Annotated in this window: 51 protein-coding genes (1 of these 51 running past the window's edge); 37 read left to right on the top strand and 14 right to left on the bottom strand. The window is 53.2% G+C overall.

What is annotated here, in order from left to right; translation table 11 throughout:
- From mnmG to glmS, 14 genes are all read left to right on the top strand, one after another.
- Window positions 1-1643: the 3' portion of a tRNA uridine-5-carboxymethylaminomethyl(34) synthesis enzyme MnmG gene (mnmG, locus tag ACLJQJ_RS22435; protein ID WP_000499872.1), read on the top strand. It extends 247 nt beyond the left edge of the window; 1643 of the gene's 1890 nt are visible here — the last part of the coding sequence; its start codon lies beyond the left edge, outside the window; the stop codon is at window positions 1641-1643.
- A gap of 102 nt (window positions 1644-1745) precedes the next feature.
- Window positions 1746-2369 (top strand): 16S rRNA (guanine(527)-N(7))-methyltransferase RsmG, encoded by a 624-nt coding sequence (gene rsmG, locus ACLJQJ_RS22430; protein WP_001519938.1) that lies wholly within the window; start codon window positions 1746-1748, stop codon window positions 2367-2369.
- Between the two features lie 615 nt (window positions 2370-2984).
- Window positions 2985-3365, top strand: a complete 381-nt coding sequence (atpI, locus tag ACLJQJ_RS22425) for a F0F1 ATP synthase subunit I (RefSeq protein WP_000116685.1) — start codon at window positions 2985-2987, stop codon at window positions 3363-3365.
- Between the two features lie 8 nt (window positions 3366-3373).
- Entirely contained in the window at window positions 3374-4189 is an 816-nt protein-coding gene (gene atpB / locus ACLJQJ_RS22420; RefSeq protein ID WP_000135632.1) for a F0F1 ATP synthase subunit A, read from the top strand.
- A gap of 46 nt (window positions 4190-4235) precedes the next feature.
- Window positions 4236-4475, top strand: coding sequence for a F0F1 ATP synthase subunit C (gene atpE / locus ACLJQJ_RS22415; protein WP_000429386.1), 240 nt, complete (start codon window positions 4236-4238; stop codon window positions 4473-4475).
- Window positions 4476-4534: 59 nt separating this feature from the next.
- Window positions 4535-5005: a F0F1 ATP synthase subunit B gene (gene atpF, locus ACLJQJ_RS22410; protein ID WP_001052212.1), complete on the top strand. Its 471-nt coding sequence runs from the start codon at window positions 4535-4537 to the stop codon at window positions 5003-5005.
- A gap of 14 nt (window positions 5006-5019) precedes the next feature.
- Window positions 5020-5553 carry a F0F1 ATP synthase subunit delta gene (gene atpH, locus ACLJQJ_RS22405; RefSeq protein WP_001288957.1) on the top strand — a complete coding sequence of 178 codons (534 nt, stop codon included), beginning with the start codon at window positions 5020-5022 and terminating at the stop codon, window positions 5551-5553.
- A 12-nt stretch (window positions 5554-5565) separates the two neighbouring features.
- The gene (gene atpA, locus ACLJQJ_RS22400; RefSeq protein WP_001176751.1) at window positions 5566-7107 is read left to right on the top strand and encodes a F0F1 ATP synthase subunit alpha; all 1542 of its coding nucleotides are present in this window, start codon (window positions 5566-5568) and stop codon (window positions 7105-7107) included.
- A gap of 50 nt (window positions 7108-7157) precedes the next feature.
- On the top strand, window positions 7158-8021 hold the full coding sequence (atpG, locus tag ACLJQJ_RS22395; RefSeq protein ID WP_000896506.1) for a F0F1 ATP synthase subunit gamma: 864 nt from the start codon (window positions 7158-7160) through the stop codon (window positions 8019-8021).
- A gap of 26 nt (window positions 8022-8047) precedes the next feature.
- Complete coding sequence (gene atpD, locus ACLJQJ_RS22390) at window positions 8048-9430, top strand: F0F1 ATP synthase subunit beta (protein WP_000190499.1); 1383 nt, start codon at window positions 8048-8050, stop codon at window positions 9428-9430.
- Window positions 9431-9450: 20 nt separating this feature from the next.
- Window positions 9451-9870 carry a F0F1 ATP synthase subunit epsilon gene (locus tag ACLJQJ_RS22385; RefSeq protein ID WP_001251971.1) on the top strand — a complete coding sequence of 140 codons (420 nt, stop codon included), beginning with the start codon at window positions 9451-9453 and terminating at the stop codon, window positions 9868-9870.
- Window positions 9871-10099: 229 nt separating this feature from the next.
- Entirely contained in the window at window positions 10100-10798 is a 699-nt protein-coding gene (locus ACLJQJ_RS22380; RefSeq protein WP_000009908.1) for a Bax inhibitor-1 family protein, read from the top strand.
- A gap of 319 nt (window positions 10799-11117) precedes the next feature.
- Complete coding sequence (gene glmU / locus ACLJQJ_RS22375) at window positions 11118-12488, top strand: bifunctional UDP-N-acetylglucosamine diphosphorylase/glucosamine-1-phosphate N-acetyltransferase GlmU (RefSeq protein WP_000934851.1); 1371 nt, start codon at window positions 11118-11120, stop codon at window positions 12486-12488.
- Window positions 12489-12676: 188 nt separating this feature from the next.
- The gene (glmS, locus tag ACLJQJ_RS22370) at window positions 12677-14506 is read left to right on the top strand and encodes a glutamine--fructose-6-phosphate transaminase (isomerizing) (protein WP_000334059.1); all 1830 of its coding nucleotides are present in this window, start codon (window positions 12677-12679) and stop codon (window positions 14504-14506) included.
- A 149-nt stretch (window positions 14507-14655) separates the two neighbouring features.
- Here glmS and ACLJQJ_RS22365 read toward each other — a convergent pair whose 3' ends face one another.
- Window positions 14656-16413, bottom strand: a complete 1758-nt coding sequence (locus ACLJQJ_RS22365) for an SgrR family transcriptional regulator (protein WP_000213173.1) — start codon at window positions 16411-16413, stop codon at window positions 14656-14658.
- Between the two features lie 94 nt (window positions 16414-16507).
- On the opposite strand from ACLJQJ_RS22365, the gene ACLJQJ_RS22360 reads away from it, so the two are divergent.
- From ACLJQJ_RS22360 to phoU, 7 genes are all read left to right on the top strand, one after another.
- Window positions 16508-17326 carry a shikimate 5-dehydrogenase gene (locus ACLJQJ_RS22360; protein ID WP_000166709.1) on the top strand — a complete coding sequence of 273 codons (819 nt, stop codon included), beginning with the start codon at window positions 16508-16510 and terminating at the stop codon, window positions 17324-17326.
- A gap of 48 nt (window positions 17327-17374) precedes the next feature.
- Complete coding sequence (locus ACLJQJ_RS22355) at window positions 17375-18748, top strand: fructose-specific PTS transporter subunit EIIC (RefSeq protein WP_001525663.1); 1374 nt, start codon at window positions 17375-17377, stop codon at window positions 18746-18748.
- 165 nt (window positions 18749-18913) lie between these two features.
- Complete coding sequence (gene pstS, locus ACLJQJ_RS22350) at window positions 18914-19954, top strand: phosphate ABC transporter substrate-binding protein PstS (protein WP_000867131.1); 1041 nt, start codon at window positions 18914-18916, stop codon at window positions 19952-19954.
- A 135-nt stretch (window positions 19955-20089) separates the two neighbouring features.
- Entirely contained in the window at window positions 20090-21049 is a 960-nt protein-coding gene (gene pstC / locus ACLJQJ_RS22345) for a phosphate ABC transporter permease PstC (protein ID WP_000741630.1), read from the top strand.
- Window positions 21049-21939 (top strand): phosphate ABC transporter permease PstA, encoded by an 891-nt coding sequence (pstA, locus tag ACLJQJ_RS22340; protein WP_000212199.1) that lies wholly within the window; start codon window positions 21049-21051, stop codon window positions 21937-21939. Before pstC ends, pstA begins: the two co-directional genes overlap by 1 nt.
- Window positions 21940-22025: 86 nt before the next feature.
- Complete coding sequence (gene pstB / locus ACLJQJ_RS22335) at window positions 22026-22799, top strand: phosphate ABC transporter ATP-binding protein PstB (protein ID WP_000063118.1); 774 nt, start codon at window positions 22026-22028, stop codon at window positions 22797-22799.
- A 14-nt stretch (window positions 22800-22813) separates the two neighbouring features.
- Window positions 22814-23539, top strand: coding sequence for a phosphate signaling complex protein PhoU (phoU, locus tag ACLJQJ_RS22330; RefSeq protein WP_000377800.1), 726 nt, complete (start codon window positions 22814-22816; stop codon window positions 23537-23539).
- A gap of 94 nt (window positions 23540-23633) precedes the next feature.
- Here phoU and yieH read toward each other — a convergent pair whose 3' ends face one another.
- Window positions 23634-24299 carry a 6-phosphogluconate phosphatase gene (yieH, locus tag ACLJQJ_RS22325; RefSeq protein ID WP_000078087.1) on the bottom strand — a complete coding sequence of 222 codons (666 nt, stop codon included), beginning with the start codon at window positions 24297-24299 and terminating at the stop codon, window positions 23634-23636.
- A 168-nt stretch (window positions 24300-24467) separates the two neighbouring features.
- Here yieH and adeP point away from each other — a divergent pair, with 168 nt between their 5' ends.
- Window positions 24468-25805 carry an adenine permease AdeP gene (adeP, locus tag ACLJQJ_RS22320; RefSeq protein WP_063809461.1) on the top strand — a complete coding sequence of 446 codons (1338 nt, stop codon included), beginning with the start codon at window positions 24468-24470 and terminating at the stop codon, window positions 25803-25805.
- Between the two features lie 45 nt (window positions 25806-25850).
- On the top strand, window positions 25851-26276 hold the full coding sequence (locus tag ACLJQJ_RS22315; RefSeq protein WP_001747551.1) for a hypothetical protein: 426 nt from the start codon (window positions 25851-25853) through the stop codon (window positions 26274-26276).
- Window positions 26277-26282: 6 nt separating this feature from the next.
- Here ACLJQJ_RS22315 and ACLJQJ_RS22310 read toward each other — a convergent pair whose 3' ends face one another.
- From ACLJQJ_RS22310 to rpmH, 9 genes are all read right to left on the bottom strand, one after another.
- The gene (locus ACLJQJ_RS22310) at window positions 26283-26867 is read right to left on the bottom strand and encodes an NADPH-dependent FMN reductase (RefSeq protein ID WP_077916104.1); all 585 of its coding nucleotides are present in this window, start codon (window positions 26865-26867) and stop codon (window positions 26283-26285) included.
- Window positions 26867-27622, bottom strand: a complete 756-nt coding sequence (locus tag ACLJQJ_RS22305; protein WP_063809463.1) for a 4'-phosphopantetheinyl transferase family protein — start codon at window positions 27620-27622, stop codon at window positions 26867-26869. The genes ACLJQJ_RS22310 and ACLJQJ_RS22305 overlap by 1 nt, the downstream gene beginning before the upstream one ends.
- A gap of 157 nt (window positions 27623-27779) precedes the next feature.
- Window positions 27780-28739: an HTH-type transcriptional regulator YidZ gene (yidZ, locus tag ACLJQJ_RS22300; RefSeq protein ID WP_063809465.1), complete on the bottom strand. Its 960-nt coding sequence runs from the start codon at window positions 28737-28739 to the stop codon at window positions 27780-27782.
- Window positions 28708-29895: an MFS transporter gene (locus ACLJQJ_RS22295; RefSeq protein WP_000819614.1), complete on the bottom strand. Its 1188-nt coding sequence runs from the start codon at window positions 29893-29895 to the stop codon at window positions 28708-28710. The genes yidZ and ACLJQJ_RS22295 overlap by 32 nt, the downstream gene beginning before the upstream one ends.
- A gap of 182 nt (window positions 29896-30077) precedes the next feature.
- Complete coding sequence (gene mnmE / locus ACLJQJ_RS22290) at window positions 30078-31442, bottom strand: tRNA uridine-5-carboxymethylaminomethyl(34) synthesis GTPase MnmE (RefSeq protein ID WP_000019081.1); 1365 nt, start codon at window positions 31440-31442, stop codon at window positions 30078-30080.
- Window positions 31443-31582: 140 nt separating this feature from the next.
- Window positions 31583-33229, bottom strand: a complete 1647-nt coding sequence (gene yidC / locus ACLJQJ_RS22285) for a membrane protein insertase YidC (protein WP_000378283.1) — start codon at window positions 33227-33229, stop codon at window positions 31583-31585.
- Window positions 33230-33231: 2 nt separating this feature from the next.
- Complete coding sequence (gene yidD / locus ACLJQJ_RS22280; RefSeq protein WP_001307474.1) at window positions 33232-33489, bottom strand: membrane protein insertion efficiency factor YidD; 258 nt, start codon at window positions 33487-33489, stop codon at window positions 33232-33234.
- Entirely contained in the window at window positions 33453-33812 is a 360-nt protein-coding gene (gene rnpA, locus ACLJQJ_RS22275; protein ID WP_000239725.1) for a ribonuclease P protein component, read from the bottom strand. Before rnpA ends, yidD begins: the two co-directional genes overlap by 37 nt.
- Before the next feature lie 16 nt (window positions 33813-33828).
- Complete coding sequence (gene rpmH, locus ACLJQJ_RS22270; RefSeq protein ID WP_000831330.1) at window positions 33829-33969, bottom strand: 50S ribosomal protein L34; 141 nt, start codon at window positions 33967-33969, stop codon at window positions 33829-33831.
- Window positions 33970-34629: 660 nt separating this feature from the next.
- On the opposite strand from rpmH, the gene dnaA reads away from it, so the two are divergent.
- From dnaA to gyrB, 4 genes are all read left to right on the top strand, one after another.
- On the top strand, window positions 34630-36030 hold the full coding sequence (gene dnaA / locus ACLJQJ_RS22265) for a chromosomal replication initiator protein DnaA (protein ID WP_410967694.1): 1401 nt from the start codon (window positions 34630-34632) through the stop codon (window positions 36028-36030).
- Window positions 36031-36034: 4 nt separating this feature from the next.
- Complete coding sequence (dnaN, locus tag ACLJQJ_RS22260) at window positions 36035-37135, top strand: DNA polymerase III subunit beta (protein WP_000673474.1); 1101 nt, start codon at window positions 36035-36037, stop codon at window positions 37133-37135.
- A 147-nt stretch (window positions 37136-37282) separates the two neighbouring features.
- Window positions 37283-38356: a DNA replication/repair protein RecF gene (gene recF / locus ACLJQJ_RS22255; RefSeq protein ID WP_031605939.1), complete on the top strand. Its 1074-nt coding sequence runs from the start codon at window positions 37283-37285 to the stop codon at window positions 38354-38356.
- Window positions 38357-38384: 28 nt separating this feature from the next.
- Window positions 38385-40799: a DNA topoisomerase (ATP-hydrolyzing) subunit B gene (gene gyrB / locus ACLJQJ_RS22250; RefSeq protein WP_000072047.1), complete on the top strand. Its 2415-nt coding sequence runs from the start codon at window positions 38385-38387 to the stop codon at window positions 40797-40799.
- Between the two features lie 350 nt (window positions 40800-41149).
- Here gyrB and ACLJQJ_RS22245 read toward each other — a convergent pair whose 3' ends face one another.
- On the bottom strand, window positions 41150-41842 hold the full coding sequence (locus ACLJQJ_RS22245; RefSeq protein ID WP_063809466.1) for a hypothetical protein: 693 nt from the start codon (window positions 41840-41842) through the stop codon (window positions 41150-41152).
- 439 nt (window positions 41843-42281) lie between these two features.
- Between ACLJQJ_RS22245 and yidA the strand changes: the two genes are divergently transcribed.
- The 4 genes from yidA to ACLJQJ_RS22225 all read left to right on the top strand — a co-directional run bounded on the left by yidA (window position 42282) and on the right by ACLJQJ_RS22225 (window position 46578).
- Window positions 42282-43094: a sugar-phosphatase gene (yidA, locus tag ACLJQJ_RS22240; RefSeq protein ID WP_000985571.1), complete on the top strand. Its 813-nt coding sequence runs from the start codon at window positions 42282-42284 to the stop codon at window positions 43092-43094.
- Between the two features lie 201 nt (window positions 43095-43295).
- Window positions 43296-44318, top strand: coding sequence for a hypothetical protein (locus tag ACLJQJ_RS22235; RefSeq protein WP_063809468.1), 1023 nt, complete (start codon window positions 43296-43298; stop codon window positions 44316-44318).
- Window positions 44315-45454: a BamA/TamA family outer membrane protein gene (locus ACLJQJ_RS22230; protein WP_023138228.1), complete on the top strand. Its 1140-nt coding sequence runs from the start codon at window positions 44315-44317 to the stop codon at window positions 45452-45454. Before ACLJQJ_RS22235 ends, ACLJQJ_RS22230 begins: the two co-directional genes overlap by 4 nt.
- The gene (locus tag ACLJQJ_RS22225) at window positions 45451-46578 is read left to right on the top strand and encodes a DUF4056 domain-containing protein (protein ID WP_001258175.1); all 1128 of its coding nucleotides are present in this window, start codon (window positions 45451-45453) and stop codon (window positions 46576-46578) included. Before ACLJQJ_RS22230 ends, ACLJQJ_RS22225 begins: the two co-directional genes overlap by 4 nt.
- A gap of 104 nt (window positions 46579-46682) precedes the next feature.
- On the opposite strand, the gene torS is transcribed toward ACLJQJ_RS22225, so the two are convergent.
- Entirely contained in the window at window positions 46683-49418 is a 2736-nt protein-coding gene (gene torS, locus ACLJQJ_RS22220) for a TMAO reductase system sensor histidine kinase/response regulator TorS (RefSeq protein WP_063809470.1), read from the bottom strand.
- 79 nt (window positions 49419-49497) lie between these two features.
- Between torS and torT the strand changes: the two genes are divergently transcribed.
- Window positions 49498-50538 (top strand): TMAO reductase system periplasmic protein TorT, encoded by a 1041-nt coding sequence (gene torT / locus ACLJQJ_RS22215; protein WP_001202039.1) that lies wholly within the window; start codon window positions 49498-49500, stop codon window positions 50536-50538.
- Here the strand turns inward: torT and torR are convergent.
- Complete coding sequence (gene torR, locus ACLJQJ_RS22210) at window positions 50511-51203, bottom strand: two-component system response regulator TorR (protein ID WP_001562512.1); 693 nt, start codon at window positions 51201-51203, stop codon at window positions 50511-50513. The genes torT and torR overlap by 28 nt on opposite strands.
- A gap of 129 nt (window positions 51204-51332) precedes the next feature.
- Between torR and torC the strand changes: the two genes are divergently transcribed.
- The 5 genes from torC to ccmA all read left to right on the top strand — a co-directional run.
- A complete protein-coding gene (torC, locus tag ACLJQJ_RS22205) occupies window positions 51333-52517 on the top strand; it encodes a pentaheme c-type cytochrome TorC (RefSeq protein WP_001230255.1) in 1185 nt (394 codons plus the stop codon).
- The gene (gene torA / locus ACLJQJ_RS22200) at window positions 52507-55059 is read left to right on the top strand and encodes a trimethylamine-N-oxide reductase TorA (RefSeq protein ID WP_000790689.1); all 2553 of its coding nucleotides are present in this window, start codon (window positions 52507-52509) and stop codon (window positions 55057-55059) included. The genes torC and torA overlap by 11 nt, the downstream gene beginning before the upstream one ends.
- Window positions 55052-55684: a molecular chaperone TorD gene (gene torD / locus ACLJQJ_RS22195; protein WP_000595422.1), complete on the top strand. Its 633-nt coding sequence runs from the start codon at window positions 55052-55054 to the stop codon at window positions 55682-55684. Before torA ends, torD begins: the two co-directional genes overlap by 8 nt.
- 189 nt (window positions 55685-55873) lie before the next feature.
- A complete protein-coding gene (locus tag ACLJQJ_RS22190) occupies window positions 55874-57274 on the top strand; it encodes a cytochrome-c peroxidase (RefSeq protein WP_000724476.1) in 1401 nt (466 codons plus the stop codon).
- A gap of 5 nt (window positions 57275-57279) precedes the next feature.
- A partial coding sequence (gene ccmA, locus ACLJQJ_RS22185) for a heme ABC exporter ATP-binding protein CcmA (RefSeq protein WP_198870183.1) occupies window positions 57280-57671 on the top strand: 392 nt, incomplete at its 3' end.

The raw sequence follows: 57671 nt of genomic DNA, 5'->3' as shown, positions 1-57671 counted from the left end.
TACTAAATGCCAGCAAAGGTCCGGCCGTTCGCGCTACCCGGGCTCAGGCGGATCGAGTCTTATACCGCCAGGCGGTGCGTACCGCGCTGGAGAATCAGCCGAATCTGATGATCTTCCAGCAAGCGGTTGAAGATCTGATTGTCGAAAACGATCGCGTTGTCGGCGCTGTGACCCAAATGGGGCTCAAATTCCGCGCGAAAGCGGTGGTGCTGACCGTCGGAACCTTCCTCGACGGCAAAATTCATATTGGTCTGGATAACTACAGCGGCGGTCGTGCTGGCGATCCGCCATCCATCCCGCTGTCTCGCCGTCTGCGTGAGCTTCCGCTACGCGTCAGCCGCCTAAAAACCGGCACACCGCCGCGTATTGATGCGCGTACTATCGATTTCAGCGTGTTGGCTCAACAGCATGGCGATAACCCGATGCCGGTTTTCTCGTTTATGGGGAATGCTTCTCAGCATCCGCAACAGGTGCCGTGTTACATCACGCATACCAATGAGAAAACCCATGACGTGATTCGTAATAACCTCGATCGTAGCCCAATGTACGCTGGCGTGATCGAAGGGATCGGCCCACGCTACTGTCCTTCGATCGAAGACAAGGTGATGCGTTTTGCCGATCGTAACCAGCACCAGATCTTCCTGGAGCCGGAAGGACTGACCTCTAACGAGATTTACCCTAACGGTATCTCCACCAGCCTGCCGTTTGACGTGCAGATGCAGATTGTCCGTTCCATGCAGGGTATGGAGAACGCGAAGATCGTTCGCCCTGGTTACGCGATTGAGTACGATTTCTTCGACCCGCGCGATCTGAAACCGACGCTGGAAAGTAAATTTATTCACGGCCTGTTCTTTGCTGGTCAAATCAACGGTACTACCGGCTATGAAGAGGCTGCGGCGCAGGGCTTGCTCGCTGGTCTGAATGCCGCGCGTCTTTCCGCCGACAAAGAGGGCTGGGCGCCTGCGCGTTCTCAGGCTTATCTCGGCGTGCTGGTGGACGATCTCTGTACGCTGGGCACCAAAGAGCCGTATCGCATGTTTACCTCCCGTGCCGAATATCGTCTGATGCTACGTGAGGACAATGCCGATCTGCGTCTGACTGAAATGGGCCGCGAGCTGGGTCTGGTGGATGATGAACGCTGGGCGCGCTTCAACGAGAAGCTGGAAAATATCGAACGCGAACGTCAGCGGCTGAAATCGACATGGGTAACGCCGTCTGCGGAATCCGCCGATGAAGTGAATGCGCATTTGACCACGCCTCTCTCCCGTGAGGCCAGCGGCGAAGATCTGTTGCGTCGTCCGGAAATGACCTACGCGCAGCTCACTTCGCTTGCCGCATTCGCGCCTGCGCTTGAAGATGAGCAAGCCGCTGAGCAGGTGGAAATCCAGGTCAAATACGAAGGCTATATCGCTCGCCAGCAGGATGAGATTGAAAAACAACTACGTAACGAGAATACGTTGCTGCCTGCCACGCTGGATTATCGTCAGGTTTCCGGTCTGTCGAACGAAGTTATCGCCAAGCTGAACGATCATAAACCGGCGTCTATCGGCCAGGCATCGCGTATCTCCGGCGTTACGCCAGCGGCAATCTCCATTCTGCTGGTATGGCTGAAAAAACAAGGTATGCTGCGTCGTAGCGCTTGATAACACTAATTTGGCGGGGGCGCTTCGCTTGCCCGCCCTACAAATTTGTAGGCCCGATAAGCGAAAGCGCATCGGGCATTTGATTATTAACAGGTAATGACCGTGCTCAACAAACTCTCTCGTCTGCTGGCTGATGCCGGTATTTCTCTTACCGATCACCAGAAAACGCTGCTGGTCGCCTACGTTGATATGCTGCACAAATGGAACAAAGCATACAACCTGACGTCAGTGCGGGATCCCAACGAAATGTTGGTACGCCATATTCTCGACAGCATAGTCGTTGCGCCGTATCTTCAGGGACAGCGTTTTATCGACGTAGGAACAGGACCGGGGCTGCCGGGCATCCCGCTGGCTATTGTTCTCCCTGACGCGCATTTCACCTTACTCGACAGCCTGGGCAAGCGGGTACGTTTTCTGCGTCAGGTCCAGCACGAACTGAAACTGGAAAACATCACGCCGGTTCAAAGCCGCGTTGAAGCCTATCCCTCCGAACCGCCGTTTGATGGCGTTATCAGCCGCGCTTTCGCATCGTTGAATGATATGGTGAGCTGGTGTCACCATCTGCCGGGAGAGAAAGGGCGTTTTTATGCCTTAAAAGGGCAATTGCCAGGGGATGAAATTGCCTCACTACCTGACAATTTTAGCGTCGAATCTGTTGAAAAATTACGCGTTCCGCAACTGGAAGGCGAGCGGCATCTGGTGATTATTAAGTCAAACAAAGTTTAATTTTTATCAAAAAAAATAGAAAAAAAACGACGCGGCTTGTGTTAAAAATCGACAGGTATAACGCATTTCAGCGTTGTTACATTTAACTCTGGATTTACGGTTTCGTTTCAACATGACAACGTCGCTTCTTTTGTTAAAACAGAGAGTAATCAACTTTGTAAATATCAGTCTGCTAAAAATCGAATCGAAAAATCACTTTTGCTTGTTAAATTTTTATTATAAATGTCAATGGGGCGTTTTTAAGGTGTAAGCTGGTATTTTTAAAACAGTACCTGGTTTTACGCTTAAATATCAAAAAGATGAAAAGGCATGAATTGACACGTAAATGAATTGCGTAAGCATGAATATGTTTAATGTGTGATCTGGTGCACGCTTTATCGCCAGTGTTTTCGCGCTATTTGCAGTTTTGTACGATCGTTCACACTTTGGCTAAAAGTTAAAAATGCGGGCCAGAGAAAAATATTTAAACATTTATTCACCTTTTGGCTACTTATTGTTTGAAATCACGGGGGCGCACCGTATAATTTGACCGCTTTTTGATGCTTGACTCTAAGTCTTAAAGAACGTTTTATACGACACGCGGCATACCTCGAAGTGAGCAGGAGTAAAAACGTGATGTCTGTGTCGCTCGTGAGTCGAAACGTTGCTCGTAAGCTTCTGTTCATTCAGTTTCTGGCGGTAATAGCAAGTGGATTGCTGTTTTGCCTCAAAGACCCCTTCTGGGGCATCTCTGCAGTATGTGGGGGATTGGCAGTGGCACTGCCTAATATGTTGTTTATGATATTTGCCTGGCGTCACCAGGCGCATACACCTGCTAAGGGCCGCGTGTCCTGGACTTTCGCCTTCGGTGAAGCCTTCAAGGTGTTAGCGATGCTGGTTTTACTGGTGGTGGCGTTGGCGGTTTTAAAGGCGGTGTTTTTGCCGCTGATCGTTACGTGGGTTTTGGTGCTGGTGGTTCAGATACTGGCGCCGGCTGTAATTAACAACAAAGGGTAAAAGGCATCATGGCTTCAGAAAATATGACGCCGCAGGAATACATAGGACACCATCTGAATAACCTTCAGCTGGACCTGCGTACTTTCTCGCTGGTGGATCCGCAGAACCCCCCAGCCACCTTCTGGACGCTCAATATTGACTCCATGTTCTTCTCGGTGGTGCTGGGTCTGTTGTTTCTGGTGATGTTCCGTAGCGTTGCTAAAAAAGCGACCAGCGGCGTGCCAGGCAAGTTTCAGACCGCGATTGAGCTGATAGTCGGCTTTGTGCATGGCAGCGTCAAAGACATGTACCATGGCAAAAGCAAGCTGATTGCGCCGCTGGCCCTGACGATTTTCGTCTGGGTATTCCTTATGAACCTGATGGACTTACTGCCTATCGACCTGCTGCCGTATATCGCTGAGCATTGGCTGGGTCTGCCGGCAACGCGCGTGGTGCCGTCTGCTGACGTCAACATCACCCTGTCGATGGCGCTGGGCGTATTCATCCTTATTCTGTTCTACAGCATCAAAATGAAAGGCATCGGCGGCTTCGCAAAAGAGTTGACGCTGCAGCCGTTCAATCACTGGGCGTTCATTCCTGTCAACTTAATCCTTGAAGGGGTAAGTCTGCTGTCCAAACCGGTTTCTCTCGGTCTGCGACTGTTCGGCAACATGTATGCCGGTGAGCTGATTTTCATTCTGATTGCTGGTCTGTTGCCGTGGTGGTCACAGTGGATTCTGAATGTGCCGTGGGCCATTTTCCACATCCTGATTATTACGCTGCAAGCCTTCATTTTCATGGTTCTGACGATTGTCTATCTGTCGATGGCGTCCGAAGAGCATTAATTTACCAACACTACTACGTTTTAACTGAAACAAACTGGAGACTGTCATGGAAAACCTGAATATGGATCTGCTGTACATGGCTGCCGCTGTGATGATGGGTCTGGCGGCAATCGGTGCTGCGATCGGTATCGGCATCCTCGGGGGTAAATTCCTGGAAGGCGCGGCGCGTCAACCTGATCTGATTCCTCTGCTGCGTACTCAGTTCTTTATCGTTATGGGTCTGGTGGATGCTATCCCGATGATCGCTGTAGGTCTGGGTCTGTACGTGATGTTCGCTGTCGCGTAGTAAGCGTTGCTTGAATTAAGAGCAATATCAGAAGGTTAACTAGATAGAGGCATTGTGCTGTGAATCTTAACGCAACAATCCTCGGCCAGGCCATCGCGTTTATTCTCTTTGTCTGGTTTTGCATGAAGTACGTATGGCCGCCGTTAATGGCAGCCATCGAGAAACGTCAGAAAGAAATTGCTGACGGTCTCGCTTCTGCTGAACGAGCACATAAGGATCTTGACCTTGCAAAGGCCAGCGCGACCGACCAGCTGAAAAAAGCGAAAGCGGAAGCTCAGGTAATCATCGAGCAGGCAAACAAACGCCGCGCTCAGATCCTGGACGAAGCCAAAACTGAAGCAGAGCAGGAACGTACTAAAATCGTGGCGCAGGCGCAGGCGGAAATTGAAGCCGAGCGTAAACGCGCCCGTGAAGAGCTGCGTAAGCAAGTTGCTATCCTGGCTGTTGCTGGCGCCGAGAAGATCATCGAACGTTCCGTGGATGAAGCTGCTAACAGCGACATCGTGGATAAACTTGTCGCTGAACTGTAAGGAGGGAGGGGCTGATGTCTGAATTTGTTACGGTAGCTCGCCCCTACGCCAAAGCAGCTTTTGACTTTGCCGTTGAACACCAAAGTGTAGAGCGCTGGCAGGATATGCTGGCGTTTGCCGCCGAGGTAACCAAGAACGAACAAATGGCAGAGCTTCTCTCTGGCGCGCTGGCGCCGGAAACGCTCGCTGAGTCGTTTATCGCAGTCTGCGGTGAGCAGTTAGACGAAAACGGTCAGAACCTGATTCGGGTGATGGCTGAAAATAATCGTCTGAACGCGCTCCCGGATGTTCTGGAGCAGTTTATTCATCTGCGTGCCGCCAGTGAAGCTACCTCCGAGGTAGAAGTTACGTCGGCAACCGCATTGAGTGAAGAGCAGCTTTCGAAAATCAGCGCCGCGATGGAAAAACGTCTGTCACGCAAAGTGAAGCTGAATTGCAAAATCGATAAGTCTGTAATGGCAGGCGTTATCATCCGGGCGGGTGATATGGTCATTGATGGCAGCGTACGCGGCCGTCTTGAGCGCCTTGCAGACGTCTTGCAGTCTTAAGGGGACTGGAGCATGCAACTGAATTCCACCGAAATCAGCGAACTGATCAAGCAGCGCATTGCTCAGTTCAATGTGGTGAGCGAAGCTCACAACGAAGGTACTATTGTTTCTGTCAGTGACGGTGTTATCCGCATTCACGGCCTGGCCGATTGTATGCAGGGTGAAATGATCTCCCTGCCGGGTAACCGTTACGCTATCGCACTGAACCTGGAGCGCGACTCTGTGGGTGCGGTAGTCATGGGGCCATACGCTGACCTTGCCGAAGGCATGAAGGTTAAATGTACGGGTCGTATCCTGGAAGTTCCGGTTGGCCGCGGTCTGCTGGGACGTGTGGTGAACACCCTGGGTGCGCCAATTGACGGTAAAGGTCCGGTTGATAATGACGGCTTCTCTGCCGTTGAAGCGATTGCGCCGGGCGTTATCGATCGTCAGTCTGTTGATCAGCCGGTGCAGACCGGCTATAAAGCCGTTGACTCCATGATCCCAATCGGTCGTGGTCAGCGTGAACTGATCATCGGTGACCGTCAGACCGGTAAAACCGCGCTGGCTATCGACGCCATCATCAACCAGCGCGACTCCGGCATCAAATGTATCTATGTCGCTATCGGCCAGAAAGCGTCCACCATCTCTAACGTGGTGCGTAAACTGGAAGAACACGGCGCGCTGGCTAACACCATTGTAGTGGTGGCAACCGCGTCCGAATCCGCTGCGCTGCAATATCTGGCGCCGTATGCCGGTTGCGCAATGGGCGAATACTTCCGTGACCGCGGCGAAGATGCACTGATCATTTACGATGACCTGTCTAAACAGGCTGTTGCTTACCGTCAGATCTCCCTGCTGCTCCGTCGTCCGCCAGGACGTGAAGCATTCCCGGGCGACGTATTCTACCTCCACTCTCGTCTGCTGGAGCGTGCTGCGCGTGTTAACGCCGACTACGTCGAAGCCTTCACCAAAGGTGAAGTGAAAGGGAAAACCGGCTCTCTGACCGCGCTGCCGATTATCGAAACGCAGGCAGGTGACGTTTCCGCGTTCGTTCCGACCAACGTAATTTCGATTACCGATGGTCAGATTTTCCTGGAATCTAACCTGTTTAACGCTGGTATTCGTCCTGCGGTTAACCCGGGTATCTCGGTATCCCGTGTAGGTGGCGCAGCCCAGACCAAGATCATGAAAAAACTGTCCGGTGGTATTCGTACCGCGCTGGCGCAGTATCGTGAACTGGCGGCGTTCTCTCAGTTTGCATCCGACCTTGACGATGCCACCCGTAAACAGCTTGACCACGGTCAGAAAGTGACCGAACTGCTGAAACAGAAACAGTATGCGCCGATGTCCGTCGCGCAGCAGTCTCTGGTTCTGTTCGCAGCAGAACGTGGTTATCTGGCGGATGTCGAACTGGCGAAAATCGGTAGCTTCGAAGCCGCACTGTTGGCTTACGTCGACCGTGATCACGCTCCGCTGATGCAAGAGATCAACCAGTCCGGTGGCTATAACGACGAAATCGAAGGCAAGCTGAAAGGCATCCTCGATTCCTTCAAAGCAACCCAGTCCTGGTAACGTCTGGCGGCTTGCCTTAGGGCAGGCCGTAAGGCATTGAGGAGAAGCTCATGGCCGGCGCAAAAGAGATACGTAGTAAGATCGCAAGCGTCCAGAACACGCAAAAGATCACTAAAGCGATGGAGATGGTCGCCGCTTCCAAAATGCGTAAATCGCAGGATCGCATGGCGGCCAGCCGTCCTTATGCAGAGACCATGCGCAAAGTGATTGGTCACCTTGCGAACGGTAATCTGGAATATAAGCACCCCTACCTGGAAGAGCGCGACGTTAAACGCGTGGGCTACCTGGTAGTGTCGACCGACCGTGGTTTGTGCGGTGGCTTGAACATTAACCTGTTCAAAAAGCTGCTGGCGGATATGAAGGCATGGTCCGATAAAGGCGTTCAGTGCGAACTCGCAATGATCGGCTCTAAGGGCGTGTCATTCTTTAATTCCGTAGGCGGCAACGTTGTCGCTCAGGTGACAGGTATGGGGGATAACCCTTCTCTGTCCGAACTGATCGGTCCGGTTAAAGTGATGTTGCAGGCCTACGACGAAGGCCGTCTGGACAAGCTTTACATTGTCAGCAACAAATTTATTAACACCATGTCTCAGGTGCCGACGATCACTCAACTGCTGCCGTTGCCGGCGTCAGAAGATGATGATCTGAAGCGTAAAGCCTGGGATTACCTGTATGAACCAGACCCGAAAGCGCTGCTGGATACTCTCCTGCGTCGTTATGTGGAGTCTCAGGTTTATCAGGGCGTGGTAGAAAACCTGGCCAGCGAGCAGGCCGCACGAATGGTGGCGATGAAAGCCGCAACCGATAATGGCGGCAGCCTGATTAAAGAGCTGCAGTTGGTATACAACAAAGCTCGTCAGGCCAGCATTACTCAGGAACTCACCGAGATCGTCTCGGGGGCCGCCGCGGTTTAACCAGGTTATTTCGTAGAGGATTTAAGATGGCTACTGGAAAGATTGTCCAGGTAATCGGCGCCGTGGTCGACGTCGAGTTCCCTCAGGATGCCGTACCACGCGTGTACGATGCCCTTGAGGTGCAGAATGGTAATGAGAAGCTGGTGCTGGAAGTTCAGCAGCAGCTTGGCGGCGGTATCGTGCGTACCATCGCGATGGGGTCTTCTGACGGTCTGCGTCGCGGTCTGGATGTAAAAGATCTCGAACACCCGATCGAAGTCCCGGTAGGTAAAGCCACGCTGGGTCGTATCATGAACGTCCTGGGCGAACCGGTCGACATGAAAGGCGAGATCGGCGAAGAAGAGCGTTGGGCGATTCACCGCGCAGCGCCTTCCTACGAAGAGTTGTCAAACTCTCAGGAACTGCTGGAAACCGGTATCAAAGTTATCGACCTGATGTGTCCGTTCGCGAAGGGCGGTAAAGTCGGTCTGTTCGGTGGTGCGGGTGTAGGTAAAACCGTAAACATGATGGAGCTTATCCGTAACATCGCGATCGAGCACTCCGGTTACTCTGTGTTTGCGGGCGTAGGTGAACGTACTCGTGAGGGTAACGACTTCTACCACGAAATGACCGACTCCAACGTTATCGATAAAGTATCCCTGGTGTATGGCCAGATGAACGAGCCGCCGGGAAACCGTCTGCGCGTTGCATTGACCGGTCTGACCATGGCGGAGAAATTCCGTGACGAAGGTCGTGACGTACTGCTGTTCGTCGATAACATCTATCGTTACACCCTGGCCGGTACGGAAGTATCCGCACTGCTGGGCCGTATGCCTTCCGCAGTAGGTTACCAGCCGACTCTGGCGGAAGAGATGGGCGTTCTGCAGGAACGTATCACCTCCACCAAAACCGGTTCTATCACCTCCGTACAGGCGGTATACGTACCGGCGGATGACTTGACTGACCCGTCTCCAGCCACCACCTTTGCGCACTTAGATGCAACCGTGGTACTGAGCCGTCAGATCGCATCCCTGGGTATCTACCCGGCCGTTGACCCGCTGGACTCCACCAGCCGTCAGCTGGATCCGCTGGTTGTTGGTCAGGAACACTACGACACCGCGCGTGGCGTTCAGTCCATCCTGCAGCGTTATCAGGAACTGAAAGACATCATCGCCATCCTCGGTATGGATGAACTGTCTGAAGAAGATAAACTGGTGGTAGCTCGCGCGCGTAAAATTCAGCGCTTCCTGTCCCAGCCGTTCTTCGTGGCGGAAGTATTTACCGGTTCTCCGGGCAAATACGTTTCCCTGAAAGACACCATCCGTGGCTTTAAAGGCATTATGGAAGGCGAATACGATCACCTGCCGGAGCAGGCGTTCTACATGGTCGGTTCCATCGACGAAGCCGTGGAAAAAGCCAAAAAACTTTAACGCCTTAATCGGAGGGTGATATGGCAATGACTTACCACCTGGATGTCGTCAGCGCGGAGCAACAAATGTTCTCCGGTCTGGTCGAGAAAATCCAGGTTACGGGTAGCGAAGGCGAACTGGGGATTTACCCGGGGCACGCGCCGCTGCTCACCGCCATTAAGCCTGGTATGATTCGCATCGTTAAGCAGCACGGTCATGAAGAGTTTATCTATCTGTCCGGCGGCATTCTGGAAGTGCAGCCTGGCAGCGTGACCGTTCTGGCGGATACCGCGATTCGCGGTCAGGATCTCGACGAAGCGCGAGCCCTGGAAGCGAAGCGTAAAGCCGAAGAGCACATTAAGAGCTCGCACGGTGACGTGGATTACGCTCAGGCGTCTGCGGAACTGGCCAAAGCGATCGCTAAACTGCGCGTTATCGAGTTGACCAAAAAAGCGATGTAACACCGGCTTGAAAGCATAAAACCAGTCTGATTGCGGACTGGTTTTTTTTTATCCTCTCAATTTTTATTCGATAAACTAGCAACGACAAAAACAAGCGGCTGAAGGCGACGCGTTTTCAGCGACAGCGCTGTTTTCATTAAATCCTTCTTTCTGTCATTGGCATCTGCACATTGTGCGAAGAAGGAAGGAATGGATGCGTTTTTATTGCATAAAATGAGGGATTATTACTATGTCATTTCAGCCATCCTTTGCGGGTCCACAACCCGACTCAAGGATTGATCGTACTACCTTTATTCGTCGCGCTTATCTTCATCTCGCCGTCGCCATCGTCGGTTTTATCGTATTGAGCGCGGCGTGGAGTTTTATAGGGGTCGGGGAGTATGCGCTTGATGTGCTGCTGGCTGGTGGAAGATATAGCTGGTTGGTTGTTCTCGGCGCTTTTATGCTGGTGGGAATGCTGGCGACCCGTCTGGCGGATAATGCGGGGACTAATCAAACGCAACTTATCGGGCTGGGGATTTATGTGTTGGCAGAATCCCTGATTTTTGCCCCCCTGTTAACGGTGGCGGCGTATATTAACCCGTCGAGCATTGGCGCGGCGGCAATAACGACTCTGTTGCTGGTCGGCGGCCTGACGTTTACCGCTTTTTCCATAAAAAAAGACTTTTCTTTTCTGCGCTCGTTTCTGACTATGGCTGGGTTCATTGCTTTTGGCGCGATTATTGCCAGCGTCATCTGCGGCTTCTCGCTGGGCGTCTGGTTTTCTGCGCTGATGGTACTGCTGTGCGCCGGGTTTATACTTTACGATACTTCTAACATTATTCACCATTACCCTACCGATCGCCCTGCTGGCGCGGCATTACATCTGTTTGCTTCTATCGCGACCATGTTCTGGTATATTTTGCGGATTTTTATGTCGCGTAATTAAGTAAAAAATACGCGCAACGGAAAACCAGCGGCCTCTGTCGCTGGTTTTTGCTTTTCTGACTCCCCTGCGCTTTATTACGTTATCTTCTTTATTTATGGAGTAAAAAAACAGCAAAAACATCGGACTACGTTGCCAATACGCGGGTGTTTTTACTTTTCAGGAGACAAGAGGCGCGGTAATGAACGAAAATGATTCATTAGCAGGCGGGGTTTTTATCCCGGTGAGCGTTTTATCCTTCTTCCATTTTACGATGAAAAAAATGTAGTATTTTCAACGTGAAACAGTATAAATTCGTTCTCAAATTACAGTCAGGACGCGTATGTTAAATAGTGCTATGAGCGTAGTGATCCTTGCCGCAGGTAAAGGCACGCGCATGTATTCCGATATTCCTAAAGTGCTGCACACGCTGGCGGGTAAACCCATGGTGCAGCATGTCATTGATGCAGCTACTAAATTAGGGGCCGCACAGGTTCATCTGGTCTATGGCCACGGTGGCGAGTTGTTAAAACAGACCCTGAAAGATGACAAGCTAAACTGGGTGCTTCAGGCGGAACAGTTGGGAACAGGTCACGCAATGCAGCAGGCCGCGCCCTTCTTTAGCGACGATGAAGATATTTTAATGCTTTACGGCGACGTGCCGCTGATTTCGGTTGAAACCTTACAGCGCCTGCGCGATGCCAAACCGCAGGGTGGTATTGGGTTATTAACCGTGAAGCTGGACGATCCGAGCGGCTATGGCCGTATTACGCGTGAAAACGGTAAAGTGACCGGCATCGTTGAACATAAAGACGCCACTGATGAACAGCGTCAGATCCAGGAAATTAACACCGGTATTCTGATCGCCAACGGCGCGGACCTGAAACGCTGGTTGTCTAAGCTGACTAACAATAATGCGCAGGGTGAATATTACATCACTGATATCATTGCGCTGGCTTATCAGGAAGGACGGGAAATCGCCGCGGTGCATCCGGCTCGCATCAGCGAAACGGACGGCGTGAATAACCGTCTACAGCTTTCTCGTCTGGAGCGTATTTACCAGGCCGAACAGGCGGAGAAACTGCTGTTATCCGGCGTTATGTTGCGCGATCCGGCACGTTTTGATCTCCGCGGCACCCTTCATTGTGGAATGGATGTCGAAATTGACGCTAACGTTATCATCGAAGGTTATGTAACGCTCGGTCACCGCGTGAAGATCGGCGCGGGCTGCATTATTAAAAACAGCGTTATTGGCGATGACTGCGAAATTAGCCCATACAGCGTGGTGGAAGATGCGCATCTGGAAGCGGCCTGCACCATCGGCCCGTTTGCTCGCCTGCGTCCCGGCGCGGAGCTGTTAGCGGGCGCTCACGTCGGCAATTTCGTTGAGATGAAAAAAGCGCGTCTCGGTAAAGGTTCTAAAGCCGGCCATCTGACCTACCTGGGCGATGCGGAAATTGGCGACAACGTGAATATCGGCGCGGGGACCATCACCTGTAACTATGATGGTGCGAACAAATTCAAAACGGTTATTGGCGACGATGTGTTTGTCGGCTCCGATACCCAACTGGTGGCGCCGGTTACTGTTGGTAAAGGGGCCACCATCGCCGCAGGGACTACCGTCACCCGTAATGTAGCCGACAATGAACTGGTATTAAGCCGCGTGCCGCAGGTGCATAAGCAAGGCTGGCAGCGTCCGGTGAAGAAAAAGTGATTTTGTAAGCCGGATAAGCGTCAGCGCCATCCGGCAGACCGGAGATGAGAGGATAAAATAATCCTCCGCTCCATGAGCAGTACTTATAAAAATAACCCCACTCTCTACAAGGCTCGGGGCGCCCGCAACGACGGGCATACAGGTCAGCGACAACGCATGGCGTAATGCCATAATCAGGAAATAAAACTATGTGTGGAATTGTTGGCGCTATCGCGCAGCGTGATGTAGCTGAAATCCTTCTCGAAGGTTTACGTCGTCTGGAATACCGCGGATATGACTCTGCCGGTCTGGCCGTGGTTGATGCAGAAGGTCATATGACCCGCCTGCGTCGCCTCGGTAAAGTCCAGATGCTGGCTCAGGCAGCGGAAGAACATCCTCTGCATGGCGGCACCGGTATTGCTCACACTCGCTGGGCGACGCACGGTGAACCTTCAGAAGCTAACGCGCATCCGCATGTTTCTGAACACATTGTGGTGGTGCATAACGGCATCATCGAAAACCATGAGCCGCTGCGTGAAGCGTTAAAAGCGCGTGGCTATACCTTCGTTTCTGAAACCGACACCGAAGTGATTGCACACCTGGTAAACTGGGAACTGAAACAGGGCGGTACTCTGCGTGAGGCTGTTCTGCGTGCTATCCCGCAACTGCGTGGTGCGTACGGTACAGTGATCATGGATACCCGTCACCCGGATACCCTACTGGCTGCACGTTCTGGTAGCCCGCTGGTGATTGGCCTGGGTATGGGCGAAAACTTTATCGCTTCTGACCAGCTGGCGCTGTTGCCAGTGACTCGTCGCTTTATCTTCCTTGAAGAGGGCGATATCGCTGAAATCACTCGCCGTTCGGTAAATATCTTCGATAACACCGGCGCGGAAGTAAAACGTCAGGATATCGAATCCAATCTGCAATATGACGCGGGCGATAAAGGTATTTACCGCCACTACATGCAGAAAGAGATCTACGAACAGCCGAACGCGATCAAAAACACCCTTACCGGGCGCATCAGCCACGGTCAGGTGGATTTAAGCGAGCTGGGACCGAACGCCGATGAACTGCTGTCGAAGGTTGAGCATATTCAGATCCTCGCCTGCGGTACGTCTTACAACTCCGGTATGGTTTCCCGTTACTGGTTTGAATCGCTGGCAGGTATTCCGTGCGACGTTGAAATCGCCTCTGAATTCCGCTATCGCAAATCTGCCGTGCGCCGTAACAGCCTGATGATCACGCTCTCCCAGTCTGGCGAAACGGCAGATACCCTGGCTGGCCTGCGTCTGTCGAAAGAGCTGGGATATTTGGGCTCTCTGGCAATTTGTAACGTGCCGGGATCTTCGCTGGTGCGTGAATCCGATCTGGCGCTGATGACCAATGCCGGAACGGAAATTGGCGTAGCATCTACCAAAGCCTTCACCACCCAGTTAACCGTGCTGTTGATGCTGGTGGCGAAACTGGCGCGTCTGAAAGGTCTGGATGCGTCCATTGAGCATGATATCGTGCATGGCCTACAGGCGCTGCCGAGCCGTATTGAGCAGATGCTGTCGCAGGACAAACGTATCGAAGCCCTGGCGGAAGATTTCTCCGACAAGCATCACGCGCTGTTCCTGGGGCGTGGCGATCAATATCCGATTGCGCTCGAAGGCGCGCTGAAGCTGAAAGAGATCTCTTACATTCACGCGGAAGCCTATGCTGCAGGCGAGCTGAAACACGGTCCGCTGGCGCTGATTGACGCCGATATGCCGGTGATTGTGGTGGCGCCGAACAACGAACTGCTGGAGAAACTGAAATCCAACATCGAAGAAGTTCGCGCCCGCGGGGGGCAGCTTTATGTCTTCGCCGATCAGGATGCGGGTTTTGTGAGCAGCGACAACATGCACATCATTGAGATGCCGCATGTGGAAGAAGTGATCGCGCCTATCTTCTACACCGTTCCGCTGCAACTGCTGGCGTATCACGTGGCGCTGATTAAAGGCACCGACGTTGACCAGCCGCGTAACCTGGCGAAATCGGTGACGGTAGAGTAAGTCAAATGTAGTACCAGGCAGAAGGCCGTCGACAGACGGCCTTTTTTTGTGCGCCGTGACAGGCGCTGTTCTTTCTCTATGGTGGCTGAAGAGCGACTAAGAGGTGCTACGCCTGCCAGCGCTACGGGCACCCGGTAACATTCTCTTCTTTAAGGCCCTGGCTCAATCCAGGTGGATCGGAAATCAAACCATCCCAGGTTATTCAGGTGGATCCCCCTGGCCCGGTCGGGGCTTTTGAGTCGCATCCAGTGGTGAAAAAGCGGCTGTAGCCAGCCTGAACGGGTGGTTTCCCTGACCAGTTGTTCCGCGCTGATGGTTTCGGCATGCCACTGGGTTTCCCATTGGGCCAGCAGCGCATCATCCCCACCGCTGATGGCGTGGCGCAGTAAAGGGGAGCCCAGTAGCCATGTACCGACGTTCCACTCTTCGGGAATGGGGAAATTGACCGTCCCCAGCCAGAGATCCACATTGGCTTTGCCATTCGCCCAGTCATCATAATTCAGCTCAACGCCCTCAAGTAAAATGCCCTGCTGGCGCATGATCTCTTGCATGATATCCAGGAGCATTGGAAATTCAGGGTGCTGATCGTGATAGGCCAGACGCAGTTTTGCGTAGGGCGACGACGAGATAAAAGGTGAACAGGCCGGGCCCGCCTCAATAGTATGAAACCAGGAGGACAGCAGGCTGCCGCCCGGTACCCAGAAGGGGCGAATTGCCTCACTCAGATGCTGGAGTATGGCGTAAGGGCTGAGTGTTTCCCGTAGCCAGCGGCGATGTTCGGCGGTATGCCAGTGCGGGGAGCGGCTGTCGCATAATAAAAAATATCCTCCACGCTCAAGAAACATCTCGCGCAGGTTGTCAGAAGGTTTGCCTGATACCTGGCTAAGCCGTCCGGAAACATAATCCTCATCGCTTAGGCTGGAGCTGAGCCAGGCTGCCGTGTCGTTATCCGACAGCGATTCCGCCAGGTTATCTGTCTCCGTTAAATTCGGCCAGATAAAGACCTCCACTTCATCCAGCAGCCCGCGCAGACCAAAGTAGTGGTCAAAGGCCTTCATTTGCAGATGAAAGCCATTGTTTTCCACCACCTCATAAGGGCCAGTCCCCACAGGATGTGCCGGGAAATCAGCGCGTTGTGTATGGTCAGGCGGTAGGATCATGGCATCAATATGGCTGAGCAGCAGAGGCAGTCGGTTATCCGGGTGCGCCAGCGTAATTTCAAGGCTCAGCGGCCCGGTGGCCTGAATGGTCTGCAAGTGCGAGAACAGCGGCAGCTTAGCGCTGCGGGTCAGTGAAGCGATAACCGCGTCGATCGTCAGCTCCTGGCCATCATGCCAGAGGACGGCGGGGCGCAGATAAAAACGCCAGCGCAGCGGATCAATCTGCCGCCAGTGGTGGGCAAGATCGGCTTCGACTTCACCTTTTTCCTCATTTATGCGCGTCAGGCCGCTAAAAATCTGCCTGACCAGATGCTGCTCAGAGCGACGCAACGGTATGCCGGGGCACAGCGACGGCATTGTCCGGTAATAGGGGATGCACAGCCGCTGATAGTCTGCCCGCACGCTATAGCCCAGCTTTGAACGCAGCAGTTGCGCCACCTGGTGCTTATTTTTACCCAGCAGTTGAATGGCCTGATCAACATGACCAGACTCCAGCAACTGCTCCGCCTTTTCGCTTAACAGCTGTTCTGGTTTATAGCGCAGGTGAAGCCGGGCGCGATGCCCACGTCCGGCCTGTGATTGCCAGATGAGCCACTTTGCCTCCTGCATCTGAAGCAACAGATTACGCATATGCCGCCGGGTGCAGAACAACACATCCGCCAGCTCCTGTAGCGTCACGCTAACGGGCTTGTCGCCATAGTGCTGGAGTAGCTTTAAGTATTTTTGTTCAGTGTGCCGGGTTGTCATAAAAGGTGAAATTTCCCTAACGGGAATGAGCAATTTTTAATATCCCCTTTTTAGCCGATGATTTTCTCTATCGCAACTTCTATGAGGATTCATCATGACAAAGCGCATTAATAAAGATACTCAGGTCTGCATGTCCCTGGCGGCACGCCCGAGTAACTTCGGTACACGCTTTCACAACTATCTGTACGAAGCGCTGGATCTCAATTATCTCTACAAAGCCTTTTCGCCGACCGATCTTACGCAGGCCATTAGCGGCGTGCGCGGTCTGGGGATCCGTGGGTGCGCGATCTCTATGCCATTTAAGGAAGCCTGCATTCCGCTGGTGGATGAACTGGATGCTTCCGCTCAGGCCATTCACTCAGTTAATACCATTGTGAATACCAATGGCCATCTGAAGGCGTACAACACCGATTACATTGCAATAGCTCGCTTGCTGGCGAATTACAAGGTCTCTCCCGACCTGGTGTTTGCTTTGCGTGGCAGCGGTGGTATGGCAAAGGCGGTGGCTTGCGCGCTGAAGGATGCGGGGTTTACCCGTGGTTATATTGTCGCGATTGATGAAGCGTCAGGTAAACAACTGGCCGAACTCTATGGCTATGAATGGCGCCCGGATACCGACGGTATTGAAGCCGATTTGTTAATTAACGCCACGCCTATCGGAATGGCTGGCGGTAATGATGCCGACAAACTCTCTTATTCCGAACAGGAAGTGGATAAGGCGAGCGTTATCTTTGATGTGGTGGCGCTACCGCCCGTCACGCCGCTGATCCGCTACGCCCGTGAACGCGGTAAAACCGTGATTACCGGTTCCGAAGTGTTTGCTATTCAGGCCGTGGAGCAATTTGTCCTTTATACCGGGATTCGCCCGGATGACGCGCTGTTCCAGAAAGCAGCGGCCTGGTCACGCCTGTAACATTTTTTCCCGCTTTTTCTTTAAATTAAAAGAACAGGGTACCCTACTATGACTAAAAAAATTGTTGCTGTGACGGCCTGTCCGACGGGCGTCGCCCATACCTTTATGGCGGCAGAAGCGTTGGAAATTGAAGCCCGCAAGCGTGGTGACTGGATCAAGGTTGAAACTCGCGGTTCCGTCGGGGCGAAGAACACGCTGACCGCGGAAGAGATAGCGCAAGCGGATGTGGTGATTATCGCGGCGGATATTGAGCTGGATCTGTCAGGCTTTGTTGGCAAAAGACTCTATCGCACCAGTACCGGCGCGGCGCTAAAAAAGAGTGCGCAGGAAATGGATAATGCTTTCAATAGCGCCGAGGTCTATCAGGGGAGTGCCGGGCGATCTTCTTCAGCTGGTAAAACAGAGCTACCTGGCGTTTATAAGCATTTAATGACCGGCGTATCCCATATGCTTCCTTTGGTGGTGGCGGGAGGGTTGTGTATCGCACTCTCTTTTGTCTTCGGTATCCAGGCCTTCAACGAGCCGGGCACGCTGGCGGCTGCGTTATTTCAAATTGGTGGTAAGGCGGCCTTTGCGCTGATGGTGCCGGTACTGGCTGGGTTTATTGCCTTCTCAATTGCCGATCGTCCGGGTCTGGCCCCGGGGCTTATTGGCGGGATGTTGGCCAGCCTGTGCGGCGCCGGTTTCTTGGGTGGGATTGTGGCCGGTTTTCTGGCCGGTTACAGCGTACGGTTTCTGGCGCAAAATATTAAGCTGCCAGCGTCAATGGAAGCGCTTAAGCCTGTGCTGGTTCTGCCGCTACTGTCTACGCTGGTTACCGGCCTTATCATGATTTACGTGGTGGGTGGCCCCGTTTCTGCGGTGATGGAAGGGCTGACGACGTTCCTGGGGAATATGACCTCCACGAATGCTATCTTGCTGGGAATGTTGCTGGGCGCAATGCAAGGTTTTGACCTTGGTGGGCCGGTGAATAAAGCTGCGTATACCTTCGGCGTCGGTTTACTGGCTTCTCATTCTTATATGCCAATGGCGGCCATTATGGCGGCAGGGATGGTACCGGCATTAGGAATGGGCGTCGCAACCTGGGCGGCCAGAGCGAAATTCACTGCCTCTGAGCATGAAGCGGGTAACGCATCCTTTATCCTGGGGCTGTGCTTTATCTCTGAAGGGGCGATTCCCTTCGCTGCGCGTGACCCGATGCGCGTCATCCCTTCCACGATGGTCGGTGGCGCAATCGCCGGGGGACTGTCCATGTATTTCGGTTGTACACTGATGGCGCCACACGGTGGTCTCTTTGTCCTGGCGATCCCGCATGCGGTAGAACATGTGATGCAATATCTGCTCTCGATTGCCCTGGGCACGATTGTTTGCGGCCTGATGTACGCGCTGTTGAAACCGTCTGCGGTTGCGCAAACAGTTTAATTCATCTCCCCCTGCAGGCTGGTCTGGTGTCTCCCCGGGCCAGCTTTTTTATTTCCATTGTCATCAAACCGTCATAATCAAGACATATAACTGTCATCAATTTGTCCTATTTTGCTCATCGTAGCAACTCAAACAACGATTTACCGAAACCGTGCAGGAGACATTATGAAAGTTATGCGTACCACTGTCGCAACTGTTGTCGCCGCGACCTTATCGATGAGCGCGTTCTCTGCCTTTGCAGCAGCAAGCCTGACAGGTGCCGGTGCAACGTTTCCTGCGCCGGTGTATGCCAAATGGGCGGATACCTACCAGAAAGAAACCGGTAACAAAGTCAATTACCAGGGGATAGGCTCTTCCGGCGGCGTGAAACAAATCACCGCGAATACCGTTGATTTCGGCGCTTCCGATGCGCCGCTGTCTGACGAAAAACTGAATCAGGAAGGCCTGTTCCAGTTCCCGACGGTGATCGGCGGCGTGGTGCTGGCGGTGAATATTCCAGGCCTCAAATCCGGTGAACTGGTGCTGGATGGTAAAACGCTGGGTGACATTTACCTCGGTAAAATCAAGAAGTGGGATGATGAAGCCATCACTAAACTGAACCCAGGCGTGAAGCTGCCTTCTCAGAACATCGCTGTGGTGCGTCGCGCTGACGGTTCCGGTACCTCCTTCGTGTTCACCAGTTACCTGGCGAAAGTCAACGACGAGTGGAAATCGAAAGTGGGCGCGGGTTCTACCGTGAACTGGCCAACCGGTCTGGGCGGTAAAGGTAACGACGGCATCGCGGCATTTGTACAGCGTCTGCCAGGCGCTATCGGCTACGTTGAATACGCTTACGCTAAGCAGAACAACCTGGCCTACACCAAACTGGTTTCTGCCGACGGCAAACCGGTAAGCCCGACGGAAGAGAGCTTCTCTAATGCGGCGAAAGGCGCTGACTGGAGCAAAACCTTCGCGCAGGATCTGACCAACCAGAAAGGTGACGATGTGTGGCCAATCACCTCCACCACGTTTATCCTGGTCCACAAAGCGCAGAAGAAACCTGAGCAGGGTGCTGAAGTGCTGAAGTTCTTCGACTGGGCCTACAAAAATGGCGCTAAACAGGCGAATGATCTGGACTACGCCAGCCTGCCGGATAACGTCGTTGAGCAGGTTCGTACTGCCTGGAAGACCAGTATAAAAGACAGCAACGGTAAGGCGCTGTATTAATTAACGAATTGGCGGATGGCGCTACGCTTATCCGCCCTACGGTTTCGACCGCAGGCCCACGTTGTAGGCCGGATAAGCGTAGCGCCATCCGGCAGGGGCAACGTCGTAAAACGCGTTTAATGGAAAGAGTAATTTATGGCTGCAACCAAGCCTGCTTTTAACCCGCCGGGTAAAAAAGGCGACATGATTTTCAGCGCGCTGGTAAAACTGGCTGCGCTGATTGTGCTATTGATGTTGGGCGGTATTATCGTCTCATTGATCATCTCCTCCTGGCCAAGTATTCAGAAATTTGGTTTCTCATTTCTTTGGACTAAGGAATGGGACGCGCCAAACGATATCTACGGCGCGCTGGTGCCCATTTACGGCACGCTGGTAACCTCCTTTATCGCACTGCTGATCGCCGTTCCGGTCAGTTTCGGCATTGCCCTGTTTTTAACCGAGCTGGCGCCAGGCTGGCTAAAGCGTCCGCTCGGCATCGCCATTGAACTGCTGGCGGCGATCCCCAGTATCGTGTACGGCATGTGGGGGCTGTTTATCTTCGCGCCGCTGTTTGCGACGTACTTCCAGGAGCCGGTCGGCAATATTCTTTCCAACATTCCGTTTGTCGGCGCGCTGTTCTCCGGCCCGGCGTTTGGTATCGGCATTCTGGCGGCGGGCGTCATCCTCGCCATCATGATCATCCCCTACATTGCGGCGGTTATGCGCGACGTCTTCGAGCAAACGCCGGTAATGATGAAAGAGTCCGCTTACGGTATCGGCTGTACTACCTGGGAAGTTATCTGGCGCATCGTGCTACCGTTCACCAAAAATGGCGTGATCGGCGGCATTATGCTGGGGCTGGGCCGTGCTCTGGGTGAAACGATGGCGGTCACTTTTATCATCGGCAATACCTACCAGCTCGACAGCGCGTCGCTGTATATGCCGGGCAACAGCATCACTTCCGCGCTGGCGAACGAATTCGCTGAGGCGGAATCGGGTCTGCACGTGGCAGCGTTGATGGAACTGGGGCTGATCCTGTTTGTGATCACCTTTATCGTCCTGGCGGCGTCTAAGTTCATGATTATGCGTCTGGCGAAGAACGAGGGAGCACGTTAATGGCTACGCTTGATATGCAGAACACCGCGCAGCTCGCGGAATCCCGTCGCAAGATGCAGGCGCGTCGCCGCATGAAGAACCGTATCGCACTAACGCTCTCAATGGCGACGATGGCATTTGGCCTGTTCTGGCTGATCTGGATTTTGATGTCCACCATCACGCGCGGCATTGATGGTATGTCGCTGGCGCTGTTTACCGAAATGACGCCGCCGCCGAACACGGCGGGCGGCGGGCTGGCGAACGCCCTGGCGGGGAGTGGATTATTGATTCTCTGGGCTACCGTATTGGGTACGCCGCTGGGGATTATGGCGGGTATTTACCTGGCCGAGTATGGCCGTAAATCCTGGCTCGCCGAAGTCATTCGCTTTATTAACGACATTCTGCTTTCCGCGCCGTCAATTGTTGTGGGGCTGTTTGTTTACACCATCGTGGTGGCGCAGATGCAGCACTTCTCCGGCTGGGCAGGGGTGATTGCGCTGGCGCTGTTGCAGGTACCGATCGTTATCCGTACCACTGAAAACATGCTCAAATTGGTGCCGGATAGCCTGCGTGAAGCCGCTTATGCGCTGGGTACGCCGAAGTGGAAGATGATCTCCGCGATTACGCTGAAAGCCTCTATCTCCGGCATTATGACCGGTATCCTGCTGGCTATTGCGCGTATCGCCGGCGAAACGGCGCCATTGTTGTTTACCGCGCTCTCGAACCAGTTCTGGAGCACCGACATGATGCAGCCGATCGCCAACCTGCCGGTGACCATTTTTAAATTCGCGATGAGCCCGTTTGCCGAATGGCAACAATTAGCCTGGGCGGGCGTGCTGATTATTACCCTGTGCGTACTGCTGCTGAATATTCTGGCGCGTGTTGTTTTCGCGAAGAAAAAACACGGTTAAAGACATTGTAGGCCTGATAAGCGTAGCGCCATCAGGCATTATTTTACGGCGTGGCGGATGCGGCGCTGGATGAGGAAAAGAGTGAAATGAGTATGGTTGAAACTGCCCCGAGTAAGATTCAGGTTCGTGATTTGAACTTCTACTACGGCAAATTCCATGCCCTGAAGAACATTAATCTGGATATCGCGAAGAATCAGGTAACGGCATTTATCGGGCCATCCGGCTGCGGTAAATCAACGCTACTGCGTACCTTCAATAAAATGTACTCGCTTTATCCGGAGCAGCGCGCGGAAGGTGAAATTCTGCTGGATGGCGACAATATTCTCACCAACACCCAGGATATCGCGCTGCTGCGCGCAAAAGTGGGGATGGTATTCCAGAAGCCGACGCCGTTCCCGATGTCCATCTATGACAATATCGCCTTTGGCGTGCGTCTGTTTGAGAAGCTGTCTCGCGCCGATATGGACGAGCGCGTGCAGTGGGCGTTGACCAAAGCCGCATTATGGAACGAAACCAAAGATAAATTGCACCAGAGCGGGTACTCTCTCTCCGGTGGTCAGCAGCAGCGTCTGTGCATTGCGCGCGGTATCGCGATTCGCCCGGAAGTGCTTCTGTTGGATGAGCCATGCTCAGCTCTGGACCCGATCTCTACCGGGCGTATTGAAGAGCTGATCACCGAGCTGAAACAGGATTACACCGTGGTGATCGTGACCCACAACATGCAGCAGGCGGCACGTTGCTCCGATCATACGGCGTTTATGTACCTGGGCGAGTTGATTGAGTTCAGCAACACGGACGATCTGTTCACCAAGCCCGCGAAGAAACAAACAGAAGACTATATCACCGGTCGTTACGGTTAATTCAGGAGTGCGTAATGGACAGTCTGAACCTTAATAAACATATTTCCGGCCAGTTCAACGCCGAACTGGAAAGCATCCGCACTCAGGTAATGACCATGGGCGGCATGGTGGAGCAGCAGCTTTCTGACGCTATCACCGCCATGCACAACCAGGACAGCGAGCTGGCGAAGCGCGTGGTAGAAGGCGATCATCAGGTTAATATGATGGAAGTCGCCATCGATGAAGCCTGTGTGCGTATTATCGCCAAGCGCCAGCCGACGGCGAGCGATCTGCGTCTGGTAATGGCGATTATCAAAACCATCGCCGAGCTGGAACGTATTGGCGACGTGGCGGATAAAATTTGCCGCACCGCGCTGGAGAAATTCTCCCAACAGCATCAGCCGCTGTTGGTGAGTCTGGAGTCACTGGGCCGCCACACCGTGCAGATGCTGCACGACGTGCTGGATGCGTTCGCGCGCATGGATCTCGACGAAGCGGTGCGTATCTACCGTGAAGATAAGAAAGTTGACCAGGAATATGAAGGCATTGTGCGTCAGCTGATGACCTACATGATGGAAGACTCGCGCACCATTCCCAGCGTGCTGACCGCGTTATTCTGCGCGCGTTCTATCGAGCGTATCGGTGACCGTTGCCAGAATATCTGCGAATACATCTTCTACTTCGTGAAGGGGCAGGATTTCCGTCACGTCGGCGGCGATGAGCTGGATAAGCTGCTGGCGGGGAAAGATCCGAAAGAGTAAATCTCATTCTTTTGCCCGGTGGCGCTGCGCTTACCGGGCCTACAGGTACAGATGCTGTAGGCCGGATAAGCGTCAGCGCCATCCGGCATTTCAGTTAACGCGTAATCTCCCACCCGCGCGCTTTCCACAATCCCGGCAACTGCGCCAAATCGGTAAACGTCGTCACGTTAGGGTGATCGATCGGCTTGTTATGCGGATCGGCGCAGAAATAAAACACTTCCATTCCCGCCGCAATTCCTGACTGCGCGCCTGCGCTGGAATCATCCACCAGAATACACTTCTCAACATTGACCTTCATGGCGTTCGCCGCATGGAGCATCAGCGCCGGATCGGGCTTCCAGCGTTGAATATCGTAACCGCTAAACAGCAAATCGGGAAAATAATGCAACATGCCCAGTTTACCCAGCGAATGCTGCATCTTACTGACCGGCCCGTTGGATACCACGCACATCGGCGTCTTAATGCTCTCCAGCAGGGTATTTGCGCCCGCGATCGCTTCCAGTTCGGTATCGAACAGGCGCGCCACTTCCGCGCGGTACACCGGCTCCAGCTCCGCCTTTGCCAGCGCAACGCCATGCTCTTTACTGATGGTATCGATAATTTCGTAGAGCTTTACGCCTTTAAAGCGTCTGAATACTTCCGTGAGCTTAAGCGTAATGCCGAACTGCCGGAACATAGTGACATAGGCGCGCGAGCAAATTACTTCACTGTCGACCAGCGTGCCGTCACAGTCAAAAAACACCGCTTCGATTTGGGACATGTCATTTCCATTTTAACAAGTTTAACGTTTACGTAATGCTGAATGAGGGGACGCAATCGTTGCCGTACTAACAAATTGAGTGAAAAAAATTACCACACAACTGCGCCAGGTGTCGCATTTTGGTATAGGATAACGGCGAATTTTCCCTCCTTTCTCCGGAAATTGATAATGAGTCAACAACACACCACCCAGGCTTCTGGTCAGGGTATGCTGGAACGCGTGTTTAAACTGCGCGAACATGGCACGACGGCACGAACCGAAGTGATCGCCGGTTTTACCACTTTCCTGACGATGGTTTATATCGTTTTTGTTAACCCGCAAATTCTGGGCGTAGCTGGCATGGACACCAGCGCCGTCTTTGTGACCACCTGTCTGATTGCGGCCTTTGGCAGTATTCTGATGGGCCTGTTCGCTAACCTGCCGGTGGCGCTGGCGCCCGCGATGGGGCTGAATGCGTTCTTTGCCTTCGTGGTTGTGCAGGCAATGGGACTGCCGTGGCAGGTAGGCATGGGCGCCATTTTCTGGGGCGCTGTTGGTCTTTTATTGCTGACTATCTTCCGCGTGCGTTACTGGATGATCGCCAACATTCCGGTCAGCCTGCGCGTGGGCATCACCAGCGGCATCGGCCTGTTTATCGGCATGATGGGGCTGAAAAACGCCGGAGTGATCGTCGCTAACCCGGAAACGCTGGTCGGCATCGGCAACCTGACCTCGCACAGCGTGCTGCTGGGGGTTCTCGGATTCTTTATTATTGCGATTCTCGCTTCGCGTAACATTCATGCGGCGGTGCTGGTGTCCATCATCGTCACGACGCTGCTTGGCTGGATGATGGGTGATGTACACTACAACGGCATTGTCTCCGCGCCGCCAAGCGTCACCAGCGTGGTAGGGCATGTCGATTTGGCAGGCTCGTTCAATCTTGGCCTGGCGGGGGTTATTTTCTCCTTCATGCTGGTAAACCTGTTTGACTCCTCCGGTACGCTGATTGGCGTGACTGATAAAGCCGGCCTGGCGGATGAGAAAGGCAAATTCCCGCGCATGAAGCAGGCGCTGTTTGTTGATAGTATCTCTTCTGTCACTGGCGCATTTGTCGGAACGTCTTCTGTGACCGCTTATATTGAGTCCTCTTCCGGCGTTTCGGTGGGCGGTCGCACCGGTTTGACGGCGGTGGTGGTCGGTATTTTGTTCCTGCTGGTTATCTTCCTGTCGCCGCTGGCGGGCATGGTGCCGCCTTACGCGGCGGCGGGCGCGCTGATTTACGTCGGCGTGCTGATGACCTCCAGCCTGGCGCGGGTAAACTGGCAGGATTTAACCGAATCGGTCCCGGCATTTATTACGGCGGTAATGATGCCGTTTAGCTTCTCGATCACCGAAGGTATCGCGCTGGGCTTTATCTCTTACTGCGTGATGAAAATCGGTACCGGTCGCCTGCGCGACCTTAGCCCGTGCGTAGTGATTGTCGCGCTGTTATTCGTGCTGAAGATTGTGTTTATTGACGGCCACTAAGAACAACGAAATGGGCGGTAAAACCGCCCATTAACGTATAGAAACATGGACAAAATATTTATTCATCTCCCCAAACATTTAATTCGTTATGAAACAGGCCAGGCTATCGATTCCCTGGCTCAGCGTTTCAGCCTGCCTAATGAATCTTGCATGCAAGATTGGCCAATCGAGGTTGCGGATAATCGACGGTTGGATGAGTTTTTATCGGCTTATAGCGAATGCAACGATGATGAATGTTTTGTGTTAATGATAATACTTCTTGAATGTATAGATAACTTTGGTGAGCAGTACCATAAGCATCCTTCCTGGCCAGTAATCTATGACTTACTGGATAAACATATCACCAGACATATCTATACAGTGTGGTATTGGTCATGTACGGACTGTAAGGATGAAGAGTTGGAAGATGCTTTTTACATCACATCGGATATGCGTGCTTTACTAAAAAAGCACGCGTATTTACTACGGTGATAATCCTCAGTGTTTCACCCGCTGAATAAACTTGCCAAATGCGGTCAACTGACCAGTCAAATGATCTAACGTTCCCTGATCCACCACTTCTCCAGTCTGCGGGTCGACTTTATTCTGAATCACGCCGCCCATAAACTCCGGTTTGTTCATCACCATCGCATCAAGGAACACCAGAATCTGGCGCAGATGATACTGGCAGCGCGCGCCGCCAATCGCCCCCATTGAACTGGTCTGGATAAGAACGGGCTTACCCGCCAGCGGCTGCTCAGGCAGACGGGATAGCCAGTCGATGGCATTCTTCAGGCCGCCGGGAACGGAATAGTTATATTCCGGCGTCACAATGACGACGCCGTCGGCGTTGCGAATCTGCTCCGCCAGCGCCTCTACGCTGGCTGGAAATCCCTCTTCCTGCTGGATATCGGCGTCATACAGCGGAATATCCCCGATCGAAGGCAGCGGCGATACCGTCATTCCTGCCGGCGCGACTTTAGGCAGCGTACGCGCCACCATCCCGTTAAAGGAACCTTTGCGTAAACTTCCCAGCAATGTAACCACATTCAGCGTTTCAGACATACGTGCCCCTTTTTTCATTATGAACGATTAAGCGTATACGATTTGGCGGCGGGGAGTTGGGCGAATCGCATCAAACGACCGGTTGGCTCATTGGCGCGCGTCTGGATATCGGGCAGGCTTTTCCAGCCCAGTTTGCCATCGAACTCCCACACTTTTAATTTTTCTATCGCTGGCGTAACGGTTACGGACCATACCAGCACATCTTCCGCATCGCATACGGCTTCAAGCTGTGTGACATGCGCGCACTTCAGGCGTCCGGCAACGGGTAAAAGTTGCAGCTCCCGCGGATCGTCATTCATGACATCGCCGGTGAGTTTTAACACGCTCTGGCGCAATGTGATGAGTTGCGCTCGCGCTTCGTTGGGATCGTTTTGATTGGCTACCCATAAGTTTTCATTACGGGAGAAAGGGTGGCGTTCGAGCGAATGCGGATGGTGAAAGCCGCGGGAGATGCGCTGTAATTCCATATCCAGCCCGCACTCTCCTTCGGTGGTCAACGCCACGCCAACCATATTTCCGGCGTAGGAGATAGAAAAGCCTGGCAGATTTTTGTCACGAAACGCGGGTTTACCTTTCGCCTGAATAATGATTTCCGGCAGCTCGCTAATTCCGTACAGCATAAACATCAGTTCGGCAAGAAGGCCTCTGGAGGCAAGAAAACGCGTTCGTCGGTGAGCAGGCAGGTTTCTGGCTTCAATATGGCAAGACGAAGAGAGACGAATTGAAACCAACTGTCCCTCCGTAAGTATCCCTCTGGCAAAGTGAGTCGCCATTTTTCGCTCCGTGATTAATGGGCCGTGATAATGACGAGAGTAACATTAACGTAAATTATGGACAGGTTTTACGCGCTAAAAATTCAATTTCAGAAGGTTCTTTAATCAGACGGTGACATTTCTGGTAAGAGTAAGGTTAATTTATCAACACAGGTGGTCAGATAAGGCGACGGCAGAGCGTGTTGATAGCCTGTCGTAGCCACACAATCTTGGGATTATGACTATTACGTTTGTGCCATAATAGGGTAAACGGCACCATCAGCTTTTCCCGCTGTTGCGCATCAAAAGGCAGGGGGCGCGCCACTAACGGTAGCTGGTGGAGCTGATTGTAGTGCTGGCAATAGCGCGGCGCGGTTGCTATCAGGGTGTGATCCGGCTGGGCGGCCATAAAGAGCGACTGCTCGAACCCCGGCAGGCTCAACGCAATATGGCGTTTGCGTCCCATTTCTTGTAGGACATCATCCAGCGCCCAGGTATCGCTTTGCTCCCAGCAAATACTGATATGCGGGTAGCGTAGAAAAGTGTCCAGATCCCACACTTCGCGCAGCGCCGGATGATCTTCCCGCAGCCAGACCCACGGCAAATCGCTAAACAACACCTCAAAATCAATCGCGAGCGGCAACAGACTGAGCAATTCTCGCGAGCGGGGATGGCTTTCGCGTCCGGTAAATCCGATATCGACTTCCCCACGCGTAATCGCCTCCAGCGAGTCATAATCCCAGTTGCGAACCTTAATGGTAGCCTGCGGATAGCGCTGATAAATCTTCTGCGACAGTGAATTAAACATAATCATCATCAGCGGCGACTCTGCCGCCAACTCAAATTTTAAACCGCGCGGCGTTTGATGGTGCGGTTTATCAAGCAGTTGATTCCCCATCTGCATCCAGTCCGCCAGACTTTGCTCCATACTGACCATCAGCGGCGTCGGCGCCAGGCCCAGCGGCGTATTGACGAACAGCGGATCGTCAAACCATGCCCGGAGTTTCGCCAGCGATTTGCTGACCGCCGAGGGCGTTACGTTCATCCGTTTTGCAGCTTTAGTGACGCTGCGCTCCTGCATGAGTAACTGTAGGCATAACAGCAGATTAAGATCGAGATTGGTAAGGGATTTCTTCATGCTCGGCTACGGACCTGTTGGGCGCGACGGAGAAGATCAGCAGAATACTCACTATGCTACAACCAATCAGAATCCCGATCAGCATATTCATCGCGCTGATACCGAGTATTGCCGCCAGCCAAATCCACAGTGATGAACCGCAAACCTGCGCGATACCCAGCGTGGAACTGGCCACACCGGCGCGCAGCGAAAACGGCCCCAGCGCCTGGCTCATCGCGACGCCAAAACCAACCGAGAATCCGGCGCAGATAAGCGTCAGGCCAAAGAGTGTGACGGTATTGGTATGAGCAAGGCTTAACGTCACGCCAGCCGTCAAAAACAGCCCCTGTGAGACGAGCATTAAAGTTCGCGGCTTAAATAACCCAAGCGCAAAAGGGGTAGAAAAAGAGACGACCATACTGACGCCTGCGGTGAGCGCCATGGTAATGGCATAGTCGCCACGACTAAATCCCATCACCTCCATCAGCAGCACTGGAGAGGCATTGACGAAGGTCAGGATCACCGACACGCTAAGGGTGGTGATCGCCAGTCGACTGACGAAAAAACGGTTAACCAGCGACTCGGCGGCGGGCGACGATCGTGATAAATCGCGTGGAGCCAGCCTTGCCGGGCGCGTCTCGCGCAGGATAAACAGTGATAACAGGCCCACAATAATGCCCATCGCGGACATCGTATAGAACAGACTTTGCCAGGGGAAACGAAGCATAATCAAATGCCCCACCACCGGGGCGAGTACCGGCACAATACAGGTAATCCCATTCAATAATGACAGCACTTTCGCCCGGCGATGCTCGTCGAGCGTATCGCGCAGAATGGCGAACGCCACCACATAGCAGCCGCCTGCGCCTACTCCCTGAAGAAAACGCCCACTCAGAAATAGCGAGCCTTCCGACGCCCGTGAACAAAGCAGTGAGGCCATCATAAAGACGAGCGCGCCGACGATCGCGACCGGCTTGCGGCCTGACTGGTCGGCTATCTTCCCGGCAAACAGCATGGCCGTCGCCATTCCGGCCAGGTAAACGGAGAAGGCGATATGCAACTGCGCCTCGCTGGCGTTCAGATCGGCGGCTATACGCGGTAAACCGACCAGATACATATCAATACCGGCAGGATAGAGTAAAACCAGGGCAAAACTACACAGTAGAAAACGTTTCATAGCGGCCTCACGAAAAGTGTGGCGCTAAGAATACGGGGCGACGTTGCGCGAGACGAGTTGCCATTTGGACAACAGTGTTTTCCGCATGGGAAATTATTGTTGCCGGATGGCGGCGTAAACGCCTTATCCGACTTACGGGTTTTGTAGGCCCGGTAAGCATCGCGCCACCGGGCTACACAACGTTACTTACCAATACAGAAGCTGGAGAAAATCCGTCCCAGCAGGTCGTCGGAGGTAAACTCGCCGGTAATCTCGCTTAAGCTTTGCTGCGCCAGGCGCAACTCTTCCGCCAGCAGTTCCCCTGCCCACGCGCCTAATAACTGCGCTTTGCCCTGCTCAAGATGTTCAGCGGCTTCCGCCAGCGCCTGTAGGTGACGGCGGCGGGCCAGGAAGCCGCCTTCCATATTGGTATCAAACCCCATGCTCTGCTTGAGGTGGTTACGCAACACGTCGACGCCTTCGCCGGTACGCGCCGAGAGGCGAACCAGTGAGTGACCGTTTACTTCACTAATACCCAACGTTTCGCCGGTGATATCCGCCTTGTTACGTACCACGGTAATCGGTAGATTTTTGGGCAGACGGGCGATAAAGTCCGGCCAGATGTCGGCAGGGTCAACGGCGTCCGTCGTGGTGCCATCCACCATAAACAGCACGCGATCGGCCTGTTCAATCTCCTGCCAGGCGCGTTCGATGCCGATACGCTCAACTTCGTCGCTGGCGTCGCGTAGTCCGGCGGTATCGATAATATGCAGCGGCATCCCGTCGATGTGGATATGCTCGCGCAACACGTCGCGCGTGGTACCGGCGATATCGGTAACAATGGCCGCTTCACGGCCTGCCAGCGCATTCAGCAGGCTGGATTTCCCGGCATTCGGGCGTCCGGCAATCACTACCTTCATCCCTTCGCGCAGCAGGCTGCCCTGGCGCGCTTCGGTTCGCACGGCGTCAAGATCGGCGATGACGCCATTGAGCTGCGCTTCGATTTTGCCGTCAGAGAGAAAGTCGATCTCCTCATCCGGAAAATCGATAGCCGCTTCGACGTAGATTCGCAGGTGAGTAAGTGCTTCCACAAGGTGGTTAACGCGGGCGGAAAATGCCCCCTGTAACGAGTTTAGCGCCGAACGCGCCGCCTGTTCGGAACTGGCATCGATCAGGTCGGCAATGGCTTCTGCCTGGGCTAAATCGAGCTTATCGTTGAGGAACGCTCGCTCGGAGAACTCGCCCGGTCGGGCAATGCGCACGCCTGGAAGCGTCAGGATACGTTTTAACAGCAGGTCCAGGATCACCGGACCGCCGTGCCCTTGTAGCTCCAGCACATCTTCACCGGTGAAGGAGTTTGGGCCGGGGAACCACAGCGCAATACCCTGATCCAGCGCGCTGCCGTCAACGTCTTTAAACGGCAGGTAGTCGGCATAGCGCGGCTTCGGCAGCTTGCCCAGCACCTCTTGCGCAACGTCACGCGCCTTCAGACCAGAGATACGCAGGATACCCACGCCACCGCGTCCCGGTGGGGTTGCCTGGGCGACGATAGTGTCGTTATGGCTCATGGTTAGTCTCAACTTTGTTGCAATAAAAAAGGCGGTCATATGACCGCCTTTTGATTGTAGGCCTGATAAGCGTTAGCGCCATCAGGCTGACCGGCGCGCCTTGCCGGATGGCGGCTCCGCCTTATCCGGCCTACACCGAATCAGGATTTTTTCTTCTCGCGGCTATGCAGGCCACGCTTCTCCAGACCACGGTAAATCAGCTGCTGCTGAATGATGGTGACCAGGTTGCTGACGATATAGTACAGCACCAGACCTGACGGGAACCACAGGAAGAACACCGTAAAGATGACCGGCATAAAGGTCATGATCTTCTGCTGCATCGGGTCGGTCACGGTGGTCGGCGACATCTTCTGAATGAAGAACATCGTTACGCCCATCAGGATCGGCAGAATGTAGTACGGGTCCTGTGCGGACAGGTCATGAATCCACAGCGCGAACGGCGCATGACGCAGTTCAATGGAACCCATCAGCATGTAGTACAACGCCAGGAAGATAGGCATCTGGATGATCAGCGGGAAGCAGCCGCCCAGCGGGTTAACCTTCTCCGCTTTGTACAGGGCCATCATCTCCTGGCTTTGGCGCTGTTTATCATCGCCAAGACGTTCGCGCATCGCCTGAATTTTCGGCTGCAGCATACGCATCTTCGCCATTGACGTGTACTGCGCTTTAGTCAGCGGGTACATGATACCGCGAACGATAAAGGTAATGATGATAATGGAGAAGCCCCAGTTGCCCACAAAGCTGTGGATCCACTTCAGCAACTTGAACAGCGGCTGAGAGATGAACCACAACCAGCCGTAGTCCACGGTCAAATCCAGGTGCGGTGCAACAGCCGCCATTTTATCCTGAATTTCCGGGCCGACCCACAGGGTGCTGGTCATCGCGCCAGTCTGGCCTGGCTGTACCAGTACCGGCTGCGCTTTATAGCCGATAGCGACAATGCCGTTACCCAGATTAGCGGTGTAGAAATTGTTGGTGCCGTCGTTACGCGGAATCCATGCGGTAGCGAAATACTGCTGCAACATTGCCACCCAACCGCCTTTGGAGCTGACGTTGAGGTTTTCGTTATCGGCAATAGTGTCGAATTTGTATTTCTCATACTTCTCATCCGGCGTGGAGTACGCTGCGCCGCGGAACGTATGCAGCGCAAAGTTGCTGCTGCCGGTGTCGCGATGAGGAGGCAGGTTGACGGATTGTTTTAACTGACCAAAGGTGGAGACTTCCAGCGGTTTTTCGCCGGTGTTCTGCACGCTATAGTTCACGTTAACCGCATAATCGCCACGCTTAAAGACAAACGTTTTGGTAAACGTGTTGCCTGCGGCGTCAGTATAAGTCATCGGAACCTGCAGTTCGTTCTGACCGTCGGCCAGTACAAACGCCTCTTTCTCGACGTTGTACAGCGGACGCGGGCCGTTCGCCGGGTTATCCGGGCCGTCGCGGCCTGTCAGGCCGCTTTGCGCCTGATAGATAAACTGCGGGGTGGTTTCCAGCAGCTGGAACGGTTCGTTGGAACCCAGTTCTTTCGGGTAAGCCGGGAGCAAGGCCTGCTCGACATCACCACCACGGGTGTTGATAGTCAAATCAAGCACATCGGTTTTCACCGTAATCATTTTCCCCTGGCCACTGGCTGGTACGCCCTGGTCGGCGGCGCTACCCGCTGCGGTGGTCGTTGTCTGCGTGGTCTGTTGAGTCTGAGGTTGCGGATTTTTATCCTGCTCCCAGGCTTGCCAGATCATGAAAGACACGAACAGCAAAGCGATGACTAAAAGATTGCGTTGCGAATCCATCGTTAGTGTTCTCTGGTATCAAATGGTCCGGGCGGGACGGGATCGTCACCACCAGGGTGTAAAGGGTGGCATTTTAATACGCGTTTCACCGTCAACCAACTGCCTTTTATCACTCCAAACCTGCGCAATGCCTCAATTCCGTAGCTTGAGCACGTTGGCGTGAAACGACAATGCGGCCCAAGCAGCGGACTGATCAGGCGTTGATAGACCCGAATAAGGGCTATCAGGACCCGCGAGCCAGGCGACAGTGGCGGCGCCATAATTTTTCCAACGCTTCCGAGAGAGCACGGTTATCGAGGTCGGCAACCCCTTTTTTCGCCACCACCACGAAATCCATTGCAGGAAGTTCATGCTGGCGCAGACGGAAGCTTTCACGCGTCAGACGTTTAATCCGGTTGCGTTCATGCGCACGTCGAACATTTTTCTTGGCGACGGTAAGACCGATACGGGGATGCCCCAGCGAATTCAGGCGGCCGAGGATGGTGATTTGCGGCGTGCCAGCCCGTTGAGGTTGCTGGAAGACGAATGTGAAATGAGCGGGAGTTAACAAACGTAACTCCCTGGGAAATGCGAGCTTAACCACTCAGGGGTTAGCTTTATTACTTGGAAACGGTCAGACGAGCGCGGCCTTTAGCACGACGACGTGCCAGAACCTGACGACCATTTTTAGTAGCCATACGAGCACGGAAGCCGTGAGAACGGTTGCGCTTCAGTACAGACGGTTGAAAAGTGCGTTTCATGGCGATTTCTACCTAAACTTGAATAAATTCACTGACTTTTGCGTATACCCGAACAAACTTTGAACGACTTACGCCACAGTGTGGGTGATTAAAGAGGCCGGATTGTAATAATTGTACACTCCGGAGTCAATTCTCTTTCCTTATTTTCCCGCGATTTTCCACGCCTTTTTGTGCGGAAAATAAGCAGCGTTGACGCCATATGACGGGCATTGCGCGACGGGTGGAGAATTATACGGACTGCCAGGTAAAGCGCAAGGATCGCCCTGGATCTTTATGCGATCTTTTAGGCGTCTGCTCACCTTTACCTATTAATTTTTTCAATATGCGCGCGAAAGCGTACAGGAGTTCCCCAGGATCGATTACACTTATCCTTTCCTGGAAAGTCCTGTGGATAAATAGGGAAGAATCTGTGAGAAACAGAAGATCTCTTGCTCAGTTTAGGCTATGATCCGCGGTCCTGATCGTTTCAAACGATCCTGGTCAGGCATGAACACGAAATCTTTCAGACTGCGTGAAGTCGCGATCGTTTGAAAGATCCGTGAAAACCGCAGACAGCGGTTCGTGCGTCACCCTTCATGCAGGGTCTTATCGACGTGCGCCAACAATCATTAATGTATCAGCCTTTGTCATTTATCGACTTTTGTTCGAGTGGAGTCCGCCGTGTCACTTTCGCTTTGGCAGCAGTGTCTTGCCCGATTGCAGGATGAGTTACCAGCCACAGAATTCAGTATGTGGATACGCCCGTTGCAGGCGGAACTGAGCGATAACACGCTGGCTTTGTATGCGCCAAACCGTTTTGTGCTCGATTGGGTAAGAGATAAGTACCTCAACAATATCAATGGATTACTCAACACATTCTGCGGCGCGGATGCCCCACAACTGCGTTTTGAAGTGGGAATAAAGCCCGTTACGCAAACGCTAAAAACGCCTGTGCATAACGTTGTCGCGCCTGCGCAGACAACGACGGCGCAGCCGCAGCGCGTAGCGCCTGCGGCCCGTTCTGGCTGGGATAACGTACCAGCGCCGGCGGAGCCGACCTACCGCTCTAACGTCAATGTAAAACATACATTTGATAACTTCGTCGAAGGTAAATCCAACCAACTGGCGCGCGCGGCGGCACGTCAGGTGGCGGATAATCCTGGCGGCGCCTATAACCCCTTATTCCTCTATGGCGGCACCGGTCTGGGTAAAACTCACCTGCTGCACGCGGTGGGTAATGGCATTATGGCGCGCAAACCCAACGCGAAAGTCGTGTATATGCACTCCGAGCGCTTTGTGCAGGACATGGTAAAAGCCCTGCAAAATAACGCCATCGAAGAGTTTAAACGCTACTACCGCTCCGTTGACGCATTGCTGATCGACGATATTCAATTCTTCGCCAATAAAGAACGATCCCAGGAAGAGTTTTTCCACACCTTTAACGCTCTGCTGGAAGGCAATCAGCAGATCATTTTGACGTCGGATCGCTATCCGAAAGAGATCAACGGCGTTGAGGATCGCCTCAAGTCCCGCTTTGGTTGGGGGCTGACAGTGGCGATCGAACCGCCAGAACTGGAAACCCGCGTGGCGATCCTGATGAAAAAAGCGGACGAAAATGATATTCGTCTGCCAGGCGAGGTCGCGTTCTTTATCGCCAAGCGTCTACGCTCTAACGTACGTGAACTGGAAGGCGCGCTGAACCGGGTGATCGCCAATGCCAACTTTACCGGCCGGGCGATTACTATCGACTTTGTGCGCGAAGCGCTGCGCGATTTACTGGCGTTGCAGGAAAAACTGGTCACCATCGACAATATTCAGAAGACGGTGGCCGAGTATTACAAAATCAAAATTGCGGATCTGCTTTCTAAGCGTCGATCTCGCTCGGTAGCACGTCCGCGCCAGATGGCTATGGCGCTGGCAAAAGAGCTCACCAACCACAGTCTGCCGGAAATCGGCGATGCGTTTGGCGGGCGCGACCACACTACCGTACTTCATGCCTGTCGTAAAATTGAGCAACTGCGTGAAGAAAGCCACGATATCAAAGAAGATTTTTCGAATTTAATCAGAACATTGTCGTCGTGATCCTATGAAATTTACCGTTGAACGTGAACATTTATTAAAACCGCTTCAGCAGGTCAGCGGCCCGCTGGGCGGTCGTCCTACGCTGCCGATTCTCGGTAACCTGCTCCTCCAGGTAGCGGACGGTACGCTTTCTCTGACCGGCACCGATCTTGAAATGGAGATGGTCGCGCGCGTTACGCTTTCTCAGCCGCATGAGCCGGGCGCCACTACCGTGCCGGCGCGGAAATTCTTTGATATCTGCCGCGGCCTGCCGGAGGGCGCGGAGATTGCCGTTCAGTTGGAAGGCGATCGGATGCTGGTGCGTTCTGGCCGTAGCCGCTTCTCGCTGTCTACGCTGCCTGCCGCCGATTTCCCGAATCTTGACGACTGGCAAAGCGAAGTTGAATTTACGCTGCCGCAGGCCACGATGAAGCGCCTGATTGAAGCGACCCAGTTTTCGATGGCCCATCAGGATGTGCGCTACTACTTAAACGGTATGCTGTTTGAAACGGAAGGTAGCGAACTGCGTACTGTCGCGACCGACGGCCACCGTCTGGCGGTGTGTTCAATGCCGCTGGAAGCGTCTTTACCCAGCCACTCGGTGATTGTGCCGCGTAAAGGCGTGATTGAACTGATGCGTATGCTCGACGGCGGTGAAAACCCGCTGCGCGTGCAGATCGGCAGTAATAATATCCGCGCGCACGTCGGCGACTTTATCTTTACCTCGAAGCTGGTGGATGGTCGTTTCCCGGATTACCGTCGCGTATTGCCGAAGAATCCGGATAAACATCTGGAAGCGGGCTGCGATATCCTCAAGCAGGCGTTTGCCCGCGCGGCAATCCTCTCGAATGAGAAATTCCGCGGCGTGCGTCTGTACGTCAGTGAGAATCAGCTCAAAATCACCGCCAATAACCCGGAACAGGAAGAAGCGGAAGAGATTCTGGACGTGAGCTACGGCGGGACGGAGATGGAAATCGGCTTTAACGTTAGCTATGTGCTGGACGTGCTCAATGCGCTGAAGTGCGAGACCGTGCGCATTATGCTGACGGATTCCGTATCCAGCGTACAGATTGAGGATGCGGCGTCACAGTCGGCTGCCTATGTTGTTATGCCAATGAGGCTGTAGAATCTGAAAAGGGGCTGGTTTACTTGCCATTTCGCCTCCCGGCAGTGCTCGAAATGCTCACGTACTTCGTGTACGCTCCGCTTTCTGCGCGCTGGCGGTAGACGAACTGGCTGCGACACACACGCCCCTGGACGAATGTACTAATATATGTCACTGACGCGCCTTTTAATCAAAGACTTCCGCAACATAGAAAATGCGGATCTCGCTTTATCCCCCGGCTTTAATTTCCTGGTTGGCGCCAACGGTAGCGGCAAAACCAGCGTGCTGGAAGCTATCTATACGCTTGGCCACGGTCGGGCGTTTCGCAGTTTGCAGCCTGGCCGCGTGATTCGTCATGAGCAGGAAGCGTTTGTTCTTCACGGGCGATTACAGGGCGAAGAGCGTGAGACGTCGATTGGCTTAACCAAAGATAAGCAGGGCGACAGCAAAGTCCGTATCGATGGTACCGACGGTCACAAGATCGCGGAGCTGGCGCATTTAATGCCGATGCAGTTGATTACGCCGGAGGGGTTTACTTTACTCAACGGCGGCCCCAAATACAGAAGAGCGTTCCTTGACTGGGGATGCTTTCACAACGAAGCCGGATTCTTCACCGCCTGGAGCAACCTGAAACGATTGCTGAAACAGCGTAATGCTGCGCTGCGCCAGGTGAGTCGTTATGAGCAATTGCGCCCGTGGGATAAAGAGCTGATTCCGCTGGCGGAACAAATTAGTACCTGGCGGGCGGAGTACAGTAGCGCTATCGCACAGGACATGGCGGATACCTGTCAGCAGTTTTTACCTGAATTTTCCCTGACGTTCTCTTTCCAGCGCGGCTGGGAGAAAGAGACAGACTATGCGGACGTGCTGGAGCGAAGCTTTGAGCGTGACCGTATGTTGACCTACACCGCGTACGGGCCGCATAAAGCGGACTTTCGCATTCGCGCTGACGGCGCGCCGGTGGAAGATACCCTGTCGCGCGGGCAGCTAAAGTTATTGATGTGCGCCTTACGTCTGGCGCAGGGCGAGTTCCTCACCCGCGAAAGCGGGCGGCGCTGCCTGTACCTGATAGATGATTTTGCCTCTGAACTTGACGATGCGCGTCGCGGACTGCTGGCCAGCCGCTTAAAAGCCACGCAATCGCAGGTCTTTGTCAGCGCAATTAGCGCTGAACACGTTATAGACATGTCGGATGAAAATTCGAAGATGTTTACCGTGGAAAAGGGTAAAATAACGGATTAACCCAAGATTAAATGAGCGAGAAACGTTGATGTCGAATTCTTATGACTCCTCCAGTATCAAAGTCCTGAAAGGGCTGGATGCGGTGCGTAAGCGCCCGGGTATGTATATCGGCGACACGGATGACGGCACCGGTCTGCACCACATGGTATTCGAGGTGGTAGATAACGCTATCGACGAAGCGCTCGCGGGTCACTGTAAAGATATCGTCGTGACTATTCACGCCGATAATTCCGTGTCCGTAACGGATGATGGCCGTGGCATTCCGACCGGGATTCACCCGGAAGAAGGCGTCTCGGCGGCGGAAGTGATCATGACCGTTCTGCACGCGGGCGGTAAATTTGACGATAACTCCTATAAAGTCTCCGGCGGTCTGCACGGCGTGGGCGTCTCGGTAGTCAACGCTCTGTCGCAAAAACTGGAACTGGTTATCCAGCGAGATGGCAAAATTCACCGTCAGATCTACGAGCACGGCGTGCCGCAGGCACCCCTGGCCGTCACTGGCGATACCGATAAAACCGGCACGATGGTACGTTTCTGGCCGAGCCACGAAACCTTCACCAACGTCACTGAATTTGAATATGAGATCCTGGCGAAACGCCTGCGTGAACTGTCATTCCTGAACTCAGGCGTCTCCATCCGCCTGCGCGACAAGCGCGATGGCAAAGAAGATCATTTCCACTACGAAGGCGGCATCAAGGCGTTTGTTGAATATCTGAACAAGAATAAAACGCCGATCCACCCGAATATCTTCTATTTCTCCACCGAAAAAGACGGTATCGGCGTGGAAGTAGCGCTGCAGTGGAACGATGGTTTCCAGGAAAACATCTACTGCTTTACCAACAACATTCCGCAGCGCGACGGCGGTACTCACCTTGCAGGCTTCCGTGCGGCGATGACCCGTACGCTGAACGCCTACATGGACAAAGAAGGCTACAGCAAAAAAGCCAAAGTCAGCGCCACCGGCGACGATGCCCGTGAAGGTCTGATTGCGGTGGTTTCCGTGAAGGTGCCGGACCCGAAATTCTCCTCGCAGACCAAAGATAAGCTGGTCTCTTCCGAGGTGAAATCGGCGGTAGAACAGCAGATGAACGAACTGCTGAGCGAATACCTGCTGGAAAACCCATCTGACGCGAAAATCGTCGTCGGCAAAATTATCGACGCCGCGCGTGCGCGTGAAGCGGCGCGTCGCGCCCGTGAAATGACCCGTCGTAAAGGCGCGCTGGATTTAGCCGGTCTGCCGGGCAAACTGGCGGACTGTCAGGAACGCGACCCGGCGCTGTCCGAACTGTACCTGGTGGAAGGGGACTCCGCGGGCGGCTCTGCGAAGCAGGGGCGTAACCGTAAAAACCAGGCGATTCTGCCGCTGAAAGGTAAAATCCTCAACGTCGAGAAAGCGCGCTTCGACAAGATGCTCTCCTCTCAGGAAGTGGCGACTCTGATCACCGCGCTGGGCTGCGGTATCGGTCGCGACGAGTACAACCCGGACAAGCTGCGCTATCACAGCATCATCATCATGACCGATGCGGACGTCGACGGCTCGCACATCCGTACGCTGCTGTTGACCTTCTTCTATCGTCAGATGCCGGAAATCGTCGAGCGCGGCCACGTCTACATTGCGCAGCCGCCGCTGTACAAAGTCAAGAAAGGCAAGCAGGAACAGTACATTAAAGACGACGAAGCGATGGATCAGTACCAGATTTCCATCGCGCTTGACGGTGCGACTCTGCACGCGAACGCTCATGCGCCGGCGCTATCCGGCGAAGCGTTAGAAAAACTGGTCTCTGAATATAACGCCACGCAGAAAATGATTGGTCGTATGGAGCGTCGCTTCCCGAAAGCGCTGCTCAAAGAGCTGGTGTATCAGCCAACTCTGACCGAAGCCGATCTTTCTGATGAGCAGACTGTAACGCGCTGGGTGAATGCGCTGATTACCGAGCTGAATGAGAAAGAGCAGCACGGCAGTCAGTGGAAGTTCGATGTTCATACTAATACGGAACAGAATCTGTTCGAGCCGATCGTTCGCGTGCGTACGCATGGCGTGGATACCGATTATCCGTTGGATCACGAGTTTGTGACCGGCGCGGAATATCGTCGTATCTGCACGCTGGGCGAGAAGCTGCGCGGTCTGATTGAAGAGGACGCGTTTATCGAACGCGGCGAGCGTCGCCAGCCGGTAACCAGCTTCGAGCAGGCGCTGGAGTGGCTGGTGAAAGAATCACGTCGCGGTCTGGCTATCCAGCGTTATAAAGGTCTGGGTGAAATGAACCCGGATCAGCTGTGGGAAACCACCATGGACCCGGAAAGCCGCCGTATGCTGCGCGTGACCGTCAAAGATGCGATTGCTGCCGACCAGCTGTTCACCACGCTGATGGGTGATGCCGTTGAGCCGCGTCGTGCCTTTATTGAAGAGAACGCCCTGAAAGCAGCGAATATTGATATTTAATATTCCCGCGTAATCTCTCCCTTATATAAGGGAGAGATTTAGTCTGTAGGTTGAGGGGAGCGATTCCCAACATTTAACAGCGCCTGGAAGGTTTGTCAGCAGTCTGAGATTTAGTAACGCATCGGGGGTAGTGAGTGCAATATAATGACGTATCCAATACCAAGAATTATAGCCACTACAAGTATCGTTAAAATTAATATTTCTAATAATTTGTTCATAATATATCCTTGATGTATTTTCCATTGTTTAGCATTAAAGATACTTTGTTGGTTGGATAGAGTATTTACTCCGCCATCCGACAAGGTAAGGCTGACATAGAATGCCTGAATACATTCAGGCATTCTTTATTATTAGTAGCGCATCGCCGGTAAAGAATTCATGATAATAATATAGCCAATTGCCTGGAAGGGCGCAGTGATAACATCGCCAATAATAGAGAATGGCATTAATAAAACCTTAGCCGAGAAATGCTTCTTATCACGTGTGAAATTTATTTTATGGGAAGATTTTAGTAATATTTCATTTTCATTATCGGCATCTTTGGGTTGGATTTTTCCTGCTAACGTAAAATAAAAAGGACTGCCAGGATCGTTTTCATGTACATAAAATGCTTCTCTGACTTTTGATTTTTCTTCTTCCGTCAAAGACTTATAACTGTATCTAATATCTGAAGGGCGGACGCAATGAAACTCATTTTGTTTGTTCCCTTTTTTACTATCGGTAGAACAGTAAAGCTGTTTGGAAAATTCGATAATTCTTTTATCGATATGAGGATTATTCAGTAAAGTGACGAAATTTCTGGTTGTTGTGTTGATATTATCATCTTTTATATCAAGTTGATAATTATTGTCTTCACCAACAAATGTCCACGTTTTCTCTCCGTTTGTAGTCGTTGATGGTTTGATACTTTTTATTTCATCTGTTTTCCAGACTTCTGTCGTGGGTGCGCTTTCCGTTTTTATAGTATCGAGTAAAGATGACGTCATACAACCGCTTAAAAAATAACTCATGGCAATGGCTGATATTATTTTAATTATTTTCATGAATGTATTCCTTACATGTCATATTCGTTATTATTACCACGCCGCTAATTTTATTGCTATTTTTTCTATCTGCGCTTTCTTACCGGTGTGCCGTTTAATCGAAAGCTGTGTTATTTTTATTTTTTTCAGAGAGTACTAACGGTAATTGTCATCAAATTATTCATTCCTCAAATGGTTTAACGGGACACTCAGTCTCTTTTTCTTCTATAGACGGTGAGTTTCCCAATAACCTCCTTTATTTTTCTGTATGTTATTGCCTGATAAATCGGTCAATGCACAATAGAAGCAACCATTGTAAAGACCGTTAAACTCCTCATCATGTCGGACAAAAGAGGAATCCTTTTTCCAGAGTTTATCCCCCTTTATCCCTGACTCTTTTGCTGTTTTTTGAGCGGAATCGCGTTAGCATGAGTCAGGACTCATTTAATGCGGGGATTTCATGGCTATCAAACTTATTGCTATCGACATGGATGGCACCCTTCTGCTGCCCGATCACACCATTTCTCCGGCGGTTAAAAACGCGATTGCCGCTGCGCGTGAAAAAGGGGTAAATGTGGTGCTGACCACAGGCCGTCCGTATGCGGGTGTGCACAGTTACCTGAAAGAACTTCACATGGAACAGCCCGGCGATTATTGCATCACCTATAACGGGGCGCTGGTGCAGAAAGCAGGGGACGGCAGTACGGTTGCACAAACGGCGCTCAGCTATGATGACTACCGTTACCTGGAAAAACTGTCCCGTGAGGTGGGTTCTCACTTCCACGCATTAGACCGAAATACGCTTTATACCGCTAACCGCGATATCAGCTACTACACGGTGCATGAGTCGTATGTGGCGACCATTCCGCTGGTATTTTGTGAAGCGGAGAAGATGGACCCGAACACCCAGTTCCTGAAAGTTATGATGATCGATGAGCCTGCCGTTCTCGACCGGGCGATTGCGCGTATACCGGCAGAGGTGAAGGAAAAGTATACCGTGCTGAAAAGTGCGCCGTACTTCCTTGAAATCCTCGATAAACGGGTTAATAAAGGCACTGGCGTAAAATCACTGGCCGAGGCGCTGGGTATTAAACCAGAGGAGGTGATGGCGATTGGCGATCAGGAAAACGACATTGCGATGATCGAATACGCCGGTATGGGCGTGGCAATGGACAACGCCATTCCGTCGGTCAAAGAGGTGGCTAACTTTGTGACTAAATCGAACCTTGAAGATGGTGTTGCTTGGGCGATTGAACAACATGTTCTGTCCTGATTCACTCCGGCCCGATCGCCGTCGGGCCGATAGTTCCACTCATGAAGCCAATGCCTTGCAACAAAAACGTTGTAGAAAATAGTTTTTTATTTCAAAAGATTAATCCGCACAGAAATCCCGCCCACCAGGCGACGATTACTATATTCTCCCTCCTCCTTTCGAGCTGGCGGCGCTTCTCGCCAGAATAAACGCTTCATCATTATGAAAAAACGCTCCCTTTTGCTGTTGGCGCTGCCCGCTATGGCTTTTTCTACCTGGGCGGCTACCAGCCCCCCGGCGAACCTGTCGCCGGTTTATAGCTATCAGGATGACGCCCCATCTGCTGCCACACCGCCAGTGGCGACAACGCCGGTGGCAAAGCCTGCCAGTACATCAGTGTTGCCTTTTCTGGGTGATGAAGCCCGAAAGCGTGGCTATGAGCTTCCCGATCCATTTGGCCTCAATATCAACTATATGAATATTGGGCAGAATATTAACGTTGATAGCATCAACTTTAATGGCCTGGCTTTAGGTCCCAACGGGGGAATTCCATTAGATAACGCATTTAAAATTAACGTCGGTAATACCCGTGAAAAGAGCAAGACCGAAACGGTCAAGCTGGATGCCTGGCTGCTGCCATTTATGAATGTGTACGGCCTGGTGGGCTATACCGATGGTCATTCCGTTTCGCAAATTGGTGTTGGGTTGATGACGAAAAATGGCCACGTTTTTCATCCCGCCGATCTGCAAAACCTCAAGTTTAAACTCGACTTTAAAGGCACTACCTATGGCATCGGCACCACGCTGGTCGGCGGCGTAGGTAACTGGTTTACCGCTGTTGATGCTAACTACACCCAGACACAGTTCGATATTCTTGATGGCAGCATCGACGCCTTTACCGTCTCACCTCGCGTTGGTTACCGTTTTACCACCCCGGGTATAGATAAGATGCATCTGCCGTCGGGCAAGCTAAACGTCTGGGTCGGCAGCATGTATCAGGATGTGCAGCAGGAGTTTAAAGGCAGCCTCGACGACCTGACCATGCCGTCAGCGACGCTACAAAGGCTGGTGAGTATGGCTAACTATAACAATAACGGCCGCTTTGACGTCAAACAGCATCTACAATCACCGTGGAACATGCTGCTGGGCGCTCAGTATGAAATAACCCGCCATTTCAACGTTACCACCGAGTTTGGCTTTGCCGAGCGCAATAGCTTCTTTGTGGCCGGTGAGTACCGCTTTTGAACCGCTGCCATTGCCGACTGTTGCTTTGCGTCGCCGGTGTGCTGTCCGGCGTGGCGCAGGCGGCGCTGCCCAGCCGCAGTCAGGTGGACGGCTGGCTACAACAAATGGGGGATAGCGATACTTACGATGCCGCCAAAGGCGTCAACTGGGGAGTAATGCCCGGGCCATTTTATACCCCTGAACTGGGGCTGGGCATCGGCACCGCCATCGTCGGTATGTATCGCCCCGATCCTGCCGATAAGGTTAGCCAGGTATCCACGCTGTCGCTGAGCGGCTATTTCAGCTCCACAGGCGCTTTTGGCGTAAGCCTGCAAAATTACGCTTTTTTCGCGCAAGATCGCTGGCGTTTCTTCCTCACTGGCGCATTGAGCGACACGCCCACTTACTATTGGGGACAGGGTTTTGCCGCCGGTGATAAAGACAGCCATAAGCAGGCCTATACTGCGCAGGTGCTGGATCTGCAACCCATGCTGTATCGTCGGCTGGTCAACAATATCTATCTTGGCGTTGGCTGGACGCTGGATATACAGCACGCCGCGCAAATTGATGAGACCGATCCGCCCAAAATTCAAAGTACAGCGCAGGGCTGTTCTTCACTGAGTAACGGCGGTAGCGTTGAGATTAGCTGGGATGATCGTGATTTTATACCTAACCCACGCAAAGGGCAGTATGCCACCCTTCGCTATACCCACTTCGCACCGGACGTCGGTAGCGATACGCGGTTTGATGAATACCAACTGCACTATAGTCGTTACCATGCCGTCAATGATAAAGATGTGCTGGCCTGGGAAACGGACGGCGCCTTTACTCAGGGTGATGTGCCGTGGAATATGCTGCCGCTGCTGGGCAGTAACCATCGTATGCGCGGCTATTATGAAGGGCGCTATCGCGATAAAAATGCTATCAGCGGTCAGCTGGAATATCGCCATAAGCTGAGCTGGCGACATGGCGTTGTCGGTTGGGTGGGCGCGGGCACCATGGGATCGTCTTTGCACCATCTGGATGACGGGCGATGGCTGCCTTCTGCGGGCGTGGGCTATCGCTTTGAGTTCAAGCCGCGCGTCAACGTGCGGCTGGATTACGGCGTGGGCAAAGCTAGCAGCGGTTTTTATTTTCAGGTAGGAGAAGCATTTTGAGGTCCGTCGTTCGGGTTATCTTTCTGGCGCTGCTGTTTCTGGCGGGGAGCGCCCGCGCCGCCTTACCACTGACGCTCTATCTGTCCTCTCTCCCAATGCCAGTTGCCAGTGAAGCCTGGCCGACGATGCCGCCGCAGCCGCTGCCAAAGGGGTTGCGTCCGTGTTGCGCTTTTGGTTACGACCTGCATGCCGAGCTGCTGGGACTGCCGGTTCCGTTCTATCAGTTAAATAACGTCGTGACGGTGGACTCGCTGGGGCATCATCAGTACAACGACCATCTGTACTCGGGCGTGGCAAACCTGATTGGCCTTAGCGGTGAGAATAACGGTATTGTGTATACCTTGCGTGGCGGATTCATCGACACCGCACATGTGCGGGATACCGCTGATATGACAGTGTATATCTTCAGCCAACTACTACCAAAGCTGGGGCAGGCTTTTACGCTGAATCTGGGCGAGGAGCTGGCCGAACGGCGTCTGGTTTTTACTGCTTTTACCCCTCCGGTCGATGCACGCGAGCGTTACACGCTGGCCGCCTGGCTGTCGGCGCATCTGGCGTTCCAGGTGGCGGAGTGGCACGAAATCGCCCAATGGTACGGTTTCGAGTCTGTTCGCGGATTTTCTGAGGGAGTATCGGCCTTTTCGCCGGAAGATCTCTATTCTAACCTCGCGGGTGCCCGTCTGGCGGCGTCTTTAATTGTCGGCGGCCAGACGAAAACGCAAGAGATGTACAACACGGCGATGGAAACTGCGCTGCGGCAAGCGCTGACGCAGCTGGCAGCGCAGCCGACGCAGATCACCCGTTTTCAGTTTGATATGCTTGATGGCCGTTGGTGGAACAGCCAGCGGCGGGTACCGGAAAAATATCTGGTGCTGCATCGTAATTATCAGATGGGCGATGACCGCCTGCCGACCGCCATTCCTGGCGAGATAATGCCGCTATTGCCGCTGAGCTTGCCCCATCGCTGGCGCGGTATCCAGCTTAGCACGCTGGCGCAACTACAATTGTGGCCCAGCGAGGATATGGCGCAGCTACCGCCTCCCGCGCACTATTACAGCGAAAAAGATTTTGCCGCCCTGGCGGAGCAGGCACGGCTACAGGACGAAAAAACACAGAATCATTAAACAGGCAGTAGCCGTAGGCTAGTTCCCTCTTATACCCTCGGCGTACTGTTTTATGTCCTGATAACTGGTGATGTGAAACGCGTCGTTTGGCGAGCCGGAAGCTATTATGGCGAAGGATGACCGGCTATCCATGCGTCGAGCGCCGTCACTCCCTGCGTCACGATAGTTTTAATATCTATATCGCTAAGCGGTTGCAATTCCAGCTCCCGACAGGCTTCGGTTGCCTGCGTCATCCCCAGGCTGGCGCAGCCGCTTTTTAATTTATGCGCCAGCCGCTTAATGTTAACGTCGTCATTCATGGCGCGCGCCGCCTCGATCTCCTCGACTAAAGGCAGCGCGCTGTCTTTGAATAACGCGACCCATTGCCGGAGTTTTTCCGGGCCGACAGACGCCATATCGCCGGCAAGCTGATGTTCATTCAGCATCGCCCGCGCGTTGTGAGATTTGCCCTGTAAATAGTGCGCTATCATGCGGTAAAGCTCCTCGCGGGGAACGGGCTTTTGAATAATCCCGCAGAAAAGACCGGCGGTACGCTGACGAAGATTATCGTCTATCACATGCGCGCTAAAACCAATGCGTTTCATGGCGGGATACTGACTCATCAACTGCTGCGCCAGGGTTAAGCCGTCATAATCCGGTAAATCAAAATCCACCAGCGCCACATCAAAGGACTCGCCTTCGGCTAAACAGCGTAGCGCGTCATTCGCGCTTTCAGCTACTGAGACCTTCCCCCCTTTACCCGTGAGCATTTCAGCGGTAATACGCTGCGTTAGCATATTATCTTCAATCAGCAACAGGCGTAGTCCGTTAAGATTTATCGGTTCCCTGAACGCATTTTTGCTTGCGGGTTTGGGGTGGCGAACCGGCAGTTGTAAGCGAAAACAACTGCCAACATGAAGCGTACTGGTGACGGTTAGCGTCCCGCCCATCGCCTCTGCCAGGCTGGCGCTGATAGCCAGCCCCAGGCCCGTCCCGCCCCGGCGTCCAGTCGCCTGCACAAACGGTTTGAAAATAGCCGTCAGCTTTGCTTCAGGGATACCGCATCCGGTATCTTCAACCTCAATAAACCAGCTCTGATCGTCGCAAAACGTGCGCAGCACTATGCTGCCGCGATCGGTAAATTTCGCCGCATTACTTAAAAGATTAATCACAATTTGACGTATCCGGCGCGGATCGCCTTGTAGCGTGGAAGGGAGTTGCTCGCTAAAGTCGGTGATGAGCGCCACCTGCACGCGGCTGTGCATTAAATGCAGCGCGCTATTCAACAATTGTCGCGGTTCAAACGGTTCCTCGCTAATGGAAACGTTGGTGCCGCCTACTTCAATCGCTGAGTAATCAAGAATATCGTTAAGAATCGCCAGTAGCGATTCGCCTGAATCATTAATGGCCTGTAAATCGTCGCGGTAGTTTGCCATGAGCGGTTTATCGGCCAGCAATTGTACCGTACCGAGAATGCCGTAAAGTGGCGTGCGAATTTCATGGCTCATGGCGGCAAGGAACGTCGATTTCGCCTCGTTGGCCTTTTCCGCTTCGGCGCGCGCCTGCCGGTGTTCCAGCACCAGCGCATGAAGCTCCGCCGTTTGCGAACGCACCTGTTCCGCCAAATCCTCACGATGGCGGTTCAATTTGCGCACGTTGGCGCGAAACGCTTCCATCAGACGGCTGATGGTATCCAGTTCGCTGACGCCAGCCGCCTCCGGAAACGGTGAGTCAATATCGCCCTCCAGTAGCCGCTGTAAGGCCTGCGTTTGTTGCGCCAGCGGGCGGGATACGGAACGGTAAACCACTCGCCAAAGAATAAAACTTAATGAGCACAGCGCCAGGATGCCTAAGATCACTAACCCTATTTGCCCACGCTGACTGGCGTGTGTAAGACGCGCTAACCCAGCCTCGTTTCGTTTTTCGATGGCGTTCACCAACTGCGACACTTCCGTACTGAAGCGGGTAAACTGAAAGAGGTTATTGGCCATAAGCGTTTGAAGCTGATCGCGGATGGCGTTTTCCTTACGAAACAGGGTAACCAGCGTGGTGTACTGGTTTATTTTCTCCAGCGCGTCGGCGATTTGGGCGCGAACGGTAGGATCTTCTATACGCTGCTGGCGGCGGGATAAAATTTTAACCAACTGATTAAGTTTTTCATCGGTTTCCTCGGCATCGCTCAGCCCTTGCGCGTCTTTTAAGGTCACAATGAGCTGCTTAAACCGCAGGGCATTGACCCGCAACTCATTCATCTGATTCACATACTCAAGGTCGATATCAATCAGTCGGTCAAGCGCGCGTTCAGCCTGATCCCCTTTACCGCTTTCGATAAGATCGTAAATACCGGCCTGGGTGGCGCCCGCAGATGTCGCGGCATTATTGGCCTGGCCGTGAGCCTGGGCGGCAATGCTTTCCGCCGCCTCCGCAATCTGGCGGCTTAACTGCTGTTGCTGTGCGCGCAGCGTGAGAATTTCACCGACCAGCGTTCCCTGTTGCCCAAGCGTTTGCGCAATCTCTTTTTCTTGCCGGGCGATGGCCGAGGTATTAAATCCCTGCTCGCTTAATGCCTGCAAAAGATGGTTAATTTTAAGGCTTTGCGCTTTCAGCATCTTCCCCTGCGCCAGCCAAACGCCCTCACTGTCGGCATTGGTCAGATTTTGCGCGGAAAAGAGCTCGTAAGCGCTGGCTTCGCTTAACTGCCTGGCCATATTCATCGTGGGGAGCAGCGCTTGCGTATTGGTTTGCTCCACCTGACTAATGACGCGCAGGCTTATCCAGCCGATCACGGTGCTGAGCAGAGTGAGTGCCGCCATCAGGGCGAAGGCCAGCCATAATCTGCGGGTCAGTGAAGGCGTTGACATTTATGCGCCGCGGGTGAAATGGGTTGAGTTGCCGCCGGAAAAACCATTAGGATAAAACCTTGTTGCTGGTGGGGCTATCATGCGCGCGCTTATTTCGTTCTTTTTTTTGATAATCATCGTCTCGAATGTAGAAACGGCGTCAGCCGAAACCGGACTGCTACACTGGACGCGCGCCGATCGGGCGATTCCCTGGCGGCAAACGTCAGTCAATGCGAGTAAACCCTGGAAACTGTGCGCATTATACCCCAGCCTGAAAGATTCTTACTGGTTGTCCGTCAACTACGGGATGCAAAAAGCGGCCAAATTGTATGGCGTTGATTTAAAAGTGCTGGAAGCGAATGGCTATCGGCAACTGGCGACGCAACAACAGCAAATGATGCAGTGCCGGGAGTGGGGTGCCGACGCTATTCTGCTTGGCAGCAGTACCATTCGTTTCCCGGAACTGGAACGGTATGCCGGTAATGTGCCGGTTATTGAAGTGGCGAACGTGATACGCGACGCTAGCGTGGCAACTCACGTCGGTCTGCCGTGGTTTCAGATGGGTTATCTGCCGGGACGTTTCCTGGTGCAGTGGAGCAAAGGAAAAACGCTCAACGTTTTACTCTTCCCGGGGCCGGAGGAAGCTGGCGGCAGTCAGGAGATGGCGGCGGGTTTTCGTCAGGCAATTAAAGGCAGCGCCATCAACATTGTGGATATCGCCTGGGGCGATAACGACATTGAAGTGCAGCGAAACTTACTCCAGGAAATGCTGGAACGCCATCCGGACGCCAATGTGGTCGCCGGGTCGGCGATAGCGGCGGAGGCGGCGATGGGCGAAGGGCGAAATTTGACGACTCCGCTCACGATCGTCTCATTTTATCTGACGCATCAGGTTTATCGCGGTTTAAAACGCGGCCATATCCTGATGGCGCTCAGCGATCAGATGGCCTGGCAGGGAGAATTAGCGATAACGCAGTCGATTAAGGTCTTACAGGGGCAACCGGTGCCTGAAAATATCAGCCCGCCGGTACTTATTTTGACGCATAACAACGCCGACAGCGCGCGCGTTCGCCGTTCGCTATCGCCTCCGGGATTTCGGCCCGTCTATCTGTATCAATACACCTCCGAGGCTAAAAAATAGCCTTCGCCATGCTGTGTGACCAGCAGTTCCGGCGTAATTTTATGGCGTAAGCGGCGAACCAGGACATCAATCGTGCGGAGATCCGGAGTCTCTACGCGGCGGGCGGAAAGCATTCGCAGCAGGCGTTCGCGATGCAGCACTTTGCCTGGGTTGGTCACAAAGGCCAGCAGTAACTCGTACTCCGCGCGCGTAAGCTTAATGGCTTCACCATTGTGCTCCAGCGTGTGATTCATCACGTTCAGGCAGTAACCGGAAAACATATAGCAGTTTTCACTGGCATTTTGCGGCGTGGGGCGGGCCAGATCGATGCGCCACAAAAGATTTTTCACCCGTACTACCAGCTCGCGCAGTTCCAGCGGCTTGGTGACGTAGTCGTCCGCGCCCATCTCCAGTCCGACGATGCGGTCTATTTGGTCGCAACGCCCCGTCACCAGAATAATGCCCACCGTGGAACGTTCGCGTAGCGCCCTGGTCAGCATCAACCCGTTTTCATCGGGGAGGTTGATATCCAGCAGGATCAGCGAAACGTGCTCATGCTCCATGATGTCGCGCAGGCCCGCGCCGCTGTCGGTCACCGAAACGCGATACCCCTCCTGCTCAAAATAGGCCTGTAATCTGGCCTGAGTAACAGGTTCATCCTCAACAATAACAATGTGATGTGACATCCTGCGCGCGGTCTCTTTCTGTTCATATCTGTTCATATATTGCCGTATCCCGTTCATCCTGACCAGTGACGCTGTTCATATTTGCGGAATAAGATCTGCGCATTAAACCATATAATTACAGGGGCTATTATGCGAAAACTCTGGAGAGCGCTACTCAGGCCAAGCGCCCGTTGGTCGATACTGGCGCTGGTCATTGTCGGGATTGTGATCGGCGTTGCGCTGATCGTGTTACCTCACGTCGGTATCAAACTGACCAGTACGACAGAGTTTTGCGTCAGCTGCCATAGTATGCAGCCGGTGTATCAGGAATATAAACAGTCCGTACATTTCCAGAACGCTTCCGGCGTACGCGCGGAATGCCACGATTGCCATATCCCCCCTGATATTCCAGGCATGGTGAAACGTAAGCTGGAAGCCAGCAACGATCTTTACCAGACATTTATCGCCCACTCGATTGATACCCCGGAAAAATTTGAAGCCAAACGCGCCGAGCTTGCCGAGCGTGAATGGGCGCGCATGAAAGAGAATAACTCCGCGACCTGTCGTTCCTGCCATAACTACGATGCGATGGATCACGCGAAACAGAACCCGGAAGCGGCGCGGCAAATGAAAATCGCCGCGAAAGAAAATCAGTCCTGCATCGACTGCCATAAAGGGATTGCCCACCAGCTACCGGATATGAGCAGCGGTTTCCGCAAACAGTTTGATGAACTGCGCGCCAGCGCCAGTACGCATAATGACGGCGATACGCTCTATTCGCTGGATATCAAGCCGATTTACGCCGCTAAAGGCGATAAAGAACCGGCAGGTTCGCTGTTACCTGCTTCTGAAGTGAAAGTCCTTAAACGGGACGGTGACTGGCTGCAAGTGCAAATCGAAGGCTGGACGGAGACGGACGGTCGCCAGCGCGTGCTGACGCAGTTGCCCGGTAAACGTATTTTTGTCGCCTCGATTCGCGGCGATGTGCAACAGCATGTGAAAACGCTGGAAGAGACCACCGTCGCGGCGACCAATACTCAGTGGAGCAAATTACAGGCAACTGCGTGGATGCAAAAAGGCGACATGGTAAATGACATTAAACCGATTTGGGCCTATGCCGACTCCCTCTATAACGGCACCTGTAATCAGTGTCACGGCGCGCCGGACAAAGCGCACTTTGACGCTAACGGCTGGATCGGCACGCTCAACGGCATGATCGGTTTCACCAGTCTGGATAAGCGTGAAGAACGTACCTTGTTGAAATATCTCCAGATGAATGCGTCTGATACCACCAACACGCCGCACAGCGATAAGGGAGAAAACAATGAAAAATAAGGACACGCTACACGTCTCTCGTCGACGTTTTCTGGCGCAGCTTGGCGGTTTGACGGTGGCAGGAATGCTGGGGCCGTCACTGCTGACGCCCCGTAGCGCCCGCGCAGCGGATGCCGTTGCGCCAGGCGCCGCGACGAAAGAGGGTATCCTTACCGGCTCTCACTGGGGGGCGATTCGCGCCACGGTGGTTGACGGTCGATTTGTGGCGGCAAAACCGTTTGAACAGGATAAATACCCGTCCAAAATGATTGCTGGTCTGCCCGATCACGTCCACAACGCGGCGCGTATCCGTTATCCGATGGTGCGTGTCGACTGGATGCGCAAAGGTCATCAAAGCGACACCTCGCAGCGCGGCGATAATCGTTTTGTGCGCGTCTCCTGGGATGAAGCGCTGGATCTGTTCTATCAGGAACTGGAGCGGGTGCAAAAAACCTACGGGCCGAGCGCGCTACTGACGGCGAGCGGCTGGCAATCTACCGGCATGTTCCATAATGCCTCCGGGATGCTGGCGCGCGCGATTGCGCTACATGGCAATAGCGTCAGCACGGGAGGGGACTATTCGACCGGCGCGGCGCAGGTGATTTTGCCGCGTGTGGTGGGTTCAATGGAAGTGTACGAGCAGCAAACGTCATGGCCTCTGGTTTTACAGAACAGTAAAACGATTGTGCTATGGGGTTCTGATATGGTGAAAAACCAGCAGGCAAACTGGTGGTGCCCGGATCACGATGTCTATCAGTACTATGAACAATTAAAAGAGAAAGTTGCCAGCGGCGCTATCTCGGTCATCAGCATCGACCCGGTCGTCACCTCCACGCACGATTATCTGGGGCGCGATAAGGTCAAACATATCGCCATTAACCCGCAGACGGATGTCCCGTTACAACTGGCGCTGGCGCATACCCTGTACAGCGAGAAACTGTACGATAAAAATTTCCTCGATAACTACTGCGTCGGTTTTGACCAGTTCCTCCCCTATTTGCTGGGCGAGAAAGATGGACAGCCCAAAGATGCCGCTTGGGCGGAAAAACTGTGCGGTATTGACGCCGACACCATCCGCGCGTTGGCGCGGCAGATGGCGGGCGACAGAACGCAAATCATCGCTGGCTGGTGCGTACAACGTATGCAGCATGGCGAACAGTGGTCATGGATGGTCGTCGTGCTGGCGGCAATGCTGGGCCAGATTGGTTTACCGGGCGGCGGCTTTGGTTTTGGCTGGCACTACAACGGCGCCGGGACGCCTGGCCGTAAAGGGATCATTTTAAGCGGCTTTTCCGGTTCGACGACCGTTCCGCCAGTGCACGACAGCACGGATTACAAAGGCTACAGCAGCACCATTCCTATTGCGCGTTTTATGGATGCCATCCTTGAACCGGGCAAGGTCATTAACTGGAACGGCAAATCGGTTAAATTACCGCCGCTGAAGATGTGCGTGTTCGCCGGAACCAACCCGTTCCACCGACACCAACAAATTAACCGCATAATTGAAGGCTGGCGCAAGCTGGAAACGGTCATCGCTATTGATAACCAGTGGACGTCGACCTGCCGCTTTGCGGATATCGTTTTGCCGGCTACCACCCAATTTGAGCGTAACGACCTCGATCAGTTCGGCAACCACTCTAACCGCGGCATTATCGCCATGAAACAGGTGGTGTCGCCGCAGTTTGAAGCGCGTAACGACTTTGATATTTTCCGCGATCTCTGCCGACGCTTTAACCGTGAAGCGGCATTCACGGAAGGTCTTGATGAAATGGGCTGGCTGAAACGCATCTGGCAGGAAGGGAGCCAGCAGGGAAAAGGTCGCGGTATCCACTTACCGACTTTCGAGGTGTTCTGGAATCAACAGGAGTACATCGAGTTTGATCATCCGCAGATGTTTGTGCGCCATCAGGCTTTCCGTGAAGATCCGGACCTGGAGCCGTTGGGCACGCCAAGCGGTTTGATCGAGATTTACTCTAAAACGATCGCCGACATGCAATACGACGATTGTCAGGGCCATCCCATGTGGTTCGAAAAAATCGAACGCTCGCATGGCGGGCCGGGATCGCAGCGCTGGCCGCTGCACTTACAGTCCGTCCACCCTGATTTCCGTCTGCATTCCCAACTGTGCGAGTCGGAAACGCTGCGTCAGCAATATGCCGTTGGCGGCAAGGAGCCGGTCTTTATTAACCCACAGGATGCCAGCGCGCGCGGGATCCGCAACGGTGACATCGTGCGGGTATTCAATGCACGCGGGCAGGTACTGGCGGGAGCGGTAGTTTCCGATCGCTATGCGCCGGGCGTGGCGCGAATTCATGAAGGCGCCTGGTACGATCCTGATAAAGGCGGCGATCTCAACGCGTTATGTAAGTACGGCAACCCTAACGTATTAACGCTGGATATCGGTACATCACAGCTCGCGCAGGCGACCAGCGCGCATACGACGCTGGTGGAAATTGAAAAATATACCGGCCCTATGGATAACGTCACGGCGTTTAACGGTCCGGTCGAGATGGTCGCGCAGTGTGAATATGTACCCGCATCGCAGGGGAATCCGCATGATTAAGCAGCCAGCGCTTGCTCAGGAACAGTACGCCTGCGTATATGCATGGCTGGCGTTACTCTTTTTCCGGGAAGTTGATGATGAAGGGTTAATACAATTACAGTCCGCGGAAATCGCGGACTGGCTGGCGCTGTTAAAGCGTCAGCCTGCGCTGGCGGCGTCGGTGGCGTTACTCGAACAAAAAATTGCCGCGCTTAGCCTGCGCCAGGATGCGCAGCTGGAGCTGGCCGCAGATTTTTGCGGATTGTTCCTGATGACGGATAAAAAATCGGCGTTGCCCTACGCCTCGCAATACCCGCAGCAGGAACCCGGCATGATTAAACATTTATTGCTTGAAGCCGGGATGGAAGTCAACGACGATTTTAAAGAGCCGACCGACCACCTGGCGATTTATCTGGAATTACTCAGCCATTTACATTTTTCATTGGGTGAATCGTTCCAACAACGGAGAATGAATAAATTACGCCAGAAAACATTGTCGTCATTACTGGAATGGCTTCCGGAATTTACAAATAATTGCCTTAAGCATGATCCCTATGGTTTTTATGCTGCGTTAAGTCAATTATTGTTGGCTATCGTTCGTTTTGATGACGGAAAAGAGGATTTATCCATTGTTGCGGTTGAATAAACCCTGTGACGGGCATCGCAAAATAAATCTTACGATAGTCGGGGGTTATCATATCTATAGGTTTAGCCAATTGTAATTATTGATACCAATCAATATCCATGATGGGTTTGTATTTAGTATTGACGGGCCTCATGAGTAAAAAAATAAAATTTAATTAATCATGCCGCAATACCCCATAAGGATAGTGATATGAAAAAAATTACCCTCTATGCGACAACGGTTATCACCGTTGGGCTGTTATGTTATTTAGGTTTGTCCGGGTATGTATGGTATTACGACAAACAGCGCAGTAAAAAAAGCGATGTGCAGGCCTCGGTTGTGGGTGAAAATAATAAAATACTGGGTTATTTCAGGGAGAAAGGATGTGATTATTGTCATACGCCTTCCGCTGAATTACCTTTTTATTCCTCTTTTCCGGTGGCAAAGCAGCTAATGGATTACGATATCCAGCTTGGCTACAAATCGTTTAACCTGGAGGCGGTACGGGCCGCCCTGATTGCGGATACGCCGGTGCCGCAAAGCGAACTGAATAAAATTGAATGGGTTATGCAACATCAGACTATGCCGCCAACCCGCTATGTCGCGCTGCACTGGGCGGGGGGCGTCAGCGATAAAGAGCGTACTGACATCCTGAACTGGATAGCCGATCAGCGTGAGCGCAACTATGCCAGCGCCGATACCGACCCCGCGCACCGGAATGAACCCGTTCAGCCTATTCCGCGCAATATTCCCGTCGATGCGAAAAAAGTCGACTTAGGTTTCCGCCTTTATCATGATGAACGTTTATCCGGCGACAGCACAATATCCTGTGCGCATTGTCACGCGTTAAATGCAGGCGGTGTCGATGGCAGAAAAACCTCAATTGGCGTTGGCGGTGCGGTAGGACCAATAAATGCGCCGACGGTATTCAACTCCGTATTTAATATCGAACAATTTTGGGATGGCCGTGCTGCAACCCTGCAGGAGCAAGCAGGCGGACCGCCGTTAAATCCTATTGAAATGGCTTCTAAATCCTGGGATGAAATTATTAGCAAGCTTGATAAAGATCCTGTCTTGAAAAAAGATTTCCAGGCGGTTTATCCGCAAGGATTTACCGGGGAAAATATTACTGATGCGATCGCCGAATTCGAAAAAACGTTGATAACGCCGGATTCCGCTTTTGATAAATGGCTACGTGGAGATGAAAATGCGCTGACCGCGCAACAGAAACACGGTTATCAATTATTTAAAGAGAATAAATGTGCAACCTGTCACGGCGGTATCATTTTAGGCGGGCGCTCTTTTGAACCATTGGGATTAAAGCGAGACTTTAATTTTGGCGAAATTACCGCAGCGGATATTGGTCGTATGAACGTCACCAAAGAGGTTCGCGATAAATTACGGCAAAAAGTCCCGGGCTTACGCAACGTCGCGTTAACAGCGCCTTATTTCCATCGGGGCGACGTACCGACGCTGGATGGCGCGGTAAAACTGATGCTGCGTTATCAGGTTGGCACCGATCTGCCGCAAAACGATATTGACGATATCGTCGCCTTCCTGGAAAGCCTGACCGGTGTTTATACGCCATATCAACCTGAATATGCGCAATGACAATGATGCTTGAAGCCAGAGATCTGTACTGCGAGCGGGACGAGAGGACGCTGTTTCGCGGGCTGTCGTTCACCGTGGAGGCCGGGGAGTGGGTGCAGGTCACCGGCGGCAACGGCGCCGGAAAAACCACCCTGCTGCGCCTGCTGACCGGGCTGGCGCGCCCGGACGGCGGCGAGGTGTACTGGCAGGGCGAGCCCCTGCGCCGCGTGCGCGACAGCTTCCATCGCAGCCTGCTGTGGATAGGGCACCAGCCGGGGATCAAAACCCGCCTGACGGCGCGGGAGAACCTGCACTTCTTCCACCCCGGCGACGGCGCGCGCCTCCCGGAGGCGCTGGCGCAGGCCGGGCTGGCGGGATTTGAGGACGTGCCGGTCGCCCGGCTCTCGGCCGGGCAGCA

It is taken from the genome of Salmonella sp. SAL04202 (assembly GCF_046550775.1).
Lineage (GTDB): Bacteria > Pseudomonadota > Gammaproteobacteria > Enterobacterales > Enterobacteriaceae > Salmonella > Salmonella enterica.
This window is presented reverse-complemented; position numbering and strand designations above follow the sequence as displayed.

Bases quoted from the DNA above. Each gene is read 5' to 3' on its own strand.
- atpI (WP_000116685.1), top strand. From the start codon at position 2,985: ATGTCTGTGTCGCTCGTGAGTCGAAACGTTGCTCGTAAGCTTCTGTTC.
- atpB (WP_000135632.1), top strand. From the start codon at position 3,374: ATGGCTTCAGAAAATATGACGCCGCAGGAATACATAGGACACCATCTG.
- atpE (WP_000429386.1), top strand. From the start codon at position 4,236: ATGGAAAACCTGAATATGGATCTGCTGTACATGGCTGCCGCTGTGATG.
- atpH (WP_001288957.1), top strand. From the start codon at position 5,020: ATGTCTGAATTTGTTACGGTAGCTCGCCCCTACGCCAAAGCAGCTTTT.
- atpA (WP_001176751.1), top strand. From the start codon at position 5,566: ATGCAACTGAATTCCACCGAAATCAGCGAACTGATCAAGCAGCGCATT.
- atpG (WP_000896506.1), top strand. From the start codon at position 7,158: ATGGCCGGCGCAAAAGAGATACGTAGTAAGATCGCAAGCGTCCAGAAC.
- atpD (WP_000190499.1), top strand. From the start codon at position 8,048: ATGGCTACTGGAAAGATTGTCCAGGTAATCGGCGCCGTGGTCGACGTC.
- ACLJQJ_RS22385 (WP_001251971.1), top strand. From the start codon at position 9,451: ATGGCAATGACTTACCACCTGGATGTCGTCAGCGCGGAGCAACAAATG.
- ACLJQJ_RS22380 (WP_000009908.1), top strand. From the start codon at position 10,100: ATGTCATTTCAGCCATCCTTTGCGGGTCCACAACCCGACTCAAGGATT.
- glmU (WP_000934851.1), top strand. From the start codon at position 11,118: ATGTTAAATAGTGCTATGAGCGTAGTGATCCTTGCCGCAGGTAAAGGC.
- glmS (WP_000334059.1), top strand. From the start codon at position 12,677: ATGTGTGGAATTGTTGGCGCTATCGCGCAGCGTGATGTAGCTGAAATC.
- ACLJQJ_RS22365 (WP_000213173.1), bottom strand. From the start codon at position 16,413: ATGACAACCCGGCACACTGAACAAAAATACTTAAAGCTACTCCAGCAC.
- ACLJQJ_RS22360 (WP_000166709.1), top strand. From the start codon at position 16,508: ATGACAAAGCGCATTAATAAAGATACTCAGGTCTGCATGTCCCTGGCG.
- ACLJQJ_RS22355 (WP_001525663.1), top strand. From the start codon at position 17,375: ATGACTAAAAAAATTGTTGCTGTGACGGCCTGTCCGACGGGCGTCGCC.
- pstS (WP_000867131.1), top strand. From the start codon at position 18,914: ATGAAAGTTATGCGTACCACTGTCGCAACTGTTGTCGCCGCGACCTTA.
- pstC (WP_000741630.1), top strand. From the start codon at position 20,090: ATGGCTGCAACCAAGCCTGCTTTTAACCCGCCGGGTAAAAAAGGCGAC.
- pstA (WP_000212199.1), top strand. From the start codon at position 21,049: ATGGCTACGCTTGATATGCAGAACACCGCGCAGCTCGCGGAATCCCGT.
- pstB (WP_000063118.1), top strand. From the start codon at position 22,026: ATGAGTATGGTTGAAACTGCCCCGAGTAAGATTCAGGTTCGTGATTTG.
- phoU (WP_000377800.1), top strand. From the start codon at position 22,814: ATGGACAGTCTGAACCTTAATAAACATATTTCCGGCCAGTTCAACGCC.
- yieH (WP_000078087.1), bottom strand. From the start codon at position 24,299: ATGTCCCAAATCGAAGCGGTGTTTTTTGACTGTGACGGCACGCTGGTC.
- adeP (WP_063809461.1), top strand. From the start codon at position 24,468: ATGAGTCAACAACACACCACCCAGGCTTCTGGTCAGGGTATGCTGGAA.
- ACLJQJ_RS22315 (WP_001747551.1), top strand. From the start codon at position 25,851: ATGGACAAAATATTTATTCATCTCCCCAAACATTTAATTCGTTATGAA.
- ACLJQJ_RS22310 (WP_077916104.1), bottom strand. From the start codon at position 26,867: ATGAAAAAAGGGGCACGTATGTCTGAAACGCTGAATGTGGTTACATTG.
- ACLJQJ_RS22305 (WP_063809463.1), bottom strand. From the start codon at position 27,622: ATGGCGACTCACTTTGCCAGAGGGATACTTACGGAGGGACAGTTGGTT.
- yidZ (WP_063809465.1), bottom strand. From the start codon at position 28,739: ATGAAGAAATCCCTTACCAATCTCGATCTTAATCTGCTGTTATGCCTA.
- ACLJQJ_RS22295 (WP_000819614.1), bottom strand. From the start codon at position 29,895: ATGAAACGTTTTCTACTGTGTAGTTTTGCCCTGGTTTTACTCTATCCT.
- mnmE (WP_000019081.1), bottom strand. From the start codon at position 31,442: ATGAGCCATAACGACACTATCGTCGCCCAGGCAACCCCACCGGGACGC.
- yidC (WP_000378283.1), bottom strand. From the start codon at position 33,229: ATGGATTCGCAACGCAATCTTTTAGTCATCGCTTTGCTGTTCGTGTCT.
- yidD (WP_001307474.1), bottom strand. From the start codon at position 33,489: ATGGCGCCGCCACTGTCGCCTGGCTCGCGGGTCCTGATAGCCCTTATT.
- rpmH (WP_000831330.1), bottom strand. From the start codon at position 33,969: ATGAAACGCACTTTTCAACCGTCTGTACTGAAGCGCAACCGTTCTCAC.
- dnaN (WP_000673474.1), top strand. From the start codon at position 36,035: ATGAAATTTACCGTTGAACGTGAACATTTATTAAAACCGCTTCAGCAG.
- recF (WP_031605939.1), top strand. From the start codon at position 37,283: ATGTCACTGACGCGCCTTTTAATCAAAGACTTCCGCAACATAGAAAAT.
- gyrB (WP_000072047.1), top strand. From the start codon at position 38,385: ATGTCGAATTCTTATGACTCCTCCAGTATCAAAGTCCTGAAAGGGCTG.
- ACLJQJ_RS22245 (WP_063809466.1), bottom strand. From the start codon at position 41,842: ATGAAAATAATTAAAATAATATCAGCCATTGCCATGAGTTATTTTTTA.
- yidA (WP_000985571.1), top strand. From the start codon at position 42,282: ATGGCTATCAAACTTATTGCTATCGACATGGATGGCACCCTTCTGCTG.
- ACLJQJ_RS22235 (WP_063809468.1), top strand. From the start codon at position 43,296: ATGAAAAAACGCTCCCTTTTGCTGTTGGCGCTGCCCGCTATGGCTTTT.
- torS (WP_063809470.1), bottom strand. From the start codon at position 49,418: ATGTCAACGCCTTCACTGACCCGCAGATTATGGCTGGCCTTCGCCCTG.
- torT (WP_001202039.1), top strand. From the start codon at position 49,498: ATGCGCGCGCTTATTTCGTTCTTTTTTTTGATAATCATCGTCTCGAAT.
- torR (WP_001562512.1), bottom strand. From the start codon at position 51,203: ATGTCACATCACATTGTTATTGTTGAGGATGAACCTGTTACTCAGGCC.
- torC (WP_001230255.1), top strand. From the start codon at position 51,333: ATGCGAAAACTCTGGAGAGCGCTACTCAGGCCAAGCGCCCGTTGGTCG.
- torA (WP_000790689.1), top strand. From the start codon at position 52,507: ATGAAAAATAAGGACACGCTACACGTCTCTCGTCGACGTTTTCTGGCG.
- torD (WP_000595422.1), top strand. From the start codon at position 55,052: ATGATTAAGCAGCCAGCGCTTGCTCAGGAACAGTACGCCTGCGTATAT.
- ACLJQJ_RS22190 (WP_000724476.1), top strand. From the start codon at position 55,874: ATGAAAAAAATTACCCTCTATGCGACAACGGTTATCACCGTTGGGCTG.